General features: G+C 46.6%; 48 protein-coding genes and 1 pseudogene (1 of these 49 running past the window's edge). 42 read left to right on the plus strand and 7 right to left on the minus strand.

The annotated features are described in order from the left end of the window. Positions 1 to 352: 352 nt before the first annotated feature. The 31 genes from H8S75_RS26455 to dgoD (H8S75_RS26605) all read left to right on the plus strand — a co-directional run bounded on the left by H8S75_RS26455 (position 353) and on the right by dgoD (H8S75_RS26605) (position 34,391). Positions 353 to 682, plus strand: a complete 330-nt coding sequence (locus tag H8S75_RS26455) for an HPr family phosphocarrier protein (protein ID WP_243270481.1) — start codon at positions 353 to 355, stop codon at positions 680 to 682. Positions 683 to 1,087: 405 nt separating this feature from the next. Continuing rightward, on the plus strand, positions 1,088 to 2,353 hold the full coding sequence (locus H8S75_RS26460; protein WP_187024089.1) for an HlyC/CorC family transporter: 1,266 nt from the start codon (positions 1,088 to 1,090) through the stop codon (positions 2,351 to 2,353). 129 nt (positions 2,354 to 2,482) lie between these two features. Beyond that, positions 2,483 to 4,708: an extracellular solute-binding protein gene (locus H8S75_RS26465; protein ID WP_187024090.1), complete on the plus strand. Its 2,226-nt coding sequence runs from the start codon at positions 2,483 to 2,485 to the stop codon at positions 4,706 to 4,708. Positions 4,709 to 5,140: 432 nt separating this feature from the next. Beyond that, entirely contained in the window at positions 5,141 to 5,980 is an 840-nt protein-coding gene (locus H8S75_RS26470; protein ID WP_187024091.1) for a glycerophosphodiester phosphodiesterase family protein, read from the plus strand. A gap of 10 nt (positions 5,981 to 5,990) precedes the next feature. After that, on the plus strand, positions 5,991 to 7,130 hold the full coding sequence (locus tag H8S75_RS26475; RefSeq protein ID WP_187024092.1) for an extracellular solute-binding protein: 1,140 nt from the start codon (positions 5,991 to 5,993) through the stop codon (positions 7,128 to 7,130). Between the two features lie 65 nt (positions 7,131 to 7,195). Continuing rightward, a complete protein-coding gene (locus tag H8S75_RS26480) occupies positions 7,196 to 8,200 on the plus strand; it encodes an ABC transporter ATP-binding protein (protein ID WP_187024093.1) in 1,005 nt (334 codons plus the stop codon). 15 nt (positions 8,201 to 8,215) lie between these two features. Then, positions 8,216 to 9,964 (plus strand): ABC transporter permease, encoded by a 1,749-nt coding sequence (locus H8S75_RS26485; protein ID WP_187024094.1) that lies wholly within the window; start codon positions 8,216 to 8,218, stop codon positions 9,962 to 9,964. Between the two features lie 129 nt (positions 9,965 to 10,093). Next, positions 10,094 to 10,771, plus strand: a complete 678-nt coding sequence (locus H8S75_RS26490) for an MgtC/SapB family protein (protein ID WP_187024095.1) — start codon at positions 10,094 to 10,096, stop codon at positions 10,769 to 10,771. 35 nt (positions 10,772 to 10,806) lie between these two features. Next, entirely contained in the window at positions 10,807 to 11,499 is a 693-nt protein-coding gene (locus H8S75_RS26495; RefSeq protein WP_243270482.1) for an MgtC/SapB family protein, read from the plus strand. 242 nt (positions 11,500 to 11,741) lie between these two features. Beyond that, on the plus strand, positions 11,742 to 12,530 hold the full coding sequence (locus H8S75_RS26500; RefSeq protein WP_243270483.1) for a DeoR/GlpR family DNA-binding transcription regulator: 789 nt from the start codon (positions 11,742 to 11,744) through the stop codon (positions 12,528 to 12,530). Positions 12,531 to 12,557: 27 nt separating this feature from the next. After that, entirely contained in the window at positions 12,558 to 13,364 is an 807-nt protein-coding gene (locus H8S75_RS26505; RefSeq protein ID WP_279288729.1) for a BtpA/SgcQ family protein, read from the plus strand. 19 nt (positions 13,365 to 13,383) lie between these two features. Next, positions 13,384 to 14,580, plus strand: coding sequence for an ABC transporter substrate-binding protein (locus H8S75_RS26510; RefSeq protein WP_187024097.1), 1,197 nt, complete (start codon positions 13,384 to 13,386; stop codon positions 14,578 to 14,580). Positions 14,581 to 14,592: 12 nt separating this feature from the next. Then, on the plus strand, positions 14,593 to 15,369 hold the full coding sequence (locus tag H8S75_RS26515) for an ABC transporter permease (protein WP_187024098.1): 777 nt from the start codon (positions 14,593 to 14,595) through the stop codon (positions 15,367 to 15,369). Next, positions 15,369 to 16,169, plus strand: a complete 801-nt coding sequence (locus H8S75_RS26520; protein WP_187024099.1) for an ABC transporter permease — start codon at positions 15,369 to 15,371, stop codon at positions 16,167 to 16,169. Before H8S75_RS26515 ends, H8S75_RS26520 begins: the two co-directional genes overlap by 1 nt. Next, complete coding sequence (locus H8S75_RS26525) at positions 16,142 to 16,909, plus strand: ABC transporter ATP-binding protein (protein WP_117623199.1); 768 nt, start codon at positions 16,142 to 16,144, stop codon at positions 16,907 to 16,909. The genes H8S75_RS26520 and H8S75_RS26525 overlap by 28 nt, the downstream gene beginning before the upstream one ends. Positions 16,910 to 16,925: 16 nt before the next feature. After that, entirely contained in the window at positions 16,926 to 17,669 is a 744-nt protein-coding gene (locus H8S75_RS26530; protein ID WP_055659290.1) for an ABC transporter ATP-binding protein, read from the plus strand. 35 nt (positions 17,670 to 17,704) lie between these two features. Continuing rightward, positions 17,705 to 18,337 (plus strand): ribulose-phosphate 3-epimerase, encoded by a 633-nt coding sequence (locus H8S75_RS26535; protein WP_187024100.1) that lies wholly within the window; start codon positions 17,705 to 17,707, stop codon positions 18,335 to 18,337. 1 nt (position 18,338) lies between these two features. Beyond that, a complete protein-coding gene (locus tag H8S75_RS26540) occupies positions 18,339 to 19,451 on the plus strand; it encodes a M42 family metallopeptidase (protein WP_187024101.1) in 1,113 nt (370 codons plus the stop codon). Between the two features lie 33 nt (positions 19,452 to 19,484). Then, a complete protein-coding gene (locus H8S75_RS26545) occupies positions 19,485 to 20,390 on the plus strand; it encodes a sugar phosphate isomerase/epimerase family protein (RefSeq protein ID WP_187024102.1) in 906 nt (301 codons plus the stop codon). Next, entirely contained in the window at positions 20,383 to 21,246 is an 864-nt protein-coding gene (locus H8S75_RS26550; protein WP_187024103.1) for a transketolase, read from the plus strand. The genes H8S75_RS26545 and H8S75_RS26550 overlap by 8 nt, the downstream gene beginning before the upstream one ends. Positions 21,247 to 21,258: 12 nt before the next feature. Continuing rightward, a complete protein-coding gene (locus tag H8S75_RS26555; protein WP_187024104.1) occupies positions 21,259 to 22,182 on the plus strand; it encodes a transketolase family protein in 924 nt (307 codons plus the stop codon). Positions 22,183 to 22,394: 212 nt separating this feature from the next. Beyond that, positions 22,395 to 24,146 carry a cache domain-containing sensor histidine kinase gene (locus H8S75_RS26560; RefSeq protein WP_187024105.1) on the plus strand — a complete coding sequence of 584 codons (1,752 nt, stop codon included), beginning with the start codon at positions 22,395 to 22,397 and terminating at the stop codon, positions 24,144 to 24,146. Then, complete coding sequence (locus H8S75_RS26565; protein WP_187024106.1) at positions 24,121 to 25,635, plus strand: response regulator transcription factor; 1,515 nt, start codon at positions 24,121 to 24,123, stop codon at positions 25,633 to 25,635. The genes H8S75_RS26560 and H8S75_RS26565 overlap by 26 nt, the downstream gene beginning before the upstream one ends. An 82-nt stretch (positions 25,636 to 25,717) precedes the next feature. After that, entirely contained in the window at positions 25,718 to 27,625 is a 1,908-nt protein-coding gene (locus H8S75_RS26570) for a hypothetical protein (protein WP_187024107.1), read from the plus strand. Between the two features lie 80 nt (positions 27,626 to 27,705). After that, a complete protein-coding gene (locus H8S75_RS26575) occupies positions 27,706 to 29,037 on the plus strand; it encodes an ABC transporter substrate-binding protein (protein WP_187024108.1) in 1,332 nt (443 codons plus the stop codon). Positions 29,038 to 29,123: 86 nt separating this feature from the next. Next, the gene (locus tag H8S75_RS26580) at positions 29,124 to 30,005 is read left to right on the plus strand and encodes a carbohydrate ABC transporter permease (RefSeq protein ID WP_187024109.1); all 882 of its coding nucleotides are present in this window, start codon (positions 29,124 to 29,126) and stop codon (positions 30,003 to 30,005) included. After that, positions 29,999 to 30,826, plus strand: coding sequence for a carbohydrate ABC transporter permease (locus H8S75_RS26585; RefSeq protein WP_187024110.1), 828 nt, complete (start codon positions 29,999 to 30,001; stop codon positions 30,824 to 30,826). Before H8S75_RS26580 ends, H8S75_RS26585 begins: the two co-directional genes overlap by 7 nt. 7 nt (positions 30,827 to 30,833) lie before the next feature. Further along, the gene (gene dgoD, locus H8S75_RS26590) at positions 30,834 to 31,985 is read left to right on the plus strand and encodes a galactonate dehydratase (protein WP_187024111.1); all 1,152 of its coding nucleotides are present in this window, start codon (positions 30,834 to 30,836) and stop codon (positions 31,983 to 31,985) included. An 11-nt stretch (positions 31,986 to 31,996) separates the two neighbouring features. After that, on the plus strand, positions 31,997 to 32,947 hold the full coding sequence (locus H8S75_RS26595; RefSeq protein WP_187024112.1) for a sugar kinase: 951 nt from the start codon (positions 31,997 to 31,999) through the stop codon (positions 32,945 to 32,947). 23 nt (positions 32,948 to 32,970) lie between these two features. After that, positions 32,971 to 33,246 (plus strand): beta/alpha barrel domain-containing protein, encoded by a 276-nt coding sequence (locus tag H8S75_RS26600; RefSeq protein ID WP_187024113.1) that lies wholly within the window; start codon positions 32,971 to 32,973, stop codon positions 33,244 to 33,246. Between the two features lie 5 nt (positions 33,247 to 33,251). After that, positions 33,252 to 34,391 (plus strand): galactonate dehydratase, encoded by a 1,140-nt coding sequence (gene dgoD, locus H8S75_RS26605; protein ID WP_432764205.1) that lies wholly within the window; start codon positions 33,252 to 33,254, stop codon positions 34,389 to 34,391. Positions 34,392 to 34,509: 118 nt separating this feature from the next. On the opposite strand, the gene mgtA is transcribed toward dgoD (H8S75_RS26605), so the two are convergent. Beyond that, a complete protein-coding gene (mgtA, locus tag H8S75_RS26610) occupies positions 34,510 to 37,164 on the minus strand; it encodes a magnesium-translocating P-type ATPase (protein ID WP_187024115.1) in 2,655 nt (884 codons plus the stop codon). Between the two features lie 157 nt (positions 37,165 to 37,321). On the opposite strand from mgtA, the gene H8S75_RS33435 reads away from it, so the two are divergent. From H8S75_RS33435 to H8S75_RS26630, 5 genes and pseudogenes are all read left to right on the plus strand, one after another. Then, positions 37,322 to 37,555 (plus strand): DUF6783 domain-containing protein, encoded by a 234-nt coding sequence (locus H8S75_RS33435; RefSeq protein WP_432764204.1) that lies wholly within the window; start codon positions 37,322 to 37,324, stop codon positions 37,553 to 37,555. 266 nt (positions 37,556 to 37,821) lie between these two features. Continuing rightward, on the plus strand, positions 37,822 to 40,548 hold the full coding sequence (locus H8S75_RS26615) for a DEAD/DEAH box helicase (protein WP_187024116.1): 2,727 nt from the start codon (positions 37,822 to 37,824) through the stop codon (positions 40,546 to 40,548). After that, complete coding sequence (locus tag H8S75_RS26620) at positions 40,549 to 42,735, plus strand: ATP-dependent helicase (protein WP_187024117.1); 2,187 nt, start codon at positions 40,549 to 40,551, stop codon at positions 42,733 to 42,735. A 13-nt stretch (positions 42,736 to 42,748) separates the two neighbouring features. Beyond that, positions 42,749 to 43,693: an N-acetylglucosamine kinase gene (locus tag H8S75_RS26625; protein ID WP_187024118.1), complete on the plus strand. Its 945-nt coding sequence runs from the start codon at positions 42,749 to 42,751 to the stop codon at positions 43,691 to 43,693. 9 nt (positions 43,694 to 43,702) lie between these two features. Beyond that, positions 43,703 to 43,990 (plus strand): annotated as a pseudogene (locus H8S75_RS26630) (PDDEXK nuclease domain-containing protein); the annotation flags it as partial. A 116-nt stretch (positions 43,991 to 44,106) separates the two neighbouring features. Here H8S75_RS26630 and H8S75_RS26635 read toward each other — a convergent pair. After that, on the minus strand, positions 44,107 to 46,470 hold the full coding sequence (locus H8S75_RS26635) for a glycoside hydrolase (protein ID WP_187024119.1): 2,364 nt from the start codon (positions 46,468 to 46,470) through the stop codon (positions 44,107 to 44,109). Between the two features lie 328 nt (positions 46,471 to 46,798). On the opposite strand from H8S75_RS26635, the gene H8S75_RS26640 reads away from it, so the two are divergent. Together H8S75_RS26640 and H8S75_RS26645 are read left to right on the plus strand one after the other, a co-directional pair. Next, positions 46,799 to 47,434 carry a helix-turn-helix domain-containing protein gene (locus tag H8S75_RS26640; RefSeq protein ID WP_187024120.1) on the plus strand — a complete coding sequence of 212 codons (636 nt, stop codon included), beginning with the start codon at positions 46,799 to 46,801 and terminating at the stop codon, positions 47,432 to 47,434. A 151-nt stretch (positions 47,435 to 47,585) separates the two neighbouring features. Further along, positions 47,586 to 48,284: a phosphatase PAP2 family protein gene (locus H8S75_RS26645; protein ID WP_187024121.1), complete on the plus strand. Its 699-nt coding sequence runs from the start codon at positions 47,586 to 47,588 to the stop codon at positions 48,282 to 48,284. Here the strand turns inward: H8S75_RS26645 and H8S75_RS26650 are convergent. From H8S75_RS26650 to H8S75_RS26670, 5 genes are all read right to left on the minus strand, one after another. After that, on the minus strand, positions 48,274 to 49,662 hold the full coding sequence (locus H8S75_RS26650) for a sensor histidine kinase (protein WP_187024122.1): 1,389 nt from the start codon (positions 49,660 to 49,662) through the stop codon (positions 48,274 to 48,276). The two genes, H8S75_RS26645 and H8S75_RS26650, sit on opposite strands and share 11 nt — an antisense overlap. Beyond that, entirely contained in the window at positions 49,655 to 50,305 is a 651-nt protein-coding gene (locus tag H8S75_RS26655) for a response regulator transcription factor (protein ID WP_187024123.1), read from the minus strand. The genes H8S75_RS26650 and H8S75_RS26655 overlap by 8 nt, the downstream gene beginning before the upstream one ends. Before the next feature lie 73 nt (positions 50,306 to 50,378). Further along, positions 50,379 to 51,209, minus strand: coding sequence for a class I SAM-dependent methyltransferase (locus H8S75_RS26660; protein ID WP_187024124.1), 831 nt, complete (start codon positions 51,207 to 51,209; stop codon positions 50,379 to 50,381). A gap of 12 nt (positions 51,210 to 51,221) precedes the next feature. Then, a complete protein-coding gene (locus tag H8S75_RS26665; protein ID WP_187024125.1) occupies positions 51,222 to 51,806 on the minus strand; it encodes a TetR/AcrR family transcriptional regulator in 585 nt (194 codons plus the stop codon). A 142-nt stretch (positions 51,807 to 51,948) separates the two neighbouring features. Beyond that, a complete protein-coding gene (locus H8S75_RS26670) occupies positions 51,949 to 52,788 on the minus strand; it encodes an AraC family transcriptional regulator (protein ID WP_156833618.1) in 840 nt (279 codons plus the stop codon). 308 nt (positions 52,789 to 53,096) lie between these two features. Between H8S75_RS26670 and H8S75_RS26675 the strand changes: the two genes are divergently transcribed. The 4 genes from H8S75_RS26675 to H8S75_RS26690 form a co-directional block, all read left to right on the plus strand. Then, positions 53,097 to 54,413 carry an ABC transporter substrate-binding protein gene (locus H8S75_RS26675; RefSeq protein ID WP_187024126.1) on the plus strand — a complete coding sequence of 439 codons (1,317 nt, stop codon included), beginning with the start codon at positions 53,097 to 53,099 and terminating at the stop codon, positions 54,411 to 54,413. Between the two features lie 69 nt (positions 54,414 to 54,482). After that, positions 54,483 to 55,370, plus strand: a complete 888-nt coding sequence (locus tag H8S75_RS26680) for a carbohydrate ABC transporter permease (RefSeq protein ID WP_187024127.1) — start codon at positions 54,483 to 54,485, stop codon at positions 55,368 to 55,370. A 12-nt stretch (positions 55,371 to 55,382) separates the two neighbouring features. Beyond that, positions 55,383 to 56,213, plus strand: a complete 831-nt coding sequence (locus H8S75_RS26685) for a carbohydrate ABC transporter permease (protein ID WP_002602755.1) — start codon at positions 55,383 to 55,385, stop codon at positions 56,211 to 56,213. 15 nt (positions 56,214 to 56,228) lie between these two features. Beyond that, on the plus strand, positions 56,229 to 57,671 hold the 5' portion of the coding sequence (locus H8S75_RS26690) for a glycoside hydrolase family 36 protein (RefSeq protein ID WP_187024128.1). 636 nt of this gene lie beyond the right edge of the window; 1,443 of the gene's 2,079 nt are visible here — the first part of the coding sequence; it begins with the start codon at positions 56,229 to 56,231; its stop codon lies off the right edge, out of view.

The following is a 57,671-nucleotide window of genomic DNA, read 5'->3' on the forward strand; positions in this document are numbered from 1 at the left end:
GCAGCGAGAGCGGCCGCACATTTTTGCCGCTGTGTCAACCTTTTTTGGGAAAATATATTAAAAAATTGAGTTAGACCCTATGTTAGAATTCAACCTGGATAGGTAACTAAATGACATTGATTGTGAACGGTAACCGATGGAAAAAAATACAAATGCAGAAAGCCTGGATATAAGGTAAAATAGACAAAGTTTTAAAAGGCAGATCAAATTCGCTTACAAAAATATAATTTTAAAGATAAAATGGAAGAAGAAAGGCAGTATTGAACGAAACAGATTTGGAGAAAATGATCAGACGTAAAAGAAGTAGGACATTATATAGAATGATCACAGGGAAAGGACCGGATACAGATTAATGAAAAGCAGAGAGTACAATCTGGCGCCAGAAGAGAAAATGGCCAGGGAACAGATGATGGAACTGATTTTGATATCCAGCCGTTTTACAAGCAGTATTACGGTTGAAAATGAAGAGAAACATTTTAATGGAAAGAGCATACTGAAGGCGGGAGAGCTGAAAAAGGGAGAGCGTTTTTATGTGGTGGCAGACGGCAGTGACGCTAAGGAGGCGATCGAAGCGCTTGACCGGTTATTTCCGTGTGCAATGAACCAGCCGGACGTGCAGCCCTATCCATCTGGTGACTTCCGTCAGGGAAAAATAACCGGTCGTAAGCGGCAGGGGACTTGACTGGCGAAAAAGGTACAGAAACAAAGGCGATAAGAAAGCGTTAAGGAATTCGAACGCTTCTTGACAATGACACTGGGGTTCTTTATAATTTCTTTCATATTAACGCTTTATGCAGAAAGGAATTTACTCATTTCATGGACGACGCCGACAGTGACGCTGAACCTGACACACACCGGGCAAACTCAAATACGACAGTTACATACCGGTTGATAAAAAAGAACATGATAATTGAAATGAAATGTTGATATAGGAGCATAACCTGCGTTTCCCTCGGGAAAGGCGGGCTATGCTTTTTTGCGTAGTAGAAAAGTTTTTTTTGGCTGCAAAAGCAGCCGCGCCCTGGTATGAGAGTCCGTCAAGCCGGACTCTGTGTGTCAAAAAAGAAGAAAGAGGAAGGAAAAAATTATGGAAGAACAGAGTATCTCATTGATTATTATTATTGGATGTATCATTATGTCCGCGTATTTCTCGGCGACGGAAACGGCGTTTTCCTCGCTGAACCGGATTCGAATCAAGAATATGGCGGAAAAGGGAAATAAGAGGGCGGGGCTGGTGTTAAAGCTGTCCGAAAACTATGACGGGCTGCTGTCCACGATCCTGATTGGAAATAATATCGTCAACATTGCAAGTGCATCGCTGGCCACGGTCATATTTGTGAAGCTCCTGGGCGATGAGGCGGGCGCCAGTATATCAACCGTGGTGACGACGATTGTGGTGCTGATCTTCGGTGAAGTTTCCCCGAAGAGTATTGCCAAGGAGTCCCCAGAGCAGTTTGCCATGTTTTCAGCCCCGTTTTTAAATGCGTTTATGGTGCTGCTGACACCCGCTAATTACTTATTTAAACAGTGGAAAAAGCTGCTGTCAGTCCTGATCCGGACTTCGGGAGATTCCGGCATTACGGAGGAGGAGCTGCTTGCCATCGTGGAGGAGGCGAAACAGGATGGCGGGATTGATGAACAGGAAGGAAGCCTGATCAAGAGCGCCATTGAATTTACAGAGCTGGAAGCCCTGGATATCGCAACCCCGCGTGTCGATGTGACAGGAATTCCCGTCGATGCGGATAAAGAGGAGATAGCGGCGGTGTTTGGCGAGACCGGATACTCCCGTCTCCCCGTCTATAAGGATAAGATCGACGACATTATAGGGATCATTTACCAGAAGGACTTTTATAATCAGGTGTATCGCGGTGTGTGCGGCGTGGAGGCCATTGTCCGACCGGCGCTGTATGTGGCTAAGAGTAAGAAAATCAACGTCCTCCTGAAGGAACTTCAGAAAAATAAGATGCATATTGCGGTGGTAATCGATGAGTTTGGAGGAACCATGGGCATTGTAACTCTGGAAGATATTCTGGAGGAGCTGGTGGGGGAAATCTGGGATGAACACGATGTGGTGGTTCAGGAAATTGAGAAGATATCTGATCAGGAATATCTGGTTTTAGGCAATACCAGCGTGGAAAAGCTGTTTGAGGAGCTGGGCGGTGAGGAAGAGTTTGAATCGTTTACCGTAAGCGGATGGGTGATGGAACTGGCGGAGCGGATACCGGAAGAAGGGGATGTGCTCTATTATGAAAATATGACCATAACTGTCATGAAGATGAAAGACAGGAGGGTGGAGCAGGTGAGGATCGTGCTGGAGGCGGAAGTCATGGAACCGTGTGCGGCCTCGTTTTAGAACCGCGTACGAAAGTCCCGCTCTAGTGTCCTGCACAAAGTCCTCGCAAAAAACAGATAGAAAACTCTCTGCCCTCGTGCTATAATGAAAATAATAAAATTTGAACGAACCAAAAACGAGGTGCAGCCTATGCCAACGATCAAAGATATTGCCGCCAAAGCAGGGGTATCCCACGGCACAGTTTCCAATGTGTTAAACAAAAGGGGGAACGTCAGCGCTGAAAAAATCCAGCTGGTGGAGCGGATTGCCAAAGAGATGGGATATAAAATGAACGTCCAGGCCCAGCAGCTGCGGGCCGGTACGGCACGGAGAGTCTGCGTCATTGTGCCTAAGATCAGCTTAAAATGCTATAACGATTTATATAACGGGCTGGAACAGTACCTGCGGGAGTACGAGATCAGCATAGAACTCATATCCACCAATAACTTAGAGTGCGACGAGGAAAAAGCGGTTAAGAAGGCTCTCTCCTTAAATCCCATGGCGGTGGTGGTGGTCAGCTCGCTTCTTAAGAACAGGGGATTATACACTTCAGATACCAGGTTTTTCTTTGCCGAAAGAAAGGTGAAGGGAATGCCGGACGCGTCTGTCTACGTTTCCTTTGGATTTGAACAGGCGGGACGGGATATCGCGGTTAAGTGTATCGAGGATGGCCATCAGAATGTGGCTCTGCTCTGTGAGAACAGTATCTATTCCAACAATAAAAGCTTTATTAACGGTGTAGTGGATGTGCTGGAGGATGATAATTGCTCCTGCAAAATATTTCCCAGCGACGACAGCATGTGGTTTAACAAGGCCTTTGATATTCTGGGTTCGAAAGAGGAATTCGACGCGGTGATTGCCATGAGCCAGGAGGACGCCGATTATTTGAGGATGGCCCATCAGTATAATCCGGATAAGAAAATGCCGGTTATATATGCGCTGACCAGCAAGAGCATTGGAATCGATCCGGCCGTGTGCAGATATGAGCTGAATTATAAGCTCATGGGAAGAAACATAGCGGAGCAGATCGTAAATGCCGGCGGGGAAGAAGCGGAGACGGCTCCTGCGCAGAAACAGCAGATGATCATGGAAAATGACGGATTCTACGGTAATCCCCTTCCGGCCGCTGTTAAGAAAGACAGCATCTGCTTTTTGACCATCCAGAATTTGACCAGCAAGGCCATCGGCATGCTGCTTCCTTCCTTTACCAGGGAGACCGGAATCAAGGTCAATATGATCGAGGTTTCCTACGATGAGCATTACAAGATGGCGCAGGCCTGCGTGCAGAACAGTCCCTACGATCTGGTCCGCATCGACATGGCGTGGATGACGGAGCTGGGCGATAAGATTTATCAGCCCTTCGACAGCTCCAGCTCTTCGGTTAAGTGGCTGCGGCAGCAGATTCTTCCCTCCCTCTCGGAAAACTATTCCATGGTTCATGGTGTCCAGTACGCGTTTCCGTTGGATGCCTGCGTGCAGATGCTGTTCTATAGGAAGGATTTATTCGAGGATGAGCTGATCAAAAGGGAATTTTTTGAAAAATACAAACGGCGTCTGGAGATTCCTAAGACGTTTGAAGAATACAATGAAGTGGCCAGATTTTTTACGAGAAAAGAGAATCCCGATTCCAGAACCAGGTATGGAGCAGTTACCGCTTACGGAAGAACATTCCTGGCGGCGTGCGATTTTCTGCCGCGTTTCCGGGAACTGAAGAAGGATATCTTCGATGCACGGGGAAATGTAAATATCCTCATCCCCGAGATGAAACAGGCGATCCGCAATTATCTGGATACCTGCAAGTATGCGGGCAGTGATATCTATCAGTGGTGGGGGGAACCCACCCGCCAGTTTTCGGAGGGGAATACGGCGATGCATATCGTGTTTTCCAACTATGCCTCCGAGATGATTCACAATCCGGAATCGAAGGTGCTGGGACGAATCGCCTGCGACACCGTTCCGGGCGGGCAGCCATTGTCGGGCGGAGGCTCGGTGGGAATCTCCAGATTCAGCAAAAAGTATGACGCGTGCATGAGCTTCTTAAAGTGGCTGTACCGGAAGGATATCGCGGAGACCATCACGTATCTTGGCGGATACGTCTGTAACCGCCAGATCAGCAGGAATATGGATATCCTGGAACGCTATCCGTGGCTGGAGAACATGGAGAAATCCTTCGAACCCGGCTGGAGGCTTTATAAACATGACAGAAATCCTGATTTCAATGAGTTCCTGTTTGAGGATATCCTGGGGAAGGCGATCCGGTCCATCGCATCGGGAATCGAAGAGATGGATGACGCGCTTGAGAAGGCGCAGGAGGAATGTGATCGGGCATTTAACGAAACAAGCACTGACATGAAGTCAAACTGCGCATCGATATAAGAAGTAGCCGCACTCTGCGAAATTACGGAGCATGGATAAAAAGAAATAACCGCCAGCAATGGAAATAAAAAGTATGGAAGGCGCCGCGCAATAAGTTTTAGGTAAGTAATAAGACACCTGAAATTTGTTGCGCGACGTTTTTTTTATGCTTTTATGAGACAAGGATAGACTTTCGTTAAAAGGTGAAAGCTAAACAGAAGTAAAAACTTTTAAAGTCGAATGTAGCACAGAAAACAAATGTATTAATTTGAACGTGCCAAATAAAATGGGGATTTTAACTACGGAAAACAAAAGGTAACATAATAAAATGCACAAAAAAATGTAAAATCCATGTTATAACTATGTAAAATAAACAAAATAATTCGGAAATACTATTGGCACGTTCCAATAAATGGTGTATAAAATAGATATAGAGACAAGGAGGTACGGAAAATGTACACAAAGAATCAGTCAATCAGAGAACTCATCGATAAGAACCGGATTTTGATTGCGGCTCATCGCGGTACGTGCGGCGGGAACGTGGTGCAGAATACCTGTCTGGCATATAAGAACGCACTGCTTCATGGAGCGGATATGATCGAGGTGGATGCATCCATGACTACGGACAAAGTATTTTACGCATTCCATAATGGGGAAGAGCCTCTTGAGCTGGGAATTGACCGTGATATCCGAACCATGTCATCGGAGGAAGTGGAGAAGCTCTTTACGCTGAATTCCTTACGGCAGGTATGCGGACAGAAGCTGGAACATTTAGAAGATGTGCTGGAGCATTTTCGCGGAAAGTGCCTGATCAATATCGACAGGTCCTGGTTTTACTGGAAGGAGATTATCGCTCTTTTAGACCGCATGAATATGAAGGACCAGATTCTTTTAAAGTCCGGTGTGGAGGAGGAGCTCTTAAAGGAACTGGAAGAGAGCGGCACCGGCATCATGTATATGCCGATCATGAAGAGCCCGGAAGAATGGGATATCATTCAGAAGTACGATATCAATGTGGCCGCGGCAGAACTTATCTTTACCGATCTGGACAGTGAATTCTTAAGCCCGGAATTCATGGGTCGTTTGAAAAAAGCGGGGATCGCTCCCTGGGTGAACGCGATTACCCTAAATGATGAGATCATTCTCTCAGGGCTGTTAGATGATAATAATGCCATTAAGATTGGTTTTGATGAGACATGGGGAAAGCTGATAGACTTGGGATTCGAGATTATCCAAACTGATTGGCCGGCGTTGTTAAAGGGATACATATCAAATAAATCAAATGAAAAGTAGGAGGAGAATTATGAAGAACTTAAAGAAATTTGCGGCACTCGGATTATCTGCAGCTATGGTACTGTCACTGGCAGCCTGCGGATCAGGAACAAAGAATACGACAACGGACACGACAGCCGCAGGGACGGAGGAAGCTGCGAAAACAGAAGCGGCAGGAGATACTGAGGCTGCGGGAGATAAGGCAGCGGCCGGCGGAGACGTGGACAAGAGTCAGAAGCTTATCATTTACACAAACTCCGGTTCCAACGGCAGAGATGCATGGCTGAAGGAGAAGGCGGGAACGGCCGGATATAATGTAGAGGTGGTACAGATTCAGGGCGGCGATCTGGCGAACAGAATTATCGCGGAGAAGAACAATCCGCAGGCAGATATAGTATTTGGACTGAACTCTATTGAGTATGAGAAACTGAAAGCGGAGAGCGTACTGGATCAATGGGAGCCTTCCTGGGCCGGCGACGTGGATATGACGCTGGGCGACAAGGACGGATACTATTATCCGATCGTGATCCAGCCTCTTGTCAATATGATGAACGCCGATCTCCAGAATCCGCCAAAGGACTACACCGACCTGGTAAATCCGGAGTGGAAGGATAAATACACCATCTTAAACTTCGGCGGCGGCACCGGTAAGACCATACTTGCCAGCCTGCTTGTTCGGTACAGAGATGATAATGGGGAGTATGGCATATCCGATGAAGGATGGGATTTTGTGAAAAGCTGGATTCAGAACGGCCACATGGAAGTACAGGGCGAGGACTACGTAGGAAATGCAATCTCCGGTACAGTTCCGATCACAGAGATGTGGGGAAGCGGCGTTCTTCAGAATCAGACAGAGAGAGATTATAAGTTCCAGATTATGGTTCCGGAAGTTGGCGTTCCATACGTAACTGAGCAGGTAGCCATGATTACAGGTTCCAAGAAGCGTGATCTTGCCATTGATTTCGCCAACTGGTTCGGTTCCGCTGACGTTCAGGCAGAGTGGATGAAACAGTTCGGCACCATTCCGTGCCAGCCCAAGGCAGTGGAGGAAGCACCGGCCGATATCAAGGAATTCATGGATCAGGTACATCCGCAGGATATGGATTGGGGATTTGTAGCAGCAAATATAGATCAGTGGGTTGAAAAATGTGAGCTTGAGTTCTTACAGTAGGTGACGGAGGGCGGTATGGTTTATGAATATAAATGATACCGCCTCTTTGTAAGGAGAGGAAAAGGATGATTGAGTTTAAAAATATTGAGATTAAATATGGGGATTTTGTAGCCATCAAGGATCTGAATTTAACGGTTGGAGATGGGGAGTTCTTTACATTTCTGGGACCGTCGGGCTGCGGCAAGACGACGACACTGAGGGCTCTCGTGGGCTTTATCGAACCCAGTGCCGGACAGATATTAATCGATGGAAAGGATGTTACCCACACTCCGGTAGAGAAAAGAAATATCGGGATGGTATTTCAGAGCTACGCCCTGTTTCCGACGATGACCGTCTATGAGAACCTGGCTTTTGGCCTGAAGGTGAAGAAGCTTTCAGCGGCGGAGATCGACCGGAAGGTCAAGGATGTAGCGAAGGTCATCGAGATCAAGTCAGAGCAGCTGGTGAGAAATGTATCTGAATTATCCGGAGGGCAGCAGCAGAGAGTGGCGTTAGCCAGGGCGATCGTTCTGGAGCCGAAGATTCTGTGCCTCGATGAGCCGCTTTCCAACCTGGATGCCAAGCTGAGAGTGGGCCTTCGGAGCGAGCTTAAAAAGCTGCAGAAGAACCTAGGGATCACTACCTTATACGTTACCCACGATCAGGAGGAGGCCCTTACCCTGTCTGACCGGATCGCTGTGTTTAACAACGGATTTGTGGAGCAGGTGGATAAGCCTTACAACATCTATAACCATTCCGGATCGGAATTTGTCTGCGATTTTATCGGTGAGATTAACCGGCTGAACGCTGCTGTCTTAAGCGAGGTCGAGACCCAGACCGGCCATGCGCTGGATGGGAATAAGAGCGGCTATGTGCGTTTGGAGAGAATCAGTTTAAAGGAAATTCCAGGCTATGCGAAGATGCATGGAGTGATCCGGGATTACGATTATAACGGAGTCATGACGAAATACCGCGTTGAAGTCTTGGGGTGTGAGGTCCGCGTGATACACGTTAATGACGGACAGCCGTTCATGGAAATCGGCCGGGAACTGGATATCTATATGAATCCCAGGGATATCATGCAATTTTAAAAGGAGGGAGTTTGTGTGAAACAGAGAAGCAAAAGTAAGTCTTTCAGTATACAGACCCTGCTTTTAAAGATTGTTATTGTATGGGCCATTGTTGCATTTGTCATCTACCCGAACTTAAATCTGCTGGTCAGTGTCTTCTATAAAAATGGACAGTTTTCCACGGAAGTGTTCGGAAAGGTCTTCGGCTCCGCCAGAGCCATGAAGAGCCTGGTGAACAGCTTCATTCTGGCGTTCACCCTGGTGGTTACGGTCAATATCGTGGGGACGCTCAGCGTTCTTCTGACGGAATACTGGGATATCAAGGGTGCCAGGGTATTAAAACTTGCATATATGAGCTCGCTGATCTACGGCGGAGTCGTGCTGGTATCCGGCTATAAATACGTCTACGGCGCCAACGGACTGCTGACAAAGCTTTTGGTGTCACTATTCCCGGGCATGAACCCGAACTGGTTTGTGGGATACGGGGCAGTCGTGTTCGTTATGACATTTTCCTGTACACAGAATCATATGATGTTTTTAAAGAATGCAATTCATGGACTGGATTACCACACCATTGAGGCGGCGAAAAATATGGGGGCGTCAGGAAGCAGAATCTTCTTCCAGATCGTCATGCCGGTGTTAAAGCCTACGTTTTTTGCAATCACCATCCTGACGTTCCTTACCGGACTGGGAGCCATGTCCGCACCTCTGATTGTCGGCGGAGAGAATTTCCAGACCATCAACCCCATGATTATTACATTTGCAAAATCCAGCTTTTCCAGGGAGGTTGCGGCATTTCTTGCGGTTCTTTTAGGAATTGCCACGATGATTCTGCTGGCAGTATTCAGCAGGATTGAAAAGGGCGGAAACTACATATCCGTGTCGAAGACGAAGGCAAAGCTAAAGAAGCAGAAGATCAGCAATCCGGTATTCAACGTGGCAGCCCATGTGGTCGCTTACGCCATGTTTGCCATCTATGTGATACCGATTATCCTGGTTATCGTATACTCGTTCTGTGATTCACTGACTATTAAGACGGGCAATCTGACTCTGAATTCGTTCACTCTGGCGAATTACCAGAAGCTGTTTACGAGCGCAGAGGCGATCAAGCCGTATATCGTCAGCATTGTATACTCCCTGCTGGCTGCGGTTCTGGCTGTACTGATGGCTGTGATCTGCGCCCGGTTTGTGCGCACGGCAAAGCATAAATACGACGTATTCTTCGAATGGGGCATGCTGATTCCGTGGCTTCTTCCGGCAACCCTGATCGCGCTGGGACTGACCACGACCTACGGGGAGCGGCAGCCGATCCTGTTTAACTATGTTATGGTAGGAACGCTGGTACTGATGCTTGTGGGCTATACAGTCGTTAAACTGCCTTTCTCTTACCGGATGGTGAAGGCGGCGTTCTTCAGCATCGACAATGATCTGGAAGAAGCGGCGAAATGTATGGGTGCGGGTACGCTCTATACGATGATAAAAGTAATTCTTCCGGTTATTTTCCCGGCGATTATGTCCATCATCATCCTGAATTTCAACGGGATGTTATCAGACTACGATCTGTCTGTATTCCTGTACCATCCGCTGTTCCAGCCTCTCGGCATCGTCGTGAAGGCCGCTTCGGATGAGTCGGCATCTATCGATGCCAGGGCCATGGGCTTTGTATACACGGTCGTTCTGATGATTCTCTCTTCTGTCGCACTGTATTTTGGCCAGGGAGATGGAATGGAACGCATCAGAAGATGGAAGCAGAGACGGTTTGAGAAGAGAGTGGCGAAGGGATGAGGAAGAGATCAATAGGGTAAGAATAAGAGCAGAAGGTAAAAAAGAAATCAACAGGCAAAAAAGAGATCATTACAGGGCGCCGCATGAAAGATATCATGCGGTATTCCTGTTTTTCAGGAGGCGGATTAGTTGAATGAATTTATAATGGAACAATGGATTTTTGTAGCCCGGCTCCTTGGGGCGGCTGTATGCGGCGGGCTGATCGGTTATGAACGGCAGAGCAGGAAGAAGACGGCGGGCGTCAGAACACACGTTATCATTTCGGTTGCGGCCGCGACCATGATGATTATCTCCAAGTATGGCTTCAATGATGTTCTCGGCGAATACGTCCGACTTGACCCGTCCCGGGTTGCGGCCGGTATCGTGACAGCTGTCGGATTTATCGGCTCAGGAATTATCTTTTTCCGCAACAACAATGTGAGCGGAATCACCACCTCCGCCGGTATCTGGGCCACGGTGGGAGTGGGTATGGCCATGGGCTGCGGCATGTATGTGCTGGGCGCTGTGTCCACGATTATTGTGATGGTTTCCGAAGTGTTTTTAGGGAGAAGGGGATATTTTTCCAGAAAGGCTGGAGAAGAGCGGGAGCTGGAGATCGAGTATAAGGACACCGACAAAGAAGATATCTTCTACTATATTAATAAGACCATAGAGGACGCAGGCTGCAAAATGGAGAATATAAAGCTGGCTGACGAGGACTCCCTCTGTGTACTGAGTGCGGTTTTAAAAGCGCCTGATGAGCTGGATGCTGCCCTCCTGGTGGGGGAACTCAAAAAGAAAAAATCAGTGAAACGGGTATCTGTCTGAACAGGTTGTAAAACACAGGGATGAGAGGGGAATACATGGAGACAGTGACAGCGGCAGTGGAGTATCTGGAAGGCATCAATCTGGCTTCCATCACCATGCGGATCGTGATGTCCATGGTCTGCGGCGGTGTAATCGGAATTGAGCGGGGCAAAGCGCATCAGCCGGCTGGAATGCGGACGTACATGCTGGTCTGCATGGGCGCGGCCATGGTCATGCTGACCGGACAGTATATGTACTATCATTTCCAGACCGGTGATCCGGCGCGGCTGGGCGCACAGGTGGTCAGCGGAATCGGTTTTCTGGGCGCAGGGAGCATCATTATATCGGGCAAGACGAAGATTAAGGGGCTGACAACGGCAGCAGGCCTGTGGACTGCTGCGTGCATTGGTCTGAGCATTGGGATTGGTTTCTATGAGGCCGGGATCATTGCTACCCTGGCCGTATCGCTTATCATGACACAACTGAAGAAACTGGAATACCATCTGATTTTTGATGACGTTTGGCTCAGCGTGTATGTGGAACTGGACGACGCGGTCAAAATGACGGATCTGGTCCGGGAATTTTCACCTGCCGGCCTGGTGATCGGCGAGGTGCAGATTGAAAAGAAGAGAAAAGGCTTCCAGAAGGCGGTGATCAGCTTAAAGAATACGGAACATAAGAGTCGGGAGGCGGTGCTCCAGTTTCTGGAAGATGTGGAAGGGATTCAGTTTGTGAAGTATACGGCTTAAAAAAATCGATTTGTAAAAAAATACTAAAATCTTGGTTGTAGACTATATTGTCTGTAACCAAGATATTTTTTTTGATAGAATTTGCAAACTAAAATGTTAAAATGTCAATTTTGTAAAAATTATTGACATTATTCGACACATATGTGATAATAAAAACGTGAAATATAGCAGAAAGTTACAAAATATTTCAAAAACAATCAAAAAATACAAAAGAGAAAAAAAGACCAGGAAAGGAAAGAAACATGGAACAAAAAACTTCTATTATTCCAGCCGGCCGGCTGCAGAAGATAATGGAATACATGAAGGAACATGGCAGCGTTCAAATTAAGGAACTGGCAGACTACCTCGACGTATCAGATGCGACGGTACGCCGGGACCTGGATGATTTAGACACTCAGGGGCTTTTAGTCAGGACTCATGGGGGAGCAGTCAGAAAGAATGATAATACTTCTTCATTTGAATGGCAGCATAATGAGAAACTGACGATCATGCTGCACGAAAAAAGGCAAATTGCTAAATTGGCGGCGTCCTTTGTGCACGAGGGCGACACTATTCTGTTGGATTCAGGAACGACAACCTATTACCTGGCAAGTGAATTATCCGATATTCCTAATTTGACAGTAATTACTTATGACTTGTTTATTGGAGGAAATTTAGTTCTCCACCCAACCTCCACTATGATTGTAACAGGAGGAATCCGTCGTCAGGGGTATAATAATGTGCTTTTGGGAAGTATGGTAGAAGATTACGTTCGTAATATTCGTGTGGACAAGGCTTTTCTGGGAGCAGATGCTATTGATGTGGATTTCGGCATTTCCAATACAAATGTGATGGAGGCCAGTATTAAGCGATTACTGGTTCAGGCTGGAAAGCAGGTAATATTGATTGGTGATCACAGTAAGATGGGAAGAATGGCGTTAATTAAAGTCTGTGATCTCACAGATATTGATGGAGTGATTATTGATAAGGCTATCGATGAAAACAGCCTGCACAGAATGAAAGAAAAAGTAAAGAATGTATATTTGGCATAATGCGTATGCCTGAAAAGAAAGGGGTTTATGATGAATTGGTTAAAAGAAGTATTCAAAACTGAAAAGCCTGTTATTGCAATGTGTCATCTTCAGGCAATGCCGGGAGACAGTGGCTATGATCAGGAAAAGGGAATGGAGTGGGTGATAGAGAAGGCTCGTGAAGATCTGCATGCGCTTCAGGATGGAGGGGTGGATGCAGTTATGTTTTCTAATGAATTCAGCCTTCCTTACCTTACTGATGTAAAGAAAGAAACACTTGCTGCAATGGGACGCGTAATCGGGGAGATAAAATCAGAAATTACAGTTCCTTTTGGGGTAAATGTTTTATGGGATGCCAAGGCATCTTTGGATCTGGCAGTCGCTACCGGGGCTTGTTTTGTGAGAGAGATTTTTACTGGCGTCTATGCCAGCGATTTTGGATTATGGAATACGAATTGTGGTGAGACGGTGCGCCACCAACATGCGGTTGGCGCACAGAATGTTAAGTTACTGTTTAATATAGTTCCGGAAGCGGCTGTTTACGTAGAGCAGCGCAATATCAGAGAAGTGGCAAAGACAACCGTGTTTAACTGCAGGCCGGATGCTTTATGTGTTTCCGGACTGACAGCAGGGGAAAGCACAGATACCCAGATTTTGAATGAAGTGAAATCGGCTGTGCCGGATACTGTGGTGCTGGCGAATACGGGGTGCAGAATAGAGAATATTACAACTCAGTTATCTGTGGCAGATGGCGCCATCGTAGGAACAACGTTTAAAAAAGATGGAAAATTTGAAAATGGAGTTGATTATAACCGAGTGAAGGCGTTTATGGATCTTGTTAAGGAATTTCGATAAGAAGGGGAAGGTGTATCTTATGAGGAGAAGGTTACGGAAATGGTTTTGTCTTTTATTAAGTCTGTTATTAGTTTTGGGAACTCTTACTGCATGTAGTCAAAGTCCAGAGAAGACAGGTAATAATGGTGTTGCAGGAAATAGCGGGAAAGAAGAAACGGGAAAAGAAGAGGCAGGAATTTATGATGGAATTGAGCCCTTAGAAACAGAGACTGAGCTGAATTTCGGATATTTGACTGGCTCCCATCATGGAATGATTATCTATATGATTGATAAAATGGGGGGATATGAAAAGGCAGGAATACGAGCCAATATAGAGACATTTGGTAATGGACCGGTTATGGTGGAGGCGATGGCTTCTGATTCCTGGGACTGCGGAACGATAGGGTTAGGAGGGGTTCTGACAGGCGTAATCAGCCAGGATATGGTCGTGATCGGAGCTGCGGCAAGAGATTACGATTCCCTGCGCATTTTTGCAAAAAATGATTCAGATGTTGTTTCAGCAGGAAATACGCTAAAAGATTACCCAGGCATCTATGGGACGGCAGATACGTGGAAAGGAAAAGAAATTTTGATTCCGACAGGGTCTACACTTCATTATGTTTTATCTACAGGCCTAAGCAAATTCGGCTTGTCTGATACTGACGTAGCAATGACTCATATGGATGTTCCAGGCATCAATACGGCGCTTCGGGCAAATAAAGGGGAGATTGGAGCACTTTGGGGCAGTTTTACATATGCGGATGAAATGAAGGAAAACTACACTGTGGTTATGAGTGCAAATGATCTGGGAATTGAATTGCCTACGGTTATGTGTGCGAATCCCAGAAGTTATGAAGATCCGGCCAAATATAAAGCGATAAAAAAATGGATGGAACTTTATTTTGCCACCGTTGATTGGATTTACAGCAGTGAGGAACATTTTGACAAGGCGGTTGAAATGTTTACGGAAATTAATGAGGAAGCGGGAGCTACAGGTACATTGGAAGAGAACCGGACAGTTCTTGAAAACAATCGCCATTACAGCCTGTCAGACAACGTAAAACTTTTTAATGAAAAAACGGAAGATGGATCGATGTTGTTAATAGAAGCGATGCATAACGACCCATTGTTATTCTATATCAAGAACGGCAGCTATCAGAAAGGTGATGATACCAAATTGTTGGGCGGTTATTTTAAAGCAGATATCATCAATGAAATTGCGGCAATGAAGGAGTAAAGGTGGCAGATTATGAAAAAAATCTTAGACCGGTATGCGGTAATCTCCGTACTCAGCGTTCTGACTTTTCTGCTCATCTGGCAGGGCCTTGTTACTGCCGGGATACTATCAGATAAAATTCTGCCTGCGCCGACAAAGGTATTTGCGGCTTTGTTTGATAAACTGAATAATAAAAGTCCGGATGGTTCTCTGCTGCAGACGAATATCCTGGTCAGCTTAAAGGTTGCATGCAGTGGGCTGCTTCTCGCAATTGTGATTGGGGTTCCTTTGGGCTGGCTTATGGGCTGGTATAGGACAGTCAGCCGTTTTGTTCGCCCTATATTTGAGATAATGCGCCCAATCCCCCCAATTGCGTGGATTCCCCTGACCATTCTGTGGGTTGGGATTGGCCTTGAGGCCAAAGCGATGATTATATTTTTTGCATCTTTTGTCCCATGTGTAATTAATGCCACAGCGGGAATCAAAAGTACTAATCGGACTTTGATTAATGTTGCGAAAACGTATGGGGCATCAGACTTTACGATATTTCTGAAAATAGGGATTCCCTCTTCTCTGCCCATGACTTTTGCAGGAATACGAATTGCACTTAACTCCGCATGGAGCACATTGGTAGCGGCAGAGCTGCTGGCTGCTAATGCCGGACTTGGTTATATGATTAATATGGGACGGCAGTTTGGGAGAGTTGATATCATTGTATTAGGAATGGTTACAATTGGAATCCTGGGTTTTTCGTTCTCGTGGATATTCACAAAGCTGGAGCATATTTTTGTGAAATGGAGGACTGTCTGATGAAAAAAGTTACAGGTTGGAAAAAGAGTTTCGGACATATTGTTTATACGATAGCGCCTGCATTGTCATTGGTTTTGTTATTTCTCTTATGGGTTCAGATTTCCAGAGGGAATTCGGATCTTGTACCTGGGCCAGATCTGGTAATGAAACGATTTGTTAAAACTTTCGAAAAGCCAATTAATGGATATCTGATCTTTGGGCATATTTTAGCGAGTTTAAAACGTATTTTTTTAGCATTGATATTTTCTCTGGGGATTGGGATACCGTTCGGTATATTAATCGGATGGAATAAAACCTTTAATGCTATTTTCGGTACTCTTTTTGAATTTATTCGCCCCATTCCGCCGATCGCATGGCTTCCTTTGATTGTTATGTGGTTTGGTATTGGGGAGTTTCCCAAAGTTATTATTGTATTTATTGGGACCTTTACACCGGTGGTAGTCAATACCGCGACCGGGATTCGTTTAGTGGAGCCATTATACCTTGACGTAGGAAGAATGTTCCATGCGAATGATAGAAAATTGCTTACCGAAATTGCGCTGCCATCGGCTATGCAGTCGATATTTGCAGGCTTTAGAACTGCTACAAGTGGCGGACTAATGGTCGTTCTTGCGGCTGAGATGATAGGGGCTAAGGCAGGACTGGGATTTTTGATTACCAGAGGACAGGATGCCTTTGATGTTCCGCTTATTATGGTTGGCATGATTGTTATCGCTATTGTTGGAACTGTAATTTCTATTTTCACGGATCTTCTTGAAAGGCGGATATGTCCATGGAGCGAGAATATAAAATCAGATTAGATATACAGAATATAAGCAAATGCTTTTCCATGGAAAACGGAAAGAACCATGAGGTGGTGAGGGAACTGTCACTTACGGTACGGGATAATGAGTTTCTGATCCTGCTGGGACCTGGTCACTGCGGGAAGACGGTCATTTTAAATATGATTGCCGGTCTAATGCAGCCCGATTACGGAAATATTTGTTTAGACGGTAAGAATGTGGTGGGGCCAAATCCAGATATGGGAATGGTATTTCAAAAGATTGGGACACTTCCGTGGAAAACCGTTATGGAAAATGTAGAACTGGGACCTAAAATGCGTGGAATACCGAAGCGTGAACGACGGGAAAAGGCTCAGCATTACATTGATCTGGTGGGGCTGCATGGCTTTGAAGAGCATCTGCCAAAGCATTTATCCGGTGGTATGAAGCAGAGAGTCGGAATTGCGAGAGCTTATGCAAATGACCCACAGATATTGCTTTTAGATGAACCGTTTGGACAGTTGGATGCACAGACCCGATATAATATGGAAGAGGAAATTGCGCGAATCTGGGAGCAGGAGAAGAGAACTATTTTATTTGTCACAAATAATATTGAGGAGGCATTGATGCTGGGAGACCGGATTATCCTTCTTACGGAGTGTCCAGCAAGAGTGAAGCAGGTGTATCAAGTTGATTTACCGCGCCCCAGAGACATGATGGACTGTAGGTTTTTGCAGATGCGCCGTGAGATTTCAGAAAACACGGATTTGTCAATATAGAAAAAGGGTGCAGTATATGACAGAAAATTATAAAATTGAAGTGAAAGAGCTTACCAAAAACTTCGGAGATTTAAAGGTTCTGGATCATATTTCATTTAAAGTAAAGAAAGGAGAATTTATCTGTGTAGTAGGGCCTACAGGCTGCGGAAAGACAACATTTTTAAATTTACTAACACAGCTTATTGAACCAACATCGGGAGAAATTTTAATTGACGGGAAAACGGCGGATCCAAGGATACATAATATTTCCTTTGCATTTCAGGAGCCATCTGCTATTCCCTGGCTTACCGTGGAAGAGAATATCATGTTTGGTATGAAATTGAAAAAGCTCCCTAAAGAGGAAATCTATCGAAGAACAGAAGAAATTCTTTCATTGGTAGGGCTTACCAAGTTCCGAAAACAATATCCTCATCAATTATCTACCAGTAGTGAACAGCGAATCGTAATCGGGCGAAGTTTTGCCCTGTATCCGGATCTGCTCTTGATGGACGAGCCTTATGGACAGATGGATATTAAAATGCGCTATTATCTGGAAGATGAAGTGATCAGGTTATGGAAAAAATTTGAAAGTACGGTTCTTTTTATCACTCATAATATTGAAGAAGCGGTCTATCTTGCAGACAGGATTATTATCCTGACCAATAAGCCGGCTGCGATTAAAGAAGAACTGATTGTTGACTTAGCGAGGCCGAGAGACTTTACGGATCCCCAATTTGTTGAGTTAAGAAAATATGTGACTGAGCAGATCAGATGGTGGTAAGTGGGAAAAGGCATATCAATAAGGAGGACAAAGTAATGAAACTGATGCCATCAATTGCATCAGCCGATCCTTTGGCAGCAGGGGAGGTCTTAAAGAATCTGGAGGCATGGCCTTATCTGCATATAGATATCGAGGATGGAAACTTCGTTCCCAATATTACGTTTGGAATGAAGACTGTCAGGGCGATATGTAAAGAAGCAGGGAAAAGGTATATTCAGGTACATTTAATGGTAACTCATCCAGAATCGTATTTAGACGGTCTCGCCGCCTGCGGAGTGGATTCTGTGATAGCCCACTTGGAAGCGCTTGACTATCCACTTTATTTTCTCAATCACTGCCGTGCACTTGGATTGGAGACGGGGCTGGCTGTCAATATAAAAACGCCAGTAGAAGCAGTAAATCCCTTTCTGGAAAATATGGATCAGCTGCTCCTCATGACATCGGAGCCTGATTATTTAGAAGAAAAAGTATATGGACCTGCAGTGGAACGCTTAATCCGCTTAGCAGGAACTATTCCGGCAGGAGTAGAATTGTATGCAGATGGAGGCGTGACCAGGGAAACACTTCAGGAACTTGAAAGAGCAGGTGTTCATGGGGCAGTCTTAGGCCGCCTGGTATTTCAGAGCCCTGATCCGCTGGAAATGCTTAAGGAACTTAAGGAGGAATAGAATGAATGCAGAAGAGGTGTTAAAAGAACTTTGTCTGGCACCGGCTCCATCCGGTTACGAAAAACGAGCTGCAGAGGTATTTTCCAGTAAAATACGCCCGTTTGTTGACCGTATCATGTTAGACCGTATGGGGAATGTGATGGCCACGCTAGACGGTACAGATCCTGAATCACCTTCGGTGATGATGTACGCCCATTTAGACCAACTGGGATTTATTGTAAGAAGAATTGAACCGGATGGCTATATCCAGTTGGACAGATTAGGGGGGATACCGGAAAAGGTGTTGCCTGCACTGCGTTTATGGATACGTACGGTGCATGGTGATTTCATACCTGGTTTGATTGGAAACAAAGCACATCATGCGGCTTCAGCAGAAGAAAAATACAAGGTCGATATGGTGACGAATCTTTATGTCGATATTGGAGCCGCATCAGAGCAGGAGGTAAGGGCGCTGGGAGTGGATGTTGGTTGTCCTGCCATTTATGAACCGTCTTTTCAACCTCTTGCAGGAGATAAAGTAAGTGGTACTGCTTTAGATGACCGTGGCGGGCTGACCGCACTGGTTCTTGCCGCCGAGAGTTTATGGGAAGACAGGCCGTCCTCAACTGTGCATTTCGTCGGTACCGTTTGGGAGGAGTTTAATATTCGAGGCGCTGCATTTGCAGCCAGAAGGTTAAAACCGGAGGTGGCTATGGGGCTGGATGTGGTTCTTGCAGGAGATACTCCGGATTTAAAAACGAAATATCAGAATGCACTTGGCAAAGGGCCGACAATTAATTTTTATAATTTTCATGGGAGAGGAACTTTAAATGGGATGATTCCCCATGAAGGTCTGGCCAGACTTGCTGAGGAGTGTGCTTTGAGAGAAAATATCCCCCATCAGCGGTTTGCATCTCTTGGAATTATAACGGAATCAGCCTACGTACAGATGGAAAATGAGGGAGTGGCTTGTCTGGATCTCGGCTACCCGGCCAGATATACTCACTCACCTGTGGAGACGTGCTCCTTAAGCGATATTAAGAATCTTGGCTTGTTAGCAGCAGCCTCCGCAAAGGCGATAACGCCGGAGTTTTCAATAAATCGCTATTCTATTGATTGCTGCAGTGATTCGTGATTAAGTGTATTCATGGCTGATAGGGAGGGGCATATGAAAAAAGGTATCCATTACTGGGCGCTTCCACATACGTTGAATTTAAGGGAGAAGATGGAATTTGCAAAGAGATTGGGATTTGAGGGAATAGAACTTGTAATTGTTGAAAAAGGGGAACTGCAGCCGGATTGCAGGAAAGAAGAATTGATGACGATCCGGCAGGCGGCGAAGGAGACCGGGATAGAAATTATTTCAGTAAGCAGCAGTTTAAACTGGAAATGCTCTTTCACCAGCGATGATGCTCAGATACGAAAAAAAGCCGGAGAGATGCTGCGAAAACAGCTTTATATAGCAGCTGAGCTTAATTCCGAGGTGGCATTAGCCCTGCCGGGCTTCGTAACAGCAGACTTTATTTCTGACGAAATTCACCCCTCCTTCCGAACTCATAAAGAAGAGGACTATCATCCGGGTCTGGAAATCATTGATTATAATACAGCATATGAACGTTCCCTACGGGCATTTGAGGAGATTGCTCCTATCGCTGAGAGGGTGGGAGTGACGGTGGGAATTGAAAATGTCTGGAACCATTTTTTAATGTCACCGTTAGAAATGCGGCAGTTTATTGATGAGATAGGTTCCAACTATGTACAGGTGTATTTTGACGTTGGCAATGTACAGCCCTCCGGGTATCCGGAACAATGGATCCGGATTCTGGGGTCCCGCATTAAACGGGTTCACGTAAAAGATTTTAGAAAAGGCTGCTTCTCGGTTCAGGGGTTTGTGAATTTGCTTAGCGGAGACATTGATTTTGTGAAAGTGATGCAGGCCTTGCACGAGATTGGATATAATGGCTGGATTACCGCAGAGGTAAATGAAAAATGGGATTATCCGGAATTTGCTGCAAAAGCAAGTGCACTGGCTTTAGAGCAATTGCTGGAGGAAAGGAGTAACAGCGATGTATGATATGATGAAATTAAAAACAATTGCAAATCAGCTCAGAATAGAAACAATTGAATCTGTATACAGGGCGAAATCCGGTCATATTGGAGGCTGTCTATCTGCTGCCGAAATAATAGCAGTTCTCTATTTTTATAAAATGCGGTTAGATCCAGAACGGCCTGGGTGGGAGGATCGGGATCGCTTTGTACTGAGTAAGGGGCACTCGGCACCGATCTTGTACGCTGCTTTGGCAAAAAGAGGATTTTTTTCCGTGGAAGAGATGAGTCATCTGCGCCAGGCAGACAGCCATCTTCAGGGAGCCCCCAATCCTAAGACGCCGGGAATTGATATGTCATCGGGGCCTTTGGGACAGGGACTGTCGGCCGCAGTAGGTATGGCTCTTGCTGCAAGGACGATGAAAAAAGATTTTTTTGTGTATTGTATGCTGGGAGACGGTGAAATTGAAGAAGGACAGATATGGGAAGCTGCTATGGCTGCTTCAAAGTACCGATTAAATCGTTTGATTACGATTCTGGACCATAATGAGGTGCAGATGAGCGGTACAAATGAAGAGATTATGCCCCTGGGGGATATAAAAGATAAGTTCGACTCGTTTGGCTGGAAAACCTACGAGATAAACGGTCATTCGATTTCCGAAATTATTGAGATACTGGATCATGTTACACAAGAAAGCCAAGTAGAGAAGAGTGAACCGGATAAACCGGTTATGATTATTGCCAATACGGTTAAGGGAAAAGGAGTTTCTTTTATGGAAGGAAAAGCGGAGTGGCACGGAGCTGTACCGACAGAAGAACAGTACGACGCTGCGTTGGCTGAACTGGGAAAGGGAGGAACTAATTTCAATAACTTACGCACTTAAGGAGGTGAAAATATGATAGCTAACAGAGTTGCTTATGGGAATATGGTACACAAGCTGGCGATGGAGGATGAACGGATTACGGTTGTAGATTCTGACTGCATAAATGTACTAAATTATGGTGAGTTCATTAAGGATTTTCCGGATCGTTTTTTTGAATGTGGGATTGCAGAGCAAAATATGGTATCCATAGCTGCTGGATTAGCGAGCTGCGGTATGATTCCGTTTGTGGCTTCCTTTGCAGTATTTACAAGTATGAGGGCGCTTGATCAGGTAAGAAATATGATTTGTTATAATGGTTATAGCGTAAAAATAGTGGGAACTCATGCAGGGCTCGAAACTGGTTTTGACGGCGCGACACATCAGGCTATAGAAGATATGGCGATTATGCGCGCAATACCAGGGCTTAGAGTTCTGGCTCCGTCCACTCCAAATATGACTGCAAAACTTACGCGTTTGATGGCGGAGACAGACGGGCCATTTTATATGAGATTCGGGCGGGAAATCAATCAGGAATATTACCCGGAGGATATGGAATTTACACTGGGAGGAAGCAGACTGCTTCGAGATGGGGACCGTTTGACTGTTATGGCTTGTGGCCGCATGGTGGATTTTGCAGTTCGCGCAGCAGATCAGCTAACAAAAGAGGGGATCAGGGTAAGGGTTGTTGATATGTATTCCATCAAACCGATTGACGGGAAAGCGATAGAGGCTGCGGTGTCAGATACAGCATGTATTCTTACTGTAGAGGATCATAACACGATAGGCGGCCTTGGCGGGGCGGTCAGCGAATACGTCACAGAACACTGTCCGTGCAAAGTTCTAAAGATGGGAATGAGAGATGAGTTTGGACGATCCGGCTCCAGCGCTGATTTATTTGAGATGTATGGCTTGACAGCAGATAGTATTGCTGCCAGGATTCGTGAATTCTTGGAGTGAGCAGAAATTGAATGGAATATGAATACAAATAGAGAAAAAGCTGTAATCCAGCCAAAACTCCAGGTCTATGGAATTTGGCTGAATTACAGCTTTTTTCGTATAACCGCTGGTTCTGTCAGATTATTATCAAGGAATAATATGGAAAATTATGTCTAGAAATTGCGAAACACATCAATTTGGTTTACAATGGAATGGAATTGGGGGTGTCACAAATGAAAAAAAACAGTCTGCAGTTTGAACTGAGTTTAAAAATCAGTCTGTTCTTTATCATGATTATGTTGGCTGTCAGCAGCGGAACGATCGCGTATTTGTCCAACCGTTATAATAAAATTATTATCGATGACATGAACAGTAACCTGATAAATGCGGTAAATACCATCGATTATTACTTTGACGATGTAAAAACACCTATGGTCATGATTTCCAGAAACAGCAGTATTCAAAGGGTTTTGAAGAATTATCAGGGGATGACTAATCGGGAAAAGCTGGATACAGTAAACCAGCTGGAAGATTTTGTGCAGAATATTACGACTTTCAAATCTTTTATTAATGATATTATTGTGGTGGGAGTAAATGGTTATCTCTATAATATTTATAGGGAAAGTCCTGATAAGTATATTGGCGATTATGATTTCCTTAACAGCAGATATTTAGCAGACAGCAGTGCAGGACCAGTCGGACTTACCTTTACGGGGCAGCATCCTACGGATTATTATATGTCTGCTTCCTTTTCCGAGGTTTATTCCGTGGTGCTTCCGATTAGATCCGGACAGAACCGGATTGGTTATGTGATCTGTGATTTAAAATCTGAAACTATCAATAATATCTTGAATAACAATTTAAAGGAAGAACAGGCCAAGATACTCATACGGGACGAAAAGGGGGAAATTCTGTATGAGGAGGGAAATGAGAAGATTTTGGCAGGGGAGGTTGTGGACGATAAAAACAGATCCAGAGGAAATTATGTAACCAGTGTCACGTCTGAAGTGACAGGATGGACTTATTATTATGCAGAATCCTATGAAACCATTAACAGTTTTTTAAAAAAGGTATTTATGGTTCATATCGTAATTATCGCAGGAATGCTGGCCGTTATCACATTCTTTTCTAATCAGCTGTCCAGACTGATATTGAAACCTCTTAAAAACATTGCATTTATGATCAGAGAGATGAAGATCAACCAGGGAGATTACAGAAAGAACAGCTACAATGCAGGCGGACAGAATGTGAATGAACTCAGCATTGAGATTGAACAGATGATTACGCGCCTGGAATCTCTGATTAATGAAAATTATTTATATGAACTGAAAGCTAAGGATGCACAGATCCAGGTTTTGACAAATCAGCTGTCGCCGCATTTCCTGTATAATACACTACAGCTGATCGAGTACCAGTCTTATCATCATCAAACAGAAAATATTACGACGATTATCAATGGACTCAGCTATATCCTGCGATATTCTTTTCGAAGTGAGAGTACGGTGCGGCTTGGAGATGAGCTTCAATATATCAAATGTTACTTAGATATTTACAGTTTAAGATATGAGAACAGGCTGACCTATGAGATCGATGCCGATGAAGATAGTCTTCAGGCAGAGATTCCCAGAATGATTTTAGAACCGGTGGTAGAGAACTGCATTAAGCATGGATTTGCAGGAGAACTTATGAAGGCGGTCATCGGAATTCAAGCAGTAGTGGAGAACCAGGAACTGTATATTCGCGTGACGGATAACGGAAAGGGAATGAATGGAGCGCGTTTGGAGGAACTGCGAAGATGTCTGGAGCAGATGTCTGTAGTCAGTGAACATATAGGACTGAATAATGTGTACTCTATTCTGAAACTGCGTTACGGAGATCGTTATGGACTTGGCATAGACAGTGAACTGGGGCAGTTTACGACGGTGACGTTACATATGCCTAAAACGGGGGGAAGGAACTGTGACAAAGGTATTACTGGTAGATGATGAACGTTATATGATTGAAATGTTAAAGGAGATCATAGACTGGGAGTTTTATGGCTTTTCCATTGTAGGAACTGCGGAAAATGCCAGAGATGGTATGAACTTATATTACAGGGAACAGCCGGATATCATTATTACGGATATCTGTATGGATCAGATATCGGGGATTGAATTTATAACCAGAATCCGTCTGAACAACGCATCTGTGAAAATCATGATTCTCAGTGCATACGATAAGTTTGAATATGCACAAAAGGCTGTGAAGCTTGATGTGGATGGTTATTTACTGAAGCCTGTTAACAGGGATGAGCTGTTAAGCAGTTTGTTGGAACTGCAGAAAAAGCTGGAATCAGGAAGCCAGTATCAGGAACAGATCAGGGATTTAAAGCATTCACTTGACAGTCTTCAGCGGAAGTATGTTGAAGAACAGCTGATTCGGATCTATGAGCATGGAGGGGAAACGGCAAGAAAGGAGCTGGAAGAGGATTCTTACTGGGCGGTAGCCAGTATCCAGGCGGTAGTTCGTAATGAAATCGTGTTTTTGGAACAGGACATGAAGACTTATGATGATTTAGAGGTTTTTCTGCTGTTTGTAGGAGATGGACTGTTTGCCCTTTTTCTTTGCAGCGATCTGGGGAACAGGAAAACAGTGAAAAAGGCTTTAGAGCAAATACGCCAGAAGTACTGTGAACGCGACAGGACGCTGCTTTGTGGTGTCAGCACCGTGGAGGAGGCCGGGTCTCTGTCAGAAGCCTGCAGAGACAGTAAAGGTTTTCTGAATTTGTTGTTTTATACTGAAGAAGGGGTTTATCTTTCTCATGGAATTATGAGGGAATGCAGAGAAATTGCCCGGGGGATGGAGATAAACCAGGAACAGATTCTGTTATGGCTGGCAGCGCAGGAAACAGAACGTCTGAAGGAAATGTTCAGGGGATGGCTGGATTCCTGTGCAAAGAATAATGCTGACTGCAGTGATGTTATACATATTTTTTTGCAGTGTATTTCTACGATGAAAACCTATGTTCAGGGAAGTCCTAAGGAAAAGCTGTTAGAAACGATAATAGAGGAGCAGAAACAGATCATCCGCAGCAGTCAGCTTTCAGCTCTTTTTGAAAGATGCTTAAGCGAACTGGATGAGGAGGAACTCCACAGAAATAAGACGGCTCTTCTCATTGCGAATGCACAGAATTTGATCAGAAATAACTGCTTTGATGAATCATTTTCCATTGAGGTGCTGGCCGATTCTCTTAATATTTCGAAAAGTTATCTTTCCAGGCTGTACAAGGACGAGACAGGTGAGTCGGTATGGAACTATGTGATCCGTGTCAGGATTGCCAGGGCGAAGGAATTGTTGATACACACGGATAATACGAATTATGGTATCGCTAAGGCCATTGGCTATTCAAGTGAGTACCATTTTTCCAGGGCGTTCAGCAAGATTGTAGGTGTGTCTCCTTCCGCTTATAAAAAACTTTATATGGAAATACAATAAGATAAGGCAAGAAAAAGTTGTTTTCATCATTTCCTGCCGAAGGCTCATTTCTTATACTCTTCTTAAAAGGAGGAAGACAGAAATGAGCTTATTTTATGTAGAAAAACAGAAGATTTATTGTGAGGGAAGGGTAGTGGCTGTGGCAGAGCCGCTTTCCGGATTTCATTATCGGGATGACTGGGAAGAAAAGGAGGAGGGGGTCTTTTGCTGGACCAGAACAGTATTTAGCGGGGAATGCGACAGGGAGGATTTTGAAACCATACATATGGCTCTTAAGCTGGTGGAGCCGGTGGGATTTTATATGATACCAGGAGTCCTTTATCACGGTAATTCCTGGGGAGATGGTCTGGAACCAAAAGGACTGGTTCATGAAGGAGAGCCGTGGGTGTTTGCCTCGCATAGAGCCGGGATACCGGCGGGACTGTATTGTCAGAGCGAGAAGACTGCATTTGGAATGTGGGCAGAGCCTTCCAGTAATTTAACTGCCTCATGCTCCTTTACAGAAGAAAAAGGACAGATGACTGCCAGGCTGTTATTTCCGGAACAGGAGGGGCCGGTCATTTACTGTGCGAGAGATACTTATGAAGACCGGAACTATATCGATCCTTATGTAAATAAGAGTGGTAACATCAGAGTGAGTGCAGTAGTGGTACTGAAAAAACGTTCATCTGCAGAGGGGTATGATTATGATGTATATGTACAAAAAGCGTGGGAGTATTTAAAAAGAGAAAGCCAGATTGTAATGGACAGGCGAAGTGTGTGGGATCTGGGATTTTCCTTTATAAAGGACAGCGCTTATTTTGAAGAGAATGAATTGGCTGGTTTCGCTATGGGGCTGACCTGGCAAAATGGAGGCTGGAAGCAGAAACGAGATTATCTGGAGATTGGCTGGGTGGGACAGCATGCGTCACTGGCCGTATCCCTAATCTGCAAAGCTTTGATTGACGGAGACAACTCCGATCTTATAAAGGGGTTAAAGGTACTGGATTGCTGGGCTGATAAGGCTGTACTGCCAAATGGGCTGTTCCGATGCAGATATGACCGCGTTTTACAATATAAAGACGATACGGAAAACAGGGATGAAAGACATGATGCAGCTAATTTGTACAGTGTCATAGAGGAATATCTGGAAGCTTATCATGTACTTTTGGAAGCCGGAATTGACAGAAAAAGCTATCTGACAATAGTGCAGCGGCTCTGCGATTTCATTACGTCAGTTCAGCGAAAGGACGGAAAGCTGGGGAAGGCCTGGTATAATGATGGTACATGTTCAGATCAGGATGGAACCGTAGGATGTTATCTGGCAAGCGGGTTGTGCGGTGCTTACATGGAATTTAAGAAGCCGGAATATCTGGCAGCGGCAAGAAAGGCATTTGAGTTTTATTACAGGGAGTTTATGGAACATGGATATACTACAGCGGGGGCTTTGGATACCTGCTGTGTAGATAAGGAATCAGCGATACCGCTGCTGGAGACTGCGGTCCGGCTCTATGAAATAGAGGGAAATGAACTGGATTTGGAGCGTGCGGTGGTGGTGAGCCGTTATCTGGCCACCTGGCAGTACCATTATGATGTGGTATTTCCTGAAAATTCTATACTGGGGCAGTTGGGCTATCTTACAAGAGGTGGGACCGCAGTATCTGTACAGCACCACCATATTGACTGTTATGGGCTTGTTTTCTATGAAATATGGCTGAAATTAAGCAGCCTGACAGGAGATCTGGTATGGAGAGAGCGCGCAGAAGCTGTTTGGAATAACAGCTTATATAACATGTCGGACGGGCGAATGGTGATTAAAGGACAGAGAAGACCAAGGGGAGCGCAGGATGAGGGTTTTTTACAGACCAGATGGCATACGAAAAAGGGAGAATACTTTGGCGTATCAGAATGGCTGGTAGTATGGCATCATGCATTCAGGCTGAAAATATTGAGAAAAGAGTTTTTAGCAAAGAGAGTAGGATATGACAAAGAGGAAAAGAATATTTGCTAAAGAGTTAAAGTATCAGTCATGTTCATACAGAAATCGTTATGCTAAAATTTAATCAGAAAACAAAAGAAAGAAGGTATGTTATGAAAAAAAGATTTTTTGGTTTACTGCTGGCGGCATCCTTACTTGGCGGGTTGACAGGATGTGCAGGAAATCAGGGGGAAACAACCGCAACACAGGGGACAGAAGCGACACAGGCAGTGACAGAGGCTGTAAAGGAAAGTCAGAACACCGAGACTAAAAAGGCAGAAATGGACCCCTGTACCCTGACATTCTTATCCTGGTATCCACAGGAAAAGTTCCAGCCGATTTTAGACGCTTTTGAGAAGGAGTATCCTGATATTAAAGTGGAATTCCAATATGCGGCTCCTGTGGCCGATTATCTGGAAAAGATGCAGGTACTGACTTCTACAGGTGAGATTCCGGATGTGTTCTATATTGCAGCAGAGAACAAATCTGAGATGATTAAAAATGGGTATTGTGCTGATATATCTGGAACAGAGGCAGTATCCAAACTGGTAGAGGTTAATAAGAATACTTACGAAGAAGGCGGTAAGGTTTATGGTTTTGCGCCGACAACCTGGGTAGGCGGATATTTTTACAATAAGGATATTTTTGAGAAGCTTGGGTTAAAAGCTCCTGCAACATGGGATGAGTTTCTGACGGTATGCGAAGCTTTAAAGGCAGATGGTACAAGACCGATCATTGAACGGGGTGAGTGGTTCTGGGATAGCTTTCTCGGGCCGTTTATGAATGATTATCTGGCAAATGATTTGGATTATCATCAGGAAGTAATTGATGGAACGAAGACATTTGCTGACGGCTGGGGTCCCTACATCGAAAAATGGTATCAGGATCTGATTCTTCCAGGTTACATCGACGAAGATCTGGTCAGTGTCAGCTCTCAGGAGTTTTTCAGCGAGTTTGCTACTGGAAATGCCGGTATGCTGGCAGGACATGCAGGACATCTGAAGGAGGTACAGAAGTTAAATCCTGAATTTGAGATTGGATTCTTCCCTATGCCTGGAACTGGCACAGATATTTCAGTGGTGTACGGTGCAGTAGACTGTGCCATGGCCATCAGTTCAGAGACAAAGTATCAGAAGCAGTCGGAGTTGTTCTTAAATTTCATTTCAAGAGACGATATTGTACAGTTGTATCAGGACATGAATGGATATGTGATTGGCATGAATGGAGTAGAGTCAAATGTTGATCCGATTCTCAAGGATGTTGCTGGTTTATACTCTGATGGCAAGATCAATGTATATATTCCTCAGGGCAACTGGGATACCTATGGAACAGGACTTCAGCAGCAGCTGATTGCAGGAAGCCAGCAGTTGTTGTTAAAGGAAATTGACTGCAATACCTTTATTCAGGAAATGCAGGACAAGTTAAAAGAGTTGAAGGACGAATAAGCGCTGTAGTAATGCTGCGGATGGAGATAATCTTTGCAGTTTAAGATGCTCCGCCGCAGCATTATCTGCAATATGGAGGAATAGATATGCTTAATCCCAGATTTTTTAAGAAATTTACTTATTTTATTATCGGCGCATTTTTGCTGTATACTGTTATTCTCATCGTGCCCATTGTGCTGAGCTTTGCGTATTCTTTTACAAACTGGGATGGGTACTCAAAACAGATTGATTTTGTGGGTTTGAAAAATTATATCAGGATATTTCAGTCAGAGGCTATGATGGCAGCTCTTGGAAATTCCTTTGTATTCTGTTTCTTTAATGCGGTGATCATCACGGCGTTGGCTATACCGTTGTCACTGGTTTTTCATGCAGGATTTCGAATCCGAAATTTCCTGCGTTCTGCTTTTTTCTTTGCATCAGTTCCCAGTGTACTGATTATTGGTTATATCTTTCAGCTGTTTTTCGGTCCTACAAAAAACGGTGTACTGAATGCATTGTTGGGTAATTTGGGTTTAGAACCTGTAAAATGGCTTTCTAAGGGCCTTCTTCCTATGGTATCCATTATTATAGCCAATGTCTGGAGGCTTACCGGCTGGCACGCCTGCATTTATCTGGCCAGGCTTCAGGGGATTTCAGAAGAGTATTATGAGGCGGCAAAGATAGACGGTGCATCAGGCTTTGCTATATTCCGTTATGTAACATTTCCGCTTTTGGCCCCTGCGATGACCATCAGTATGATGCTGATTATTATAGATGGGCTGAAGATCTATGCGCTGCCTTATGCACTGACAGGAGGCGGTCCCGGTTACAGGACCACATTTATGACACAGCTCATTATCCAGACAGGAATTGGGGAAAAAATGGTAGGAAAATCTTCTGCCATGGCAGTTGTCTTTTTTGCAGTGATTCTTGTGGTTGCAGTAATTCAGCTGCGGGTTTCCAGAAAGAGAGAGGAAAATTTATGCTGAATAAGAAAAAATGGTCTTCGGCAGTTTGGCAGATCCTGCTTGTTCTCTTTACACTGGTGTTTTTGAGTCCCATGATTTATATGGTGCTTAACTCTTTTAAGCCATACAGCCAGATGCTAAAGGATCCCTGGGGACTTCCGGACACCTTGTTTTTAGATAATTACATAAAAGCTTTTACGCAAATGAAATTTTTTCAGTCCCTTTATAATTCGGCAGTTATTACAATCGTATCGGTTTTTTTAATCGTAGTTTTAGGGGGGCTTGCGGCTTATCCAATTACCAGATTCGATAATCGGCTCACCAGATTCTTATCGGTTTATTTTCTCATCGGTTATATGGTACCCACCCAGGTGCTTATTGTTCAGATATTTTCTGTTATGAAGAAAATGCATCTGATCAATACGAAGACGGGACTCATCCTGGTATATGCGGCAGGGGTATCCTTTGCAGTATTTATGTATCAGGGCTTCATCCGTTCCATGCCGGTAGATATGGAGGAATCAGCGCTGATCGATGGGGCAAGGCCGTGGCAGATGTTCTGGAAGGTGGTTTTTCCACTTTTGAAGCCTGCCAGCGCGACACTCATCATATTTCAGACCATGTGGATCTGGAATGATTTCGTGCTTTCCAGCCTGTTCTTAAGTTCCAGAAAGAATCTGACGCTGCTGTTGGAGCTTCACCAGTGTATCGGGGAATTCAGCCTGGACTGGTCCGTGATGCTGGCCATTATGTGCATCGTTATGTTCCCTATGTTAGTATTCTATCTGCTGATGCAAAAACAGATTATAGCTGGTATGACAGCCGGAGCAGTGAAGGGATGAGTGAAGAATGAAAATTACAAATGTTGAGATTTATCAGGTTCGTCCGAGGTGGATGCTGGTGAAAATCAGTACGGATGAAGGGATCACCGGTTGGGGAGAGCCTACGCTGGAGGGGAAAGCAACTGTGGTGGAGGAAATGATCCATGTATTTTCCACATGGCTGATTGGAGAAGATCCAGACAATATCGAGGCGCTTTATAACAGGATGTACAGAGGCGGTTTCTATCGGGGAGGCGGTGTCTTATGCAGTGCCATCAGTGGGATCGAGCAGGCACTCTGGGATATAAAGGGGAAAAGACTGGGAGTGCCGATCTGGCAGCTTTTAGGCGGCAGATGCAGGGACCGAGTTCGAATGTATGCCCATGCAGTGCCGTTTAAGGACGATCCCTCAAGAGAGGAACTGCAGTATTGGGTGAAAAAAAGAGTAGATGACGGTTTTACAGCATTAAAAACATCTATGGTAAATCCTCCTATCAGACATGTAGATACCTGGAAGAAGGTGGAAGAGATCGTCAGCCGAATAGCAGTAATGAGAGAGACCGCCGGAAATTGTGTGGATATAGCCATTGATTTCCATGGCAGAGTCAGTCCTGCTATGGCTCCATTGCTGATGAAGGAGCTGGAGCCATATCATCCTATGTTTGTGGAAGAACCTGTTCTTCCGGAAAATGTGGATGTAATGAAAGAAGTAAGCCAGAAAACCGTTATCCCTATCGCAGCAGGAGAACGGCTGTTTACCACCTTTGGTTTCCGGGAATTGATTGACAAAAGGGCAGTGCATATTATTCAGCCGGATCTCTGCCATTGCGGAGGAATCTTACAGGGGCTTAAGATTGCGGCCATGGCGGCTAATCAGTATATATCTGTAGCACCCCATAATCCCCTTGGACCGGTAGCTCTCGCAGCATGTCTTCAGCTGGACACAGCGATATCCAATTTTACAGCACAGGAGCACCCAACACATGAAGAAAAGCTGGACTTAGGGGTAGGGCTGTTAAAAAATCCATTTGTGATACAGGAGGGGTATATCGATGTGCCGAAAGGTCCCGGACTTGGAATTGATGTGGATGAGTATGCTGTGAAAGAACTGCAGTATGATGGTAACTGGGCAAATCCGGTTCTTTATTTTGAGGATGACCATTCTATGGGAGAGTGGTAGAAGGAGGGGCTATGAGCCGATTTGTGACAGTTGGAGAGACTATGGTATCTCTGGTTCCAAAAGAGCAGGGACTTTTGCGCTATGGTCCCGATTTTTCTATGCGAATTGCAGGTGCGGAGAGTAATACTGCCATAGGGATAAGCCGCCTGGGACATTCCGCTTCTTTTATTACCAGAACGGGAGCTGACGGATTTGGAGAGTTTTTGATCCGTATGGTCAGGGCGGAAGGTGTGGATACATCTGGAGTTATTGTGGACGAGAATCATAGAACAGGGGTGATGTTTAAAGAAATGCGTCCTGGTTTGGAAACAGCAGTTCATTATTACCGGGATCGTTCTGCCGCCTCCTGTCTGTGCACCGAAGATGTGGATGAGACGGTGATCCAAACAGCAGATATCGTACATCTGACGGGTATCACGCCACTACTCAGCAAAACCTGCAGGCAGATGGTATATGATATCATGGATATGGCGGATGATGGAAAAGCTCTGATCTGTTTTGATCCTAATATCAGAAAGAAACTTTGGAAAGATGAAGAATTCAGGCCTATGATGAAAGACCTGATCAGTAAAAGTTCATGTGTGATGATGGGAATGGAAGAAGGAGCATTTTTATATGGAATCGAAGATGTGAAGCGGCTGGCTGATCTGCTTTTTAAAGGGGGAAAGCTTCGGTATCTGGCTGTGAAAAACGGAGCAGAAGGCGCCTGGGTTTGTGACGATAAACAACTGTCTCATATTTCGCCGTTTGCTTGCCGTCCTGTTGATCCGGTTGGGGCAGGAGATGCCTTTAATGCGGGATTTATCGCCGGAATTCTTCAACGGGAAGGTCTTGAACAATGTGGAAAAATGGGCGCTGTTGCAGGTGCCATGGCTACACAGACCCATGGAGATATTGAAGGACTTATATCTGCAAAGGATCTGGAACTGATATTAAATCATGAAACATGTATACTTAGATAGAGGCAGAGGATGAGGAAAAAAATATGGATATTATGAAAGCAATAGTATTGAAGCATAAAATCGTAGCAATCCTGCGCAATGTTCCTGAGAAAGAACTTCAGGCGGCGGGGGCAGATTTTGTTGCAGTGGGAGGTGTCAGTCTAAAAAATGCGGCTGAATATCTAAAAAATGGCTTTGTGGGTGTTGGGATAGGCAGTTCTTTGGTGAAGGAAGAGTTATTTCTGCAAAAGAAATGGGAGCTGATTTCCACTGATATAAAAGAGCAGCTTGATGTTTTGAAAAAGGAGGGACTGCTTTGAAGATTGTGGGGATACATACCTGGCTGGTAAGGCCAAGGTGGTGTTTTGTTGAAGTACTCACAGATGAAGGAATATCCGGCTGGGGGGAAGCCGTAATAGAGGGAAAAGCTGCCACAGTAAAGGCCTGCGTCGAGGAAATGGCAGAGTATATAACAGGATTGAATCCTCTGCATATAGAAGATATCTGGAATCTGCTATACCGTGGTGCATTCTACCGTGGAGGTCCTGTGCTTATGAGCGCCATAGCGGGTATAGACCAGGCTTTATGGGATATCAAAGGAAAATACCATGGAGTTCCTGCTTATGAGCTTATGGGAGGTCCCTGCCGCCATAGCATGAAGGTGTATTCCTGGATTGGGGGAGACCGGCCTGCGGAGGTGGGAAAGGCGGCCAGAGAGCGTAAAGAAGCGGGATTTACAGCAGTGAAGATGAATGCGACTGAGGAACTGCAGTACATTGACAGCTATAAAAAAGTGGATGCAGTATTGGAGCGGGTAGCTTCAATCCGGGAACAGACCGATAAATATTTTGGTATTGCTATTGATTTTCATGGTAGAGTCCATAAACCTATGGCCAAGGTACTGGCAAAAAAACTGGAGGAATTCGATCCTATGTTTCTAGAGGAGCCAGTACTTTGTGAGCAGATGGAGGATTTCAAGGAAATTGCAGCCTGCTGCAGCATCCCTATCGCGACTGGTGAACGTCTCTATAGCAGATGGGATTACAAACGGTTGTTTAAGGCCGGCGGTATTTCTATCATTCAGCCGGATCTGTCACATGCGGGCGGGCTGACAGAGGTAAAAAAAGTAGCGTCCATGGCAGAAGCCTACGATGTGGCACTTGCCCCTCACTGTCCGCTTGGGCCTATTGCACTGTCTGCATGTCTGCAGGTGGATGCGGTATGTTATAATGCAGTGATTCAGGAGCAGAGCATAGGAATCCATTATAATGTGGGGAAAAGTGTTTTGGATTATGTGCATAATCGGGATGATTTTACATTTGATAACGGATATGTGAAGCTGCCACAAAAGCCTGGATTGGGAGTTGTGGTGAACCGGGAACTGGTGGTGGAAGAAAATGGGGCTCCTCATCATTGGAAAAATCCGGTGTGGCATCATCAGGATGGCAGTGTGGCAGAATGGTAACCGATACTGGGGACAAAGAGAAAACAGAGATGAAAAGGGAGTGCGGCTCTATTGGTAAATAAATAACCATAGAGCCGCACTTCTTATACGTTGCCTGTATAAAGATATGTCTTTCAATTTACAGCCACTCCCCAAACCTTCGAATATAAATTGCTTTAAAAAACTGCGTTGACAGACAGTAACCTGCAAGAAGGAGTAACAGCCATGGCAGGAATCCAAGCGGCAGGGTAGCCATATCCAGACCGGAGGCCAGAGCAGAGAATCCTACCAGAACGGCTGCCAAGGCGACGATCGTGGTTGACAGGAGCAGCGGCTTCGCGGCCATGCTCTGTACAAATGGTACTTTCCCGCTGCGGATCATGTGAATGACCAGGACCTGGGATACGGTGCCGAAAACGAACCAGCCGCACTGAAACAGAGGGGCCATAGCCGGCGTATTTGCTTTGATGATCCACCACATGACCGCAAAACAGAGGATGTCGAAGACCGAGCTCAGCGGCCCCATAAAGGCCATGAAGGATTTAATGGACCGGGTTTCCCATTTCCGCGGCTTTTGTAAGTATTCTAGGTCTACGTTGTCAAATGGAATACCCATCTGTGAAAAATCACAAAGCAGGTTTTGGGTCAGTATTTGAACTGGCAGCATGGGAAGGAAGGGGAGGAACAGGGAGGCGACAATCACCGATATCATATTTCCGAAATTGCCGGAAGCCGCCATTTTAATGTATTTGACGATATTCCCAAAGGTCCGCCGGCCGGCCACCACGCCTTTCTCCAATACCATCAGGTCTTTCTTCAACAGGATAATATCCGCGGTTTCCTTCGCAATATCTACAGCGGTGTCCACGGAAATACCTACGTCCGCCTGGTGAAGCGGCGGGGCATCATTAATTCCGTCACCCATATAACCGACCGTGTGTCCATTGGTCTGAAGCGCTTTCACTACCCGCTCTTTTTGGGAAGGGGACAGCTTCGCAAAAATACTGCAGCGTTCCACCGACTCTGACAGTGCGGCATCATCCATGGACTCCACTTCTTTTCCCGTGAGATAGCAGGAAGTCTCCACGCCCACCTTACTGCATACTTTGACTGCAACGCCTTCACTGTCGCCTGTCAGAACAACAGTCCGCACGCCGTGGCTGTCCAGGGCGGTGACTGCCGCCTTTGCACTTTCCTTGGGCGGGTCCAGAAAAGCTACGAAACCAATCAGTACTAGGTCCCGCTCATCGTCCACGCTTAATTCCCCGCCTGCCACATCATTTTTCTGCGCCACCGCAATCATCCGGAGTCCGTCCCTGTTGTGCTGTTCGTAAACAGACCGAACCTTCTGTAAAAGTGTTTCATCCAGCTTAAGGATTTTGCCGTTCCATTCTGCGTAGGTGCAGATTGCCAGCATCTCCTCCACGGCTCCCTTGGTTACCAGCTGCTGCTTGCCGTTCTGGTCTTCCAGGAGTACGCTCATCCTGCGCCGGGAGAAATCAAAGGGGATCTCATCCAACCGGGTGTAGCTGTTTAAGATGGCTTCAATGCCGTTTTCATGAGCACGGTTTATGATGGCCAGATCAAGCAGATTTTTAAGGCCCGTCTGGAAATAGCTGTTGAGAAATGCGTGACGCAGGGTCCGGTTATCGTCATCCCCCACTACGTTCATGTATTTTTCCAGAATAATTCTGTCTTCCGTTAAGGTGCCGGTTTTGTCGGTGCAGAGTACATCCATTTCGCCAAAGGTCTGTATGGCTCCCAGGGTTTTGACGATAACCTGATGCTTTGACATGAGAACAGCTCCTTTTGCCAGCGTGGAGGTCATGATGACCGGCAGCATCTCCGGAGTCAGGCCTACGGCGATCGTGATGGAGAACAGAAGCGCGTCGCCCCAATCTCCCTTTGTAAAGCCGTTAATGAGCAGTACGACTGGCACCATGACCAGCATGAGCCGGATTAAAAGGCTGCTGACAGAGTCGACACCCCGTTCAAAGCTGTTTTTTGCCCGGTCTCCGGACAGGGATTTCGCCATGGAGCCAAAATAGGTTTCGTTGTTTGTGGCTAGGACGATGCCGGTTGCACTGCCGCTTACCATGTTGGTACCCATAAAACCGATGTTTTGAAGGTCGGTCAGCGCGTCTTCCCTGTCTGAACGGATATCCGCATATTTTTCTACCGGATTCGATTCCCCGGTAAGGGAGCCTTGAGCGACAAATGCATCTTTCGTGAAAACAAAGCGGATATCGGCCGGAATCATATCGCCGGCGGAAAGCCGTACCATATCTCCGGGAACGACGTCTTCGATGGGAATTTCCGTCTGCACGCCATCACGCAGGACGTCGGCCTTGTTGGAAATCATCTTCGAAAGCTTTTCCGCCGCCGAGTTAGAGCGTTCTCCCTGGATAAATGCGACCAGGCTGGAGACGATTACCAAAAACAGGATAATGCATACCGTAACGTAATCCGGGTGCTGGGAGTAAATGACATCTGTAAACAGTGTGATAACGGCGATGATAAGCAGCACAATATTGAAGGGATTGACAACCGCGTTTACCAGACGGTGAAGCGTGGTATTGCTCTGACCGGTTGTAATGATATTTTTTCCATACTCCTCCTGAAGCTGCTCTGCCTGCTTTGCAGTCAGCCCCGAGCCGGAGACGGAAAAATGGTCAAACAAGTCTTTTAAATCAAGAAATGCAAAGTTACGAAGAAGTTTTTCGCTTTCATTTTGTTTCTGCTGAATCTGAGCGTTTCTTTTTCTGAATCTGAAAATGTTCTGATTGAGTTTCATTGGGAATTACTCCTTTCCATAATAGAGTTCCCATAAAACAACATAGAATCCGGCCAGCCGGATTCCCGCGCCGGAACGCGGCCGTGCCAGCGGCCATATTTCCTTAACGTGGAGTGCGCACCCTGCCCGAAAGGCTTTTTTGTGTATTAGAGCCTGTTTGAAAATTCATTCCTGCCATCTGCACGCCCCATTTCGCGGGAGATTTGCCCCGAATTCACTTAACGTAGCCCACTACGCCGCGCTCATTCGGGACAAATCTCCCACAAAATGTGACGCACTTCTGACAGAAAGCAATTTTCAAACACGCTCTAGGAACACTTTTCCTATTACACAAAAAAAACCACCCCGAAAGGCGGCGCAAAAGAAACGACAGTTCCATCTATTTCTATAAAAGCACAATAGACGGCCGGTCGTATCCCATGGTACCTACGCGGTTCATGTTGTGATATGAGATTTTGAAGACGTTTTTACGACTTCGAGGGTTGCCGTCCATTGTTTCACCTCCTTGTAACATAGACTGGACATTTTAAAGTGACTACGCCCATCATAGCATTCGTGGCGTGATGTGTCAACTGTAAGCATCCGATAAGAAAAATGATGCCAAACATCTGTTCTTGCGTTATAATGGTATTTAGGTAATGCAGGAGGAAGATAACTATGGATATCAATGATCTGATTATTTACAGAAGAACCATGCCGGAGCGGAGTGCCCGTTATGCCGGCTTCCCGGCGGAGCTTCCGGAGGAATTGCGGGAATATCTGCAGAAAAACGGGGTGAGAGGGCTTTATATCCATCAGGCGGAGATGTTTTTAAGGTCGTTGAAACGGGAGAACGTGGTGATTACCACATCTACGGCCAGCGGAAAGACGCTGGGCTTTCTGCTTCCTGTTATCGAGGAGATTTTAAGGAATCCGCTGGCGCGGGCGGTCTTCATCTATCCGACGAAGGCGCTGGCCAGTGATCAGTACCGCGCGATTCAGCCATTCATTGAATATTTCGGAAAGAGCCGCATTTCAGCGGGAGTTTACGACGGCGACACGCCTGCGGGCGAGAGGAGCCGGATCCGGAAAGAAGCGAATATTATTCTGACCAACCCGGAGATGGTGAATGGGGCATTTTTGCCGAATCACAGTAAATTCGGATTCGATTTTATTTTTACAAATCTGAAGTTTGTCGTCATTGATGAGCTTCACACCTATAGAGGTGTGTTTGGGTCCCATCTGGCCAATGTATTCCGCCGGCTTCACCGGGTGTGCCGCTACTACGGTTCATCACCGGTCTTTCTGTGCAGTTCGGCCACCATTGCCAATCCCGTCGAACTGGCGGAGGAGATCTGCGGAAGAAAATTCGTGCGGATCGAACGGGATGGCTCTCCTGCGGCAGAGCGGACCTACCTTCTGATAAAGCCTCCGAAGATTCTGGGGCACGATAAAAAGTACTATGGACAGGTGCAGGCCACGGCGGTGGCGGCGGAGCTGATACCGGAACTGGTGGAACAGAGAAAGAATTTTATCGCATTTGCCCGCTCCCGAAGAAATGTGGAGGTAATTCTAAAGGAGGCCAGGGACCGTCTCGAAGCGGAAAGTCCGGCCAGTGCGTCCCAGGCAGATAAAATATCCGGTTACCGGGGCGGTTACACGCCTGCGGAGCGTAAGGAGATCGAGCACAAGATGGTGACAGGAGCGCTGTGCGGGCTGGTGTCAACCAATGCGCTGGAGCTTGGTATCGATATTGGTAAGATTGATGCTGCTGTGCTGGCCGGATATCCGGGAACGAGGGCTTCCTTCTGGCAGCAGACGGGCCGGGCCGGAAGAAGCGGCCGGGCGTGCACCAACTATCTGATTCTTGACAGCCAGCCTTTCGATCAATACATCGGAACGAACCCGGGATGGCTGTTCGAAAACAGCAGTGAGAGCGCCGTCGTAGACAAGAACAACCTTTTAATTGAACTTTCCCACATCAGGGCGGCTGCGGCAGAGATTCCCCTGACGCTTGATGATGCCTCTGTCTTTCCGGATCTGGGCGAGACGATTCCGGTCCTGATGCGGGCAAAGGAGCTGACCGGACAGAACGGCAAATTCGTGTGGTCGGGCGGTTCCTTCCCGGCCGGAGATTACAGCCTGCGTAATATTGACCCCAACCGGTACAAGCTGCTCTTAAAGGACAGCGGAAAAGAGATTACGGAGATGGACGAAATGCAGGCGTTCCGCGAGATTCACCCCGGAGCTGTCTATTTACACAGCGGCGTTCAGTACCAGGTTGTGACGCTGGATCTGGAGACAAGGACAGCCCGTGCCGTGCCGTTTAATGGAAATTACTATACGACGCCCATGGGGAATACGGATATCACGATCATTCACGGCAGGAAAGAGAAGCCGTGGAAACGAATAGATGTGGTGTTCGGTGATGTAAATGTCAACGCGCAGGTTTCCCTGTACCGCAAGCTGCAGTTTCATAATCATCAGAATCTGGGGTATGAACAGATTAATCCTTCGTTATCCAGAGAATTTGAAACGGAGAGCGTCTGGCTGAAGCTTCCGGGTAATGTGGTAACGGCCTACCGCCGTCTGCTGCAGGAGAGTTCAAACGGGCAGATGATCCGAAACAATCATTTTGAGGGGCTGTGCTGCGCCATCCGAAACGCAGCGCGCCTGGTAACGATGACGGAGCAGGAGGACATCGGCACGACTGTCAGCACTAACGCCGTTTATGCAGAAAAAAGCGTTGAGGAGTCCGTATATCTCTTTCTCTACGATCAGTATACGGGCGGTCTTGGATATGCCGAGAAAGCGTACGAGCTGATTCCGGAGATTATAGAAAATGGTATCGCCATGGTGAGCGGCTGTCCCTGCGAGGATGGCTGTGCCGCCTGTGTCGGTGACTACCATCTCGATAAAAGTATGGTTTTGTGGGGGCTTAGGAATATGCTGGAGGAGTCTGAAGTGCCGAAACATGTGAAAATGGCACCGTACGGTCCTTCGACATTTATACAGAAGCCATTTCGGTTTGACGAGCTGGAAACGCAGTGGAAGGCATTTACCGCCATGCTGCTGAAAAACGGGGAGCCGTTTGCGTCCTTTTTAAATACGATGAATGCGGTCAGAACGGAGGGGAGGAGACTCGCTTTGATTACGGATCAGCCATTTTACCGTGAGTGGATCATGGAGGAGACAAACCGAAAGGCCCTTAATAATCTGGTTTCCTATTATACGGACGCACCGAAAGGATTTGAACTGGAGGTGGAGGTTCGGAAAAAAGGGGAAAACAGAGAGAACCGGGACGATGGCTGTGGTGAAAACAGCGGGGACAGAAGCGGAGACAACAGCGATATGCGGAAAAAGCTTGAACAGAGGCTTAATAAGCTTAAGAAAAAGGAGAATTAGGTGGACTGGGAAAGAGAATGGGAGAGGCTGAACCCCTATCAGAGGGAAGCGGTCACTGATGAAAATAAAGCCTGCCTCGTGAGTGCGAATGTGGGGAGCGGAAAAACGACGGTGCTGACCGCGAAGATTCTCTATCTCCATGAGGTGAAGCATGTGAGTTACCGGTATATGGTGGTGCTTACATTCACAAACAAGGCGGCTTCTGAAATACGGGAGCGGCTTGTGCGTGCAGACCCGTCAGTGACGCCGGAGGAGACGGAAAACTTCGGGACGTTTCATGGCGTGGCTCTGGGACTCCTGAAAAAAAGTCTCCCGGTGGAGACCCTGGGATATACGAAGGACTTCATGGTGATGGAGCCGGATGAGGAACTGGAACTGGCCCATGCGCTGATAGCGGAGAAAAAGCTGAAGATAAAATACAAGAACCGGCTGAGAAAGCGGCTGGCGGAAGCGGAGCGCGTATCGGCAGCGGGCGATTTCGGAGTGGCCGGCGGCCAGGATGATCTGGAAATCCTGGCAGGGCTTCTCACGGAGGAAAAACTCAGGCGAAATAAGATGACATTTTCGGATCTGATGAAAAATGCCTGCCTCCTGATGGCGAAAGAGGAAGGGGAGGAAGAGAGAGCTGCGAATATTCAATGGGTAATTGTTGACGAAGTACAGGACTGCGATGGAAAACAGCTGGAATTTATCGATTGCTTTATGGCAGAGGGAGCGAAGCTGTTTGCGGTTGGAGATCCCAATCAGGTGATCTACAGCTGGCGTGGGAGCGCGTTTCATTTGTTTTATACTTTGAAGACGCGGTATCAGGCGGCAGAGCTTTCGCTCCCGGTCAATTACCGGTCCTGCAACGAGATTCTGGAGGCAGCCCGGTGTTTTCAGCAGAATGGCGGGGCTCTGGAAGGGATAAGAGGAAGCGGGGAAAAGATTGTGGTGAAGAACCACTACGATTCCTTTCAGGAAGCGTGTTATCTGACTGACCGGATCCGTGAACTGCAGAAACAGGGGATTCCTTTTGACGAGATCGCCATATTTTACCGCTTGCAGAGCCAGTCTAAGGTGCTGGAGGATGTATTTTCAAAGAATGGAATTCCATATGAGGTGGCCGTAAAGACGGGGATTCATGAAATCCCGGTGCTGGAATGGCTCCTGCGGCTTCTGCGATTCCTGGCGGACCCTGCTGACCGCGCTGCTGCGGTTTTCGTTTTGAGCAGCCGGGAATACGGCGTGGGAATTTCTGCGAAGAAGGCGGAAAAACTGGCAGAGGAAGGCTGGGCGGGAGTATGCGGCCGAAAGGAAGCTTCTGAGAGTGGATCAGAAAAAGCTGCGGTGCCCGGGCTTTTCGAAAGAATGGTTTCGTTTGAACGAAATAGCGCTGAGATAAAGGATACGAATGCATTTTATGAGTATTTTGATCTGGATTGTTCACTGAAACCCAATGCAGCATCTTATGGGGACGATAAGGCAAATGTCCGGCATTTTCTGGACCGCATGTTTGCATTTATGAATGCAAAAGACCTTAAGCTTCCGGAAGGGCTTCGGGAATTCTTGAATTCAGCGGCGCTTTATGGAACTTCTCGGGAATTGCTTTCTGAGGCGGACGGCGCCGGAGAGGCATGCGTGAAAATGATGACACTCCATGCTTCAAAGGGACTGGAGTTTTCCCATGTCTTTATCATTGGTGTGAATTATGGCCTGATTCCGCTGCGGACGAAAGGGATAGACGGGGAAGATGAGGAGAGGCGGCTGTTTTTCGTGGGAATTACACGGGCCAGAAATTATCTGGAGCTTTCCTGGTATACCAATCCCGACACCTTCGGTGTGATGGCCGGGGAAAGCCGTTATATCCGGATGATTCCGTCAGAACTGGTGCAGGGACAGGAGCCGGAGAGGCAGACGGGAACTGCCAGCTTACAGGAACTGCGGAGACAGGTACAGATGGCGAAGGAAAACGGGGAGAGGTTGGAAGAAAAGGATGTGGAGAAAGCAGATGGGATGAAGGAAATGGAGGAGAAAACGCCAAACATCGAATCTGCATCTGCCGAAATACTGGTTCGCCACGAAACATACGGATGCGGCAAAGTTGTTGAAGAAGATGACACGATGATTACCGTAGAATTTGATGGATACGGAAGAAAAGAATTTATCAAGGCATTTAGCTGCCTGGAAATATTGAATGGACAATAAGGGAGGAATTTTTATGAACTATTATGCTGGAATGGACATAGGCGGGACGAATGGAAGATTAAAACTGAAAGACGGAGACGGGAATATCCTCGGGGAATTCACCGGGCCAGGCTGCAGTATCAATACGGATGGATACGATAAGAGCCGGAGCCGCTGCCGGGAACTGGTGCTTCCGGCACTGAAGGAGCTGGAACTGAATCCATCGGACTGTATGGGGATTTGTGTGGCGGCAAGCGGAATTGATTCACCGGGATATGAGAAGATGTGCCGGGATATCTTCGAGGAAATGGGATTTAAGCCCGACTGTATCCGGGCAGTCAATGACTGTGAAGTCTTTCTGTATTTGAAGGAGGGGCCGTCGATGGTAGTGGTATCCGGTACCGGTTCCATCTGCTATGGAATCGATGCGAAGGGTACTATATACAGGACTGGAGGCTGGAATCATATCTTAAGCGATGAGGGCAGCGCATTTTATCTGGGTATGCAGACTATGAGACTTGCAGCAGAGGATCTGGACGAGAGGACCAAATGCCCGTATCTTACCCGGAGGTTTATGGAAAAGAGCGGTCTGGATACGCTGGAAAAGATTGATTTGTTCGTGAATGAGCATTTGTTTGATAAGTCGGAAATCGCCCGCTTTTCCATGATTGCCTATGAGGCCGCCAAACAGGGAGATTTACAGGCGGAAGGAATCCTTAAGGACTGTGCGGAGAAAATATGGAAACTTATTGAAGATACTGCCCGTAAGGCCGGCTGGATTGAACAGAGCCAGGTATCCCTTGCGAGCGGGAAGGAGAAACCTCATCTGTGGCTGTGGGGCAGTGTTCTGGTTAAAAACGAGATAATCAGAGATGAAGTGGTAAAAAGGGTGGGACAGGTCATGCCGGAAATCGCTGTCGCTGTTCCGGAGACGAGTGCGCTTGATCTGGCTTTGATGCTTGCGGGAAAGATCAGATAAAAGAGCTTTGTGTTTTTTAACAGGCTTCTTCGCTGTTTTGTTCTATTTGATTTGAAAATAGGCGAATTAAAACATCAGGATATTGGTCAGATGCAGATGTATGCAAATTACTATGATCGAAAGGTTAAATTACCAGAGGAGAATCATACGATTGGCATAATACTATGCAAAAATAAGAAGCAATCTATTGTGGAAATGACTTTGCCGGAAAGTAATAATCAAATATTTGCAAGTAAATATGAGACAATATTACCGAGTAAAGAGGACTTAAAATTGTTATTGGAACAGCAATCGTAAATACAGCGAATAAAAAATCGGTTCCCTGCAGTAGTTTTGCAGGAAACCGATTTTTATGGTACTAACGAAAGACATTGAAAATGTGGTTCGCGATCATCAATATATCATTTGTATTCTCATACGTGCTCCGGATCCAGAGAAGGCGTGTAGACCTCCCGGCTCCCATTCATCTCTATAAGCACAGAGTGAGCCGGGATTTCAATATTCTCATACTGATAAGAGGAATCACCGAAATTAGCAACCGCAACCGCGGCTGCCTCCCCGTCGCCTCCGAATACGGTTTTCTGCACGCTGCCGTCCTCGCTCTTATATTCAAAACCGGTCATTTCCCGGGTGACAGCCGTTTGGCTGAAGTCCGACCAGACGGTTTGGTGGCAGAGAATGTCTTCTTTATACTTTGACCATTCCACCGCATCGAGGTGATAGAGCGGAGGGACGTTGTAAAGGATTTCCCGTATCATACGGTCTGCAGTCGCGCCCTTGATTTTGAAGGTCGACCAGTCCCAGTGGTAGCTTGTGATGACAGAATCATTGTAGATGAGCTTGAACAGCGGAATATCGTATTTCGGGTCCACAAAGGTAGTACGGTACTGTTCTTTTACCGGAATCCGATTGGAGAAATGTTCCGCGACGCCACCGTTAGGATTGTAGTACTTTCCGATATAATAGTCGCTGTCCTGATTTCTTTTCATGTCCTCATCCATCCAGGCAAATGTCTTCAGTTCTATTCCATGGGCGTATGCGATATCAGAGGCTGCGAAATCATTGCCGCCCTCCGAGCCGATGACGAGATGGTACTGGTCTCTGATGTAAGACATACGTTCCAGTCTGGCGGCAAGATCTTCCTCCTGTGTGGTAATGTGAGAAGGTGTGTAATCGTCATAGATCTCTCCGGTTGCGTCACAGTCGATAAACCAGGAGTTAAACGGGAGCTGGCTGGACATAATGGTTTCCATACGATTTTTGACGGCAGGAAGCGACAGGGCGGGATTTAATTTGCGGCCAACGTTCTGAAAGCCGCTTTCCGGTTTGCCGTTCTGATCCGTTATGACTGCGTTTTCATACAGGGATGGATCGTCAAACTGAGCGGTAATCCACTGCTCTCTGCCGGGCTCGTGAATCGAATGGTAGGAGTCGTAGCTGGCGATGAGATAATCCTGGCTGACCGCAGTTTCGACCAACTCCGGTTTTCCATACGCCTGTTCCCAGCTGTTAAGGCCGATCCATGCGTGTTCGATTCCGCCTTCCTTCATTTCCTGAAGCAGAGTAACCGTCTGGGAATCCATCCACTGTCCGGCATCGGCAAATACTTCCGGTAAATTTGATGCGACGGCATATTTGTGAACCTGAATCCGGTCCGTTTCACTTAAGCTACCATATCCTTTTGCCAGGAGAACCTCTAACTCTGAAGAGCGCTGCGTAAAGACAGATGGTTCCCAGAAATCATCCCGTTTCAAAAGCTGGCTGATGTAGCTGCAGATTACATTTTTCTGATACTCTGCCACGTAGTCCTGACCCTGTATTTCTTTCAGGACAGATGTAAATTCCTGACCATTTTCCAGGCGTCCGGCAAATGACAGAAAATATTCCATAACCGGCGAGGAAAGAGACGTTCGAAATGCCTGCCAGTTGATATCATCCGCTGATACGGCGAAATCACCCCAAAGATAGATGAAAGGAGCTCCGTACAGCTTACGGATATTGGGATTTGCCTCTGCTTTCTGTTCCAGGGTGGTAAACTGTCCCTGCTCGATTACGTAATTGCGATACAGCTTGGCCGCGCTGACAGGATCTTTGTCTGTGATGTAAATTCGAAATTTATTTGTCCGGTTATCGTCGATCGCCGGAAACTGATGGGAGACAGAGAACGCGATGGGGGAATCTGAAGTAAAATTCATCTCTGTCCGGTAAGGATCTTCCATAACGAACAGGAGGTTGTAGCTTCCGGCAGATGAGATCCAGAACGGCATGGAAAGCTGCTCCATCACCTGGAATTCCTGGCCATTTAAATAATCGAACCAGGCCGGATCGTCCGCAGGTACCCGCTTGCCTTCGCCAAAGGGAAAATAGTAGGTATCTGCGGAGATAACGGGCCATGTAAAGGAATTGTCGTTCTCATTTTCCGAGGTAATCTCCACACTTAAATAGTCCTTTTCGGGAGACAGGGATACTGATATCTGCTCATAGGGATAGCGCCAGCTGACGGTATCGCCGACTTTTCCATAGTCCAGTACGGTTCTTCGTTCCCCCTTAGCAGCTGTCGTTATAAGCGTCTGTTCCACCTCGAAGGACAGGGTGAATTCCTCCGGCTCAACCTCAAAATCAAAGGGAAGTCCGGTATCATGAGATTCAGAGACCTCCATTTCCTCCGGGACGGCTGCAGATGACGGTTCCGGATTCTGGCTGTTGGACACACAGCCGGTTAAAGCCAGGGTCAATGGCAGAAGCAGGCCCAGCTTTTTAGATAGTAAATTTTTCATTATATACTCCTTTTCTGATTTTTCATTTTGCGCGCAGGGAATCGGGCGGACAGGAATGCGTATCCGGCCGATGACTGCTGTATATCGGGCATTTGATTCATACGAAAGGGATTATAAGGCTCGGTTGTTACATTCATGTGACAAAATAGACATGGATTGACAATTTACATGACTGGAATGATATGGAAAAAGGAAAGCAGGATGGCCGGTTGCTTTTCTTCCAGAGTCCGCTTATAATAAATCAGCAGGCCGTAAAGGCAAATGCCAACAGATTCAGAAAGATTACGATACCAGACTAACAGACCAATTACCATATCAGGAGACCACAATGGAGTTTAACGAAAAGCTGCAGCAGCTCAGAAAAAAGAATAATCTCACCCAGGAACAGCTTGCAGAGCAGCTGTTCGTATCGAGGACGGCTGTATCGAAATGGGAGAGCGGTAAAGGATATCCCAACATAGAATCGCTGAAGAGCATTTCAAAATTATTTTCCGTTTCCATAGATGATCTGTTATCCGGTGACGAACTGATCAGTCTGGCAGAATGTGAAAATCGTTCCAATATAAAAAAGGTATACGGACTGATGGGCGGAATCATCGATGTAATGGCGGCCGCCTTCATTTTTTTACCGCTTTACGGAAAGCCGGAGGGCGGACATATCTACCATGTGAATCTATTGTCCTTTACGGATACAACAAAAATAAATTTCTGGATATACTGGGGTATTTTTTGCCTTTTGATAGTTTTAGGAATCATGAGGCTGATTTTGATTCATTATGATAAAGAGGCGTGGCTGAGCAGGGTCACCAACGGTTCGGTCGCATTGAGCGCGGCGGCAATCTGTCTTTTTGCTGTGGCGAGGGAACCATATGTGACAGTTCTGATGTTTCTGTTTTTTATATGGAAGATTACGTTGCTGTATTACATAATGAATCGTAAACAGCATCAGGCGAAAACTTCGTAAAAACGTGATAAAAAGGCCTCTGACACGATACGTGTCGGGGCCTTTTTACCATTGTGAGAGTAAGTTTCTTGTCTTTTCTCAGTGGAAAGCAGATAATCTCAATACAGCCTGCAGGCAGCAATCTCGTAATGAAAAGAAAGGATACATGATAATGCTTAAGAAATCAAAACAATCTCTCATCATGGCAGCAAGTCTGTTTTTACTCTTTATAATTTTTACGGTTATGGTTAAAACAATTGATGTAAGACCGATCGGACCGGAACAGTCGTCCGTCGGTTTCGCGTCAGTCAACAAATTCGTATTTGAACTGTTCGGTGTGAATCCGCTGTGGTATAACGTAAGCGAATGGATGGGCGCCGCCGCCATGGCGACTGCGTTCGGGTTTGCCATGGCGGGACTGTTCCAGCTTGTAACACGCAGAAGCATCCGGAAGGTCGATGTCCCGATTCTGGTGCTGGGTGCATTTTACGGCATCCTTGCGGCCTGTTATGTGTTCTTCGAGGTCGTTGTCATCAATTACAGACCCGTTATTCTCACACAGGGGTCAGTACTGGAGGCGTCTTTCCCATCTTCCCATACGATGGTCTCCATCTGCATTATGGTTACGGCGATGATCGAATTTCACGATTATCTGCGAAAGCGGCGAGGGTGGCTGATGGCAGCGGATACCGCGGCTGTTCTGATCCTTGTATTAACGGTAGTCGGGAGAATGCTCTCTGGCGTACACTGGTTTACTGATATTGTGGCCGGTGTGATCCTTTCGGCGGCGCTGATCGCTCTGTTCTGTCTGGCTCTGCAATATACAGAGGAACGATACGGCAGAGCAGGAACGGCAGATTCTAGAAAATGACTTCAAATGTAATAACATGGCCTTCCCGTATACAGCGGACCTGATATCCGAACGTATCAGCGATTTTTTTGACGATCGGCAGACCGAGTCCGGTACCGGACAGCGCCTTGTTGCGGGAGGGCTCTCCGACATAGAACGGTTCCCAGATCCGTTCCGTGTCCAGATCGTCATTTCCAAGTTCGTTTGTGATCCGAAAACAGCACTGCCCATCGTTTTTGCCGAGTTCTGCATGTACGGTGCCGGAGGCGGCGTATTTTACCGCGTTGGAGAGCAGATTGGTAAACAGTTCCGTGACCAGCTCTGCATTTCCCGTGATTTCCAGATTCGGTGTGACGGCTGTGTTTAGGCTAAGCCTCCGCTTGGAGAGAAAGAGCTTCTGCTCCCCGATGCATTCAGAAAGCAGCAGATCCAGCCTGATGGTGGTCAGCGGATGTTCTTTCCGCTCGATTCCCGACAGGTTCAGAAGCCGTTCTGTCATCTGCGACATCCGGTTGTTCTGCTGGATGATGGTTTCTAAAAAGGTGCCGTCATCCAGCCCATCCTGGATTCCGGAGGAATACATGCCGATCAGGGATATGGGAGTCTTTAAGTCGTGGGCCACGTCGTTTAAAAGCTGTTCCATCTGCTGATTTTTGGCCTGAAGCATTTTCTGATACTGCTGTATGGAAATGCTCATCTGGTTCATGCTGTCCGCAACGTACTCCAGCTCATCGCGGGTGCTGATATGCAGGGAACCGTACTCCTGACGGGCGATCTCCTGCGAGAATCGCTCCATGCGGCGCAGCGGATTGGTGATATGTTTTACCAGTAAATACAGCAGTACCACGGCGACAATCAGGGAAATGACATGAAGCAGGATGCTGAAACGGTTGATAATCCCGATGAAGTCCGCCGTATTGGGAACAATGGCGGCGACCGCATACAAATTGGAGCCCACCGGGATATACTCGACTAAAATACCGTAGTTTAACTTGTCCTGCTGGTAAAGGCGGAACTGGGAACCCTTCTGGACGGCGGACAGATAATCCTGATCCCATAGCCAGAATTTTTGAAAACCAAGACCCTTCTCGCGGAATTTGTCCCGCAGACTGCTGCTTAACGCATCGTAATCGGAAGTATTGGCGGCGTAAGTGATCAGCACATTATCAGAGCTTTCCAGGCTGGCGACAGCTTCGTCCGGTGACATTCCAGCGTCTAAATATTCCCTGATGCGGCTGCCGGCCTGGCTGACATACTCTGTCTGCTGACGCAGATAGTACCGCGCCGCCACCTTCGAGTTGACGAAAAGTGTGGCGGCCAGGATCAGGGCCAGAATCGCTGCCGTACCGCAGATGAACTTGGTGGACAGCCGGTGGAAGCGTCGCTTTCCTTTAGTCATGGCCGCCTCCCATCACGTAGCCCATGCCGATACGCGTCCGGATGAGGTCCTCGCCGATCTTTTTTCGAAGACGGCGGATATTCGTATCGACGGTGCGGGGGTCTCCCTCAAAATCTATCCCCCACACGTGGTTCAAAAGCTGTTCCCGCGACAATACGATGTTTGGATTGGAGAGAAAATATTTTAAAAGTTCAAACTCTGTTTTGGTGAGGACCATCTTCTGATGGTCTTTTGTCACTTCCATTGTGACCGGATTCAGGCGGATATCTTGGAACTGCAGGACATCAGCCGCATTGCATAGTTTTTTTATGCGAAGTAAAAGAACCTGTATGTCAAACGGTTTTCGCAGGTAATCATCGGCGCCGCAGGAAAGTCCGGCTATCTCGCTTTCACTTTCTCCCTTTGCCGTCAGCATGAGAACCTTTACGGGGATGTTTAAAAGACGGATCTCTTTTAAGGTCTGAATTCCATCCTGAACCGGCATCATCCAGTCCAGCAGTACCAGATCAACCGGGTGCTCTGTCAGGAAATCAACGGCGGCACGGCCGTCGGAAACCACGTTTACCAGATAGCCTTCACGCTGGAGATAGAGCTTTAGGATTTTCTGCATTTCAGGATCGTCTTCTGCGATTAATAATTTCATGGCGGCCTCCTTTGCCGGTAATTGGCAGGCGTATCCGGAACGGAAGCCTGCCGTGGCCATGATGGCTGTTGTATCAGGATAATATAGATTGAGAATTTGTGCAAGGAGTGTCTGACTTTTTTACTATGTCAATGGCATGACTCGTAATGCCCGCTAAATCCTCGCGTTCACAGACCGCAAAATGGTATTTTAAATACAGTTCAAACGCGTCACGGTCCATGGCATCTACGGCTTCGCGCATAAATAAGGCACAGCCATCCGCTGCGACGTAATGCAGACGGGTTACAGGAAGGGCAGAGATCAGATCATCGATGTCCTCTTTTCTGACAAGCTCAAATAAATCCTTTGGCTCTGACTTAGCGGCGAATGTCCGGGAATCAAGCAGGCCCTTTTCTATATATTCGGCGACGTTAATGCTGCCGCGGTGGAAGCCCTCATCAAGGAGGCAGCCGTCGGATATCACATACGCAGCAAAGATCACACCGCCTGGTTTTGTAACGCGAATCGCCTCGCGCAGAGCCTGCAGCTTATCCTCTTTAGTGTAAAGGTGATACAGCGGCCCCAACAGCAGCGTGATATCATATCCGTTGTCCGGAAATGCGGACAGGTCCATGGCGTTGCCCTGGGTGATCGTTATGTTTTCTCCTGCCTGGGTGTTTTTACGGAAAACATCTATGTTATGGCCGACCAGTTCCACCGCGTCCACGGCACAGCCCTGACGGGCCAGAGCGTGAGAATACCGGCCGGTTCCGGCTCCGATTTCAAGCACCCGGTCCCCTGGCTTTCTATATTTTTCAATGTAGCGCATCGTGGTGAGAAATTCAACCGATCCATGCTTTAAGGCCAGCCGGCTGTCTTCGTCATATTGATTGTAAAAATCGATTAAGTATTGGTTTTCTGTCATAGGGGACTCCTTCTAGCGCTGGGGTGCGTCTGGTTTTTCCTGATGAATGAGGGCGGATAACAGGTTCATCAACATCTTTTCCGCATGGTTCCTGTCAAATGAGATCTTTTTGGCCGCTGTCAGAACCGCTATGCCGTGAGTATAAAGAAACAGATCCAAAAAGATTACCTTTGCACGTTCTAACTCTACGCCGATGGTTTCGGAAAAGAGTGCAGCCCTTTTTTCATTATCGGCTTCGTGATAAAAATCCTTTGCCTCAGTCATATTCAATTCCATATCGTTGATAAATAACAGTTTAAATAAGTTTGTTTCTTCCTCTGCAAATGCAAGGTACGAAAGAGGCAGTACTAAGCAGGGATTTACATCTTCAGTATGACTGAAATCGATCACATACCGGTTATAGTATTCGTATGCAAAATCAAGAAATTCCTTTTTTAATTCCTCCATATTCTCGTGGCAGGTGAAGATCGGACGGGTAGAACACTGCAGTCTGCCGGCGATGCTCCTTGCGTTTACTGTTTCGAAGCCTGTTTCTTTCGTGATCTCGAGGACCGTGTTTAATATCATTTCTTTTGTGATCTTTGCTTTTGGCGGCATAAGCGACTGCCTTTCTGTTTTAGAATTGATGTATCACAAGCGTTGTGTAACTATTGTTACATATTGGAAAGACAATGTCAAGAGAGAAAATTATTTGTATCTTGCAACAGTTCAGGACGGCGGGAAAAACTGCTGCCGTATTTTATTTAAATCTCTTCCGATACTCCGAAGGCGACATCCCATACTGCTTCTTAAACAACAGATAAAAGTTCTGCCTGGAGTTTATCCCCACAAGCTCATCGATATCGCTGATCGGAGTATCGGAGTGGAGAAGAAAGTACACGGCCTTTTCCATGCGGTACTTAGTCAGATAATTCCAGATCGTAAGCCCCGTCTTTTCGCGAAAGATTTTTTGAAGATAGACCTTGTTAAGCGCTACATACGCTGCAATCTCATCGATATTCTCAATGGAAAAAAAGTGATAATTGATATAGTTTTTGATTTGTTCCACATAAGTATCGGTGGGGCTTTTTTCGGCGGAAAGAAGGCGGACGACCTCAATCAAAGCCTTATTGACAAGAATATTTAAGTAGTAAGGGTCTTTTTTGTTATTGGTCTCATTGCAGATCTCCTCCAGCAGGTGAAAGATATTTCGCGCATTCTGAATCACCAGGCCGGTATTCAAGTGCTGAAAAAATGTGCCGAGGCAGGGATAGGCTTTGACAAGGGCGGAAAGCGTGCCGATGGAAGGAGTAAGCTCAGACTGATAGTAATTAATACTCATATTGATGCAGGAATCAGGGGAAATCAGCTTGTGCGGCGTATTTCCGTTGACGATCATCAGGTTTCGTTTCTTCAGATTATAAATTTCACCTGCAATATCGTAATAGCAGGTTCCCTCTACAATGTAATTAAACTCAATGGATCCGGCCGGATGCTGATGGTAGTCCATATAGTATTTCTGCCAGTTCATATAGCAGATCTCTTCGGGCAGAAGGACGCAGTCCGGATTCGTAATTTGATAAGCGTTTTCGTATGCCATAGCAGTTTCTCCTTTTCATTTCGATTGTCCGTATAACCGTCTCTTCCTATCCTACCGCATAAAATCCCCACTGTCAAAAAAATGTAATAAATAATAGCCTCTTAATAAAAAAAGACCTTATTTTAAACGGTAGAAACATCTATGAAATCCGTGTATATTAATACATGTAAAGCAGTGAACCAAAGTAGTCAATCACCCGTTTGAAGCGGGGATTCTGACTCTCGCGGCCGCCGTTGGATGGACATGTGGGCATGTCTGACTGGCTCGTTGACCGCGGTAATAAATAAAAAAATTGGAGGGCAGTTACTATGAAGAAAAATTTGGCAGGACTTTTTGTTGCAGCGGCAATGGTGGTATCCTTATGCGCATGCGGGTCAGGGGGAAGCGGCAGTACAACTGCAGAGAAGACCAGCGAGGCAGCGGCGGGGGCAGCGGCCGGCGGGGGAGATGCAGTTACACTCACCTATGTGACATGGAATGAGAATCAGCGGGGGCAGATTCAGGATACCATCGACGGATTTCAGAAGCTTTACCCGAATATCAAAGTAGATTTACAGATCACCCCATGGGGGGAGTACTGGACGAAACTGGAGGCCGCGGCAACCAGCGGAAATATGGCCGATATCGTGACCATGCATACCAACGTAGTCGCAAAGTATGTAAACGGCGGCAAGCTGGCGCAGCTCGATGATTTAACTCAGTACGATGATACTTTCAGCTACGATAATTATCCGGAGGGAGTAACGAAGCTGTATACATTCGGTGATGCCCATTACGGAGTACCGAAGGACAAGGACTGTGTCGTGCTCGTATACAATAAAGAACTGTTTGATAAAGCGGGCGTAGAGTATCCGAACGCGGACTGGAGCTGGAACGATGTGGAGGAAGCCGCCAAAAAGCTGACCGATAAGGAAAACGGCGTCTATGGATTTGCCGCATACAATCACGATCAGGAAGGCTGGGGTAACTTCCTGTATGAAAACGGCGGCAGCATCATCGACGAGACGACACACCAGTCCGGGCTGGACAAGCCGGAATCCATTGAGGCGATGGAGTGGTATATGAATATGAACGCCAACTATTCACCATCCAATGAAATGATGGCGGAAGTCAACTATATTGAGTTATTTGCAACGGGAACGGTTGCCATGCAGACCTTTGGCAACTGGGAACTGAGCTATTTCACGGAAAATGAGCTTGTAAAAGATAAGTTTGCCATCACAGAGCTTCCGGCAGGGCCTACCGGCATCAAGGCCACACAGATGAACGGCCTGGCGCTGTCTGTTCCCAGCGACTGTAAGAATATGGAAGCAGCAAAGAAGTTTGTCGCCTATGCAGGATCCAAACAGGGGATGCTGGATTCTGTTAACGGGCCGGCCATTCCGGCATTTACGGGGGTAGATGCTGACTGGGCAAAGGCACATGAGGATTTATATGATACCGGCGCTATTTTGAAGAGCATGGATTACGGGGTACAGTTTGTAGGAACGGAGAGCAAGACAAAATGGTCAGAGGTCATGAATACTTACGTGGCGAAAATATTTAACGGGGAAGCGAGCGTAGAAGAGGCATTTACCCAGGCAGCGAAAGAGATCAATGAAATTCTGGCAACGGAGAAGAAATAACAGGAATCCGTGAACCAGGGGGCTGCTGCGAGCTTTTAGCAGCCCTTTCTTTCCCAGGGGGGAGATAAGATGAACAAACGAAAATATAAAAACTATCTGTGGGGCTACTTCTTTGTTGCGCCGACAATCACAGGACTGCTGATTCTCAATATCTATCCGATCTTCAAAACACTTCTGCTGAGCTTTTCGACCAGCACAGGCTTTGAAGAGTATGTGTTCAGCGGCCTGAATAATTTCACACGGGTCCTAAAGGACCGGGAGGTCTGGATCGGACTTAGAAATACGCTTATTTTCTCCGCTGTTTCCGTACCGGGCGGTATCTTTATCAGCCTGCTTCTGGCATGGCTCATGAGCAAGGAGATCAGGGGAAGAAGCGTTTACCGTGTTATTTATTTTACGCCCATGGTGGCTGCGCCTGCGGCCGTTACCATGGTATGGGCATGGCTTTACAACTCGGAATTCGGCTTTTTAAATTATGTGATCAAGAGTCTGGGCGGCGCGACGCATTCCTGGCTGCACGATCCAAAATACGCGCTGATGTCGGTGATTATCATCGCCATATGGGGCGGTCTGGGGCAGCAGATTATCATACTGATCGTGGCCATCACCAATGTGCCTAGAGTCTACTATGAGGCGGCGGAGATCGACGGGGCGGGTGGCTTTGTGAAGCTGTTTAAGATTACCGTCCCGCTCATTTCTCCCAGCGTCTTCTTCCTGACGATAACGGGTTTTATCGGCTCTCTGACGCAGTTTGATTTAATTTATATGCTTTATAATGCCAATACGTCAAAGGCCATGGACTCGGTCCGCACAATCATGTACCAGTACTACAGGCAGGCGTTTGTCGTACAGGATAAGCCGTATGCCTTGGCAATTTCAATTGTCGCACTGTGTCTGATTCTGATTTTCACCGGACTTCAGTTTGTGGCGCAGAAGAAAATCGTCCATTACGAATAGGAGGGGAGTAAAGTGGAAGCAAACAATAGTAAAAAACACGTGGTAACCCATCTCCTTCTGATTCTGGGCAGTATTGTGATGCTGTTTCCGTTCCTGTGGATGATTTTATCTTCCTTCAAAACGGTTGGAGAGCAGATGTCCATTCCCATGAAAATTCTTCCCGGGAGCTTCGGATATCTGGAAAATTATAAGCAGGCACTGGAGGCAGTTCCGTTTCTGCGCCTGTATCTGAATACGATTCTGATGATTTTGGGGCGCGTGATCTGCGCGGTCATATTTTCCAGTATGGCCGGATATGGATTTGCCAGGATGGAATTTCCGTTTAAGAGGCTGCTGTTCACACTGGTATTGATGCAGATGATGGTACCGGGACAGATTTTTATTGTACCTCAGTATATGATGTTATCGAAGATCAAGCTGTTAAATACGGTATTTGCACTGATATTCCCGGCACTGGTCAGCGCATTTGGCACGTTCCTTCTGCGCCAGCAGTATATGGCGCTGCCGAAGGAGCTGGAGGAGGCTGCCGTGATTGACGGGTGTAATCCGTGGCAGGTGTTTACTAAGATCATGGTGCCGGTGACCCGGTCCAGCCTGGCTTCGCTGGCGATTTTTACCGCCCTGTTTGCATGGAAGGACCTGATGTGGCCGCTTATCGCCAACAATGATTTAAACCGGATGCCTCTGGCGCCCGGACTGACCGTCCTGCAGGGAATCTGCAACAACAATAAGGGCGCACTGATGGCAGGCAGTGTGATCGCTACGGTTCCCATGCTGCTGTTATATATTGCGTGCCAGAAGCAGTTTATTGAAGGAATTGCGCAGACCGGTATTAAAGGGTAAAGGAGAAAATTGGATATGAACATTGCTGAAAATGGAATTTACTTAAATCTGGGGTTGAAAAAGGGAGAAGCGGTCAGGCTGCTGCATTTTTCCTCTCATCCTCAGGAAATGGAGATTGGAGATGACGACGTCTCTGTGTACACTCTGGCGGAGCTTCAGGCCAGCGGTTTCAATCAGAATGACCACCATGGTCTGAAGCATACAGGCAGCAGCCCGTCCCTGCTCATGACGTATGAGGACCACCGGGATTACCGGAATGATTACGGAAGAAAACTGGAAGTAATTCAGAATTACAAAGGACTGGAGCTGATTACGCATATCCAGTTCTACGACGGAATTTCTGCAGTCAATTTTGTCAATGAGGTCGTAAACCATTCTGAGGAGGAGTATGCGCTGGAGTATGTATCTTCGTTTGCCTTAACCGGGCTCACGGAACAGGCCGAGGGGCCGAGAGATAAAACAGGAATTCTCTATATTCCGCACAATACCTGGTTTGGCGAGGCCCAGTGGAAAAAGTATACCTTAAATGAGCTGGGATATGACGCGGTAAATTCCTTTTCCATGAAACGGATCGCTGTCTCCAATACGGGAAGCTGGGCGTGTGTGGAACATCTGCCCATGGGCTGCTACTATAATACAGAGCTGGATCAGTCCCTGATGTGGCAGATCGAGACGAGCGGATCGTGGCACTGGGAGGTCAGCGATATCCGCGGAACTCTTTATGTCCAGGCGGGGGGGCCGACTTACCAGGAAAATGGATTTTTGAAGCTTTTAAAACCGGATGAGCACTTTTTCTCAGTACCGTGTACGGTATCGGCGGCAGAGGGAGAATTTCAGAAGGCAGTCGCAGAGCTGACGAAGTACAGGCGCAGAATCCGCAGGAAAAATGAGGACAACGAGAAGCTGCCGGTCATCTTTAACGATTATATGAACTGTCTGATGGGTGATCCGACCACAGAGGTCTTAAAGCCGCTGATCGATTCGGCCGCGGAATCTGGCTGCGAATATTTCTGTGTGGACTGCGGCTGGTATTCCGACGGACACTGGTGGGTTGGAGTCGGAGAGTGGCTGCCCAGCGACAGGCGTTTTCCGGGAGGAATCGAGGAAGTGATCCGTTATATCCGGGATAAAGGTATGGTTCCGGGACTATGGCTGGAGCTGGAGGTGATGGGGATCAACTGTCCTATGGCCTCCAGAGTCAGCAGGGACTGGTTCTTCCAGAGAAATGGCAGGCCCATCATTGACCACTGCAGGTATCAGCTGGACTTCAGAAATAAAGAGGTGCGGGATTATGCCACCGGAGTCATCAAACGGCTGGTAGAGGAATACGGCGTTGGCTATATCAAGATGGATTACAATATTGATACCGGTGTTGGAACCGATTACCATGCGGATTCAGCGGGGGAGGGACTGCTTTCTCATACCAGGGCGTATTTGGGATGGCTGGATGAGATTTTC

This window comes from Hungatella hominis, from assembly GCF_014288005.1.
GTDB lineage: Bacteria > Bacillota > Clostridia > Lachnospirales > Lachnospiraceae > Hungatella > Hungatella effluvii.

What these genes read in the sequence shown, in the direction of transcription:
- H8S75_RS26455 (WP_243270481.1), top strand. Translation starts at nt 353, where the DNA reads ATGAAAAGCAGAGAGTACAATCTGGCGCCAGAAGAGAAAATGGCCAGG.
- H8S75_RS26460 (WP_187024089.1), top strand. Translation starts at nt 1,088, where the DNA reads ATGGAAGAACAGAGTATCTCATTGATTATTATTATTGGATGTATCATT.
- H8S75_RS26465 (WP_187024090.1), top strand. Translation starts at nt 2,483, where the DNA reads ATGCCAACGATCAAAGATATTGCCGCCAAAGCAGGGGTATCCCACGGC.
- H8S75_RS26470 (WP_187024091.1), top strand. Translation starts at nt 5,141, where the DNA reads ATGTACACAAAGAATCAGTCAATCAGAGAACTCATCGATAAGAACCGG.
- H8S75_RS26475 (WP_187024092.1), top strand. Translation starts at nt 5,991, where the DNA reads ATGAAGAACTTAAAGAAATTTGCGGCACTCGGATTATCTGCAGCTATG.
- H8S75_RS26480 (WP_187024093.1), top strand. Translation starts at nt 7,196, where the DNA reads ATGATTGAGTTTAAAAATATTGAGATTAAATATGGGGATTTTGTAGCC.
- H8S75_RS26495 (WP_243270482.1), top strand. Translation starts at nt 10,807, where the DNA reads ATGGAGACAGTGACAGCGGCAGTGGAGTATCTGGAAGGCATCAATCTG.
- H8S75_RS26500 (WP_243270483.1), top strand. Translation starts at nt 11,742, where the DNA reads ATGGAACAAAAAACTTCTATTATTCCAGCCGGCCGGCTGCAGAAGATA.
- H8S75_RS26505 (WP_279288729.1), top strand. Translation starts at nt 12,558, where the DNA reads ATGATGAATTGGTTAAAAGAAGTATTCAAAACTGAAAAGCCTGTTATT.
- H8S75_RS26510 (WP_187024097.1), top strand. Translation starts at nt 13,384, where the DNA reads ATGAGGAGAAGGTTACGGAAATGGTTTTGTCTTTTATTAAGTCTGTTA.
- H8S75_RS26515 (WP_187024098.1), top strand. Translation starts at nt 14,593, where the DNA reads ATGAAAAAAATCTTAGACCGGTATGCGGTAATCTCCGTACTCAGCGTT.
- H8S75_RS26520 (WP_187024099.1), top strand. Translation starts at nt 15,369, where the DNA reads ATGAAAAAAGTTACAGGTTGGAAAAAGAGTTTCGGACATATTGTTTAT.
- H8S75_RS26525 (WP_117623199.1), top strand. Translation starts at nt 16,142, where the DNA reads ATGGAGCGAGAATATAAAATCAGATTAGATATACAGAATATAAGCAAA.
- H8S75_RS26530 (WP_055659290.1), top strand. Translation starts at nt 16,926, where the DNA reads ATGACAGAAAATTATAAAATTGAAGTGAAAGAGCTTACCAAAAACTTC.
- H8S75_RS26535 (WP_187024100.1), top strand. Translation starts at nt 17,705, where the DNA reads ATGAAACTGATGCCATCAATTGCATCAGCCGATCCTTTGGCAGCAGGG.
- H8S75_RS26540 (WP_187024101.1), top strand. Translation starts at nt 18,339, where the DNA reads ATGAATGCAGAAGAGGTGTTAAAAGAACTTTGTCTGGCACCGGCTCCA.
- H8S75_RS26545 (WP_187024102.1), top strand. Translation starts at nt 19,485, where the DNA reads ATGAAAAAAGGTATCCATTACTGGGCGCTTCCACATACGTTGAATTTA.
- H8S75_RS26550 (WP_187024103.1), top strand. Translation starts at nt 20,383, where the DNA reads ATGTATGATATGATGAAATTAAAAACAATTGCAAATCAGCTCAGAATA.
- H8S75_RS26555 (WP_187024104.1), top strand. Translation starts at nt 21,259, where the DNA reads ATGATAGCTAACAGAGTTGCTTATGGGAATATGGTACACAAGCTGGCG.
- H8S75_RS26560 (WP_187024105.1), top strand. Translation starts at nt 22,395, where the DNA reads ATGAAAAAAAACAGTCTGCAGTTTGAACTGAGTTTAAAAATCAGTCTG.
- H8S75_RS26570 (WP_187024107.1), top strand. Translation starts at nt 25,718, where the DNA reads ATGAGCTTATTTTATGTAGAAAAACAGAAGATTTATTGTGAGGGAAGG.
- H8S75_RS26575 (WP_187024108.1), top strand. Translation starts at nt 27,706, where the DNA reads ATGAAAAAAAGATTTTTTGGTTTACTGCTGGCGGCATCCTTACTTGGC.
- H8S75_RS26580 (WP_187024109.1), top strand. Translation starts at nt 29,124, where the DNA reads ATGCTTAATCCCAGATTTTTTAAGAAATTTACTTATTTTATTATCGGC.
- H8S75_RS26585 (WP_187024110.1), top strand. Translation starts at nt 29,999, where the DNA reads ATGCTGAATAAGAAAAAATGGTCTTCGGCAGTTTGGCAGATCCTGCTT.
- dgoD (WP_187024111.1), top strand. Translation starts at nt 30,834, where the DNA reads ATGAAAATTACAAATGTTGAGATTTATCAGGTTCGTCCGAGGTGGATG.
- H8S75_RS26595 (WP_187024112.1), top strand. Translation starts at nt 31,997, where the DNA reads ATGAGCCGATTTGTGACAGTTGGAGAGACTATGGTATCTCTGGTTCCA.
- H8S75_RS26600 (WP_187024113.1), top strand. Translation starts at nt 32,971, where the DNA reads ATGGATATTATGAAAGCAATAGTATTGAAGCATAAAATCGTAGCAATC.
- mgtA (WP_187024115.1), bottom strand. Translation starts at nt 37,164, where the DNA reads ATGAAACTCAATCAGAACATTTTCAGATTCAGAAAAAGAAACGCTCAG.
- H8S75_RS26615 (WP_187024116.1), top strand. Translation starts at nt 37,822, where the DNA reads ATGGATATCAATGATCTGATTATTTACAGAAGAACCATGCCGGAGCGG.
- H8S75_RS26625 (WP_187024118.1), top strand. Translation starts at nt 42,749, where the DNA reads ATGAACTATTATGCTGGAATGGACATAGGCGGGACGAATGGAAGATTA.
- H8S75_RS26635 (WP_187024119.1), bottom strand. Translation starts at nt 46,470, where the DNA reads ATGAAAAATTTACTATCTAAAAAGCTGGGCCTGCTTCTGCCATTGACC.
- H8S75_RS26640 (WP_187024120.1), top strand. Translation starts at nt 46,799, where the DNA reads ATGGAGTTTAACGAAAAGCTGCAGCAGCTCAGAAAAAAGAATAATCTC.
- H8S75_RS26645 (WP_187024121.1), top strand. Translation starts at nt 47,586, where the DNA reads ATGCTTAAGAAATCAAAACAATCTCTCATCATGGCAGCAAGTCTGTTT.
- H8S75_RS26650 (WP_187024122.1), bottom strand. Translation starts at nt 49,662, where the DNA reads ATGACTAAAGGAAAGCGACGCTTCCACCGGCTGTCCACCAAGTTCATC.
- H8S75_RS26655 (WP_187024123.1), bottom strand. Translation starts at nt 50,305, where the DNA reads ATGAAATTATTAATCGCAGAAGACGATCCTGAAATGCAGAAAATCCTA.
- H8S75_RS26660 (WP_187024124.1), bottom strand. Translation starts at nt 51,209, where the DNA reads ATGACAGAAAACCAATACTTAATCGATTTTTACAATCAATATGACGAA.
- H8S75_RS26665 (WP_187024125.1), bottom strand. Translation starts at nt 51,806, where the DNA reads ATGCCGCCAAAAGCAAAGATCACAAAAGAAATGATATTAAACACGGTC.
- H8S75_RS26670 (WP_156833618.1), bottom strand. Translation starts at nt 52,788, where the DNA reads ATGGCATACGAAAACGCTTATCAAATTACGAATCCGGACTGCGTCCTT.
- H8S75_RS26675 (WP_187024126.1), top strand. Translation starts at nt 53,097, where the DNA reads ATGAAGAAAAATTTGGCAGGACTTTTTGTTGCAGCGGCAATGGTGGTA.
- H8S75_RS26680 (WP_187024127.1), top strand. Translation starts at nt 54,483, where the DNA reads ATGAACAAACGAAAATATAAAAACTATCTGTGGGGCTACTTCTTTGTT.